A 56193-nucleotide genomic window follows, 5' to 3' on the forward strand; every position below is an offset into this window, starting at 1 on the left:
CCCAGCTGCTGCGCCAGCAGCAAGCTCAATGGCACGCCCAGCACCGTGCCGCCCGCCATGCCGCCCATGATCACGCCGATGGCCTTGCCCCGCTGCTGCGGCGCCGACACGCCCGCCGCCGCCGCAATACCGAGCGCCAGGTAGACACCGGCACCGATGCCGGCAATGGCCCGCCATGTCAGCAGACTGCCGAAACCGGACGCCAGCGCGCTGGCCCCATTCGCCAGCACGAACACGCCCAAGGCGATCAAGAGGCCCGAGCGCTGCGCGCGCGCCGGCAGCAAGGCCACGGCCAGCGGTGAGCCAAGGCCATAGGCCAGGGTAAACGCCGTCACCAGTTGCGCGGCCATCGCCAGCGAGATGGAAAACGCGCCGGCGATCATCGGCATCAGGCCCGCCGTCACGTACGACGCCATGCCCAGCGCGAACGCACCAATGGCGATCAGGTAGACGGTGGCGGGAAGACCGACACGGGAGGAAGAATAGTCAGACATGGGCCAGCTTTCAGGAAGAAAGCAGGCATTCTGGAATACAATATAAACAATTACAATTTAACTGTTTATGCTATTACTGATAGCAACAGCCTCACGGGAAAGACCGCACCATGCGCACCTTGCAACGCACCCGCCACGAACTGGCCGCCTACCTGCAGGCGCGGCGCGCGCGGCTGTCGCCGGAAGACGTGGGTTTACCCGGCGGCGGACGGCGCAGGACACCGGGCTTGCGCCGCGAAGAAGTGGCGGCGCTGGCTGGCGTGGGGCTGACCTGGTACACGTGGCTGGAGCAGGGGCGCGACATCGGCGTCTCGAGCGCCTTTCTCGACAAGCTGGCCGAAGTGCTCAAACTGGACGCGGCAGAACGCCGCCACCTGTTCCTGCTCGCGCATGCGCGCCCGCCGGCCGAAGAAGGCAAGACGTTTTGCGTGGTGCCGCCGCCGGTGCGCCGCTTGATGCACGAGCTGGCGCATCCCGCCTATGTGCTTAACCTGCGCTGGGACGTGTTGGCGTTCAATGCGGGTGCGGACGCCCTGTTTGGCTTTGGCGCGCATGCCGCCTCGCGCCGCAATCTGCTGTGGCTGTTGTTTACCGACCCGCTGCTGCGCTCACGCTTCACGGCCTGGGAAGAGCAGGCGCCGCTGATGCTGTCGAGCTTTCGCCGCGACTACGCGCGCGCCACGCAGGAAGCGGACATCCACGCGCTGGTGGAGGAACTGGAAAAAGTCTCGCCCGAATTCAAGCGATGGTGGCGCCGCCACGACGTGCATGCGCCGTGTGCTGGCGTGCGCCGCCTGGACGTCGATGGCGAACAGGTCGCCTATGAACACACCACACTGACCATCGATGCGGACCGCCACTTGCGGCTGGTCGTGTATGCGCGCCAGGCGCCGGAGTAAACGGAGTCCACAACGAAAAAACCGCTGGCCCTCTTGCGAGGAACCAGCGGCTTCGAATTGGTTGCGGGGACAGGATTTGAACCTGTGACCTTCGGGTTATGAGCCCGACGAGCTGCCAGACTGCTCCACCCCGCAGGCGAATTATATACCAGTTTGCTGCACTGCGGGGAGCTAATCGCGGCAGGCGGCTGGAAGAGCTGCATGCGCGGCTTGAGAATGGAAAAAGCCGCTGATCTTTTGCAAGGATCAGCGGCTTTCCGGTATTGGTTGCGGGGACAGGATTTGAACCTGTGACCTTCGGGTTATGAGCCCGACGAGCTGCCAGACTGCTCCACCCCGCACAAGAATTATAAGGGCAAACGGGTGGCTTAGGCAATAGCTATCTTAAATTCAACCGTAATAGACCAATCTAATGAATACGCGGGTGGCATGACCGGCAGCCAATCGTGCCTGCGCAGCTCGCCACGCGGCACGCAATCGGTGTACAGTAAGCGTTACACGAGACATCTCTTATCCTAAGCCTGCCCATGAAATTCTGCTCCGAATGCGCCCATCCTGTCAGCCTCTCCATTCCGGAAGGCGACAACCGTCCCCGCTATGTCTGCGCCAACTGCGACGCCATCCATTACCAGAACCCGAAAATGGTGGTCGGCTCGATCCCCGTGTGGGAAGAAGATGGCCAGCTACAGGTCTTGCTGTGCAAGCGGGCCATCGAGCCGCGCCTCGGCTACTGGACCTTGCCGGCCGGCTTCATGGAAAACGATGAAACGACGTCCGACGCGGCCGAGCGCGAAACGGTGGAGGAAGCGGGCGCGAATATCGAACTGGGGCCCCTGTTTTCGCTGCTGAACGTGCAGCGCGTGCACCAGGTGCACCTGTTCTACCTGGCGCGTTTGCGCGACCTCGATTTCGCGCCCGGCATCGAAAGCCTCGACGTGCAGCTGTTTACGGAAGCGCAGATTCCCTGGGATGACCTGGCCTTCCCCACCATTCGCGCCACCCTGGAACTGTTCTTTGCCGACCGCGTGAAAATCCGCGAAGGCGGCAGCTACGGCGTCCATACGGGCGACATCACGCGCCCGATGGCGCGCGCGGACGCAGAGTAAGCCACCACGCCGCATGATTCCCTGGCTCGACATCCACACCCCGTTCCCCGACGTCTCGCGCGCCCTGACCGACGAGGCGCCCGGCCTGCTGGCGGCCGGCGCCGACCTGTCGCCCGCGCGCCTGCTCGACGCTTACCGGCGCGGCATCTTTCCCTGGTTTTCCGAAGGCCAGCCCATCCTGTGGTGGAGCACCGATCCGCGCATGGTGCTGATGACGGAAGACTTCAAGGTGTCCGACAGCCTGGCCAAGGCGATCCGCAAGGTCGAGCGCAGCGCCGCCACGGATGGCCGCTGGCAGCTGCGCTTCGACGGCGATTTCGAGGCCGTCATGCGCGCCTGCGCGGCGCCGCGCAAGGATGGCCCTGGCACCTGGATTTCGGACGAGATCATCGCCGGCTACACGGGCTTGCACAAGCTGGGCTACGCGCATTCGTCGGAACTGTGGCTTGACGGTGAACTGGTGGGCGGCGCGTATGGCGTGTCGATCGGCCGCATGTTCTATGGCGAATCAATGTTCGCCCGCGTCTCGGATGGCTCGAAGATCGCGCTGGCGCAGCTGGTGCACTTCTTGAAGGCGCGCGGCGTGGCCATGATTGACTGTCAGCAAGAAACGAAACACCTGGCCTCGCTGGGCGCGGCGCCCATTTCGCGCGCGCGCTTCCTGGCCCATGTACGGATCGCCATTGAAGCAGCGCAAATCACCGATTGGCATGCTGCGCCACCGGCGTAAAAAAGCTATGATAGCCCAAGGCACACCGCCGCGGACAGACCAGACAGGATCAGCATGACGCACCTGAACGAACTACCGTTTGCCACCCTGCAGTTCTACACAACGGCACCGTACCCGTGCAGCTACCTGGACGACCGCCAGGCCCGCTCGCAGGTGGCCACGCCTTCGCACCTGATCAACAGCGACGTGTACTCGGAACTGGTGCGCAACGGCTTTCGCCGCAGCGGTATTTTCACCTACCGCCCGTATTGCGACGGCTGCCAGGCCTGCATTCCCGTGCGCGTGGTGGCCGGCGAATTCACGCCGAACCGCAACCAGCGCCGCGCCTGGAGTCGGCACGCCGGCCTGCAGGCGGGCGTGGCCACCCTGTCCTTCCTCGACGAGCACTACGAACTGTACCTGCGCTACCAGAGCACGCGCCACGCGGGCGGCGGCATGGACCAGGACAGCCGCGACCAGTACGCGCAATTCCTGCTGCAAAGCCGGGTCAACACGCGCCTGGTGGAATTTCGCGACGCCGACGGCATCCTGCGCATGGTCAGCATCATCGACGTGCTGGCCGATGGCCTGTCGTCCGTCTACACGTTCTTCGACCCGGACGTGCCCGGCGCCTCGTTCGGCACCTACAACGTGCTGTGGCAGATCGCCCAGGCGCGCGAGCTGGGGCTGCCGTATGTGTATCTCGGCTACTGGATCGCGCAGAGCCCGAAGATGGCCTATAAAATCAACTTCAAGCCGCTGGAAGCGAGAATCAAAGGACACTGGATTGTGATGTAGGTCGGATTAGCGGGGCCGCCGAGGCGCGAAGCGCGTAATCCGACAACACCAGCGGCGCCAACAATGTTGTCGGATTACGGCGCTGCGCGCCTAATCCGACCTACGCCTTTTATTTACTTTTATCCGGAAACGCCGGACGCTTGGGCAGCACGGGTGGATTTTTCGCCAGCTCGGCCTGGATCACTTCAATCGCTTTTTCCAGCTGCGGATCGCGGCCGGCGATGACGTCGGCCGGCGTTTGCTCGACTTCGATATCGGGCGGCACGCCTTCGTTTTCCACGCCCCAGCCGTTTTCACGCGTCCAGAACGCCAGGTTCGGCGCCGTGATGTTGCCGCCATCCATCAGCACGGGGAAGCCGAGGATGCCCACCAGGCCGCCCCACGTGGCCTTGCCGATCAGCGGACCCATGTTATTTTTGCGGAACATCCACGGCAGCAGGTCGCCGCCCGAGCCGGCCGTCTCGTCGATCAGCATGGCGCGCGGGCCCTGGATCGACGCGGACGGCGTCTTCATGTCGGCGCCGTAGCGCATGGTCCACCAGGCGATTTCCTTCTTCTGCAGGATCTCGATGTAGTAATCGGCCACGCTACCGCCGCCATTGAAACGCTCGTCGACGATGATGGCCTGCTTGTCCGCCTGCGGGAAGAAATAGCGCTTGAAGTAGGTGTGGCCCAGGCCCGCCGTATTCGGCACGTACACGTAGGCCACCTTGCCGCCGGTCGCGGCATTGACCTTGCGCATATTGCCTTCGATCCAGTCGCGGTTGCGCAAGGCATCCTCGGTCGGCACGGGCACGACGGTGATCGTGCGCGCGCCCTTGCCGTCAGCCGAGGGTCCCACGGTCAGGTCGATGGCCTTGCCGGCCGTGTTCTCGAAGGCGCTGTACAAGTTCGTGGGTGGCGCCAGCGGGCGGCTGTCGACGGCCAGCAGGTATTCGCCCGCCTTGACGTTCAGGCCCGGTTCCGTCAGCGGCGCGCGCAGGGCCGGATTCCAGTTCAAGCCGCCATACACTTTCTTGAAGCGGTAATGGCCGTCGCTCACTTCGTAATCGGCGCCCAGGAGTCCCCCCGGCACCTTCTTCGCCTCGATAAAATCGTCGCCGCCACCACCGCGGTGATGGCCCACGGCCAGCTCGCTACACATCCACTGGATCAGGCGGTTCAGGTCCGCGCGGCTGGACAGTTCGGGCAGGAACACGGCGTACTTGTCGCGCATGGCTTTCCAGTCCACGCCATGCATGCCCGGGTCATAGAAATAATCGCGGTTGATGCGCCATACCTCGTTGAAAATCTGCGTCCACTCGGCGCGCGGATCGGCTTTTACTTCGATGGCGTCGACCTTGATCTTGCCCTCGCCCGGCGTCAGCAGCTTGCCCGTGGCGGAACCCATGGCCCAGTTATCCTTCTGGCGGTACAGCAGCTTCTTGCCGTCGGCGGAGACTTCGAAATCATCGGCTTCGGCCACCACGGTTTCCGCCTTGCGCTCCTTCAGGTCGAAGCGCTGCACGGCCTTCTTGCCATCGCTTTCGCGCAGCAAAAAGATCTGTCCCGCAGCGCCAGCGGCGAGGCTGGAAAACTGCGCGGCCGGCAGCGGCAAGTCGACGATGCGCGTGGCGATGCCGTCGAAATCGATGCTGATCGGCGCCACCGGCGCCACGGCCACTTTCGGGTCGTCGCGGCCTGTCTTCGGATCGATCTTCGCTTCGTTCTTCGGCTCCGCTTCCGCCTTCGCCGTCTCTTTTTTCGCGTCCGTGCTGGCGGCCTTTTCCTCGTCGCTCTCCTTGATCAGGGGCGACGGCAAATCGCGCCGCAGCACGGCCATCCACACGGTGCGCGTCACCAGGTTGTCTTCGTTCTGCTGCGAGAACCAGTTGTTGCTGGGGCCAGCATTCGTCGACGCGAAGAAGTACAGGTATTTGCCGCTCTTGTCGAACACAGGTTCGGCCACGTCGGACAGGCCATCGGTCACGGGCATCGACTTGTTCTGCTCGACGGAATAGATGTAGGCGCTGCGCGTGTAGGTGGGCGAATTGAGCGTGTAGGCCAGCCAGCGCGAGTCGGGCGCCCACGAGGCGCGCATGCTCTTGTCGACGCCATACATCGGTTCCGTGGCTATTTTTTGCACCTTGCCCGTGCCGACGTCGATCACGTACATGCTCCAGCCATTGTCGGCAAACGCGATCTTCCTGCTGTCGGGCGACCAGACTGCGTTGTCATAGAAGCCGCTGCCATTGAGCTTGAACTTGCGCACCGCGCCCTTGCCGTCCTGCGCCCGCACATGCAGTTCATACTCGCCCGACTCGTCCGAGAAATACGCGACCGAGCGGCCATCGGGCGACCAGATGGGCGTACGCTCGTGGGCGCCGGCCGTCTGCGTCAGGTTGCGCACGTCGCCCTTGTCGGCGGGGATGGTGACGATCTCGCCCCGGTACTCGAAGGCGATGCGCGCGCCCGATGGCGAGATCGACGCGTCGCGGATGTATTTCGCATTCTTGACCCAGCGGGGGCGCGTCTGCCCCAGGTCGCTGGCCACGCCGATGGTCAGCTTGTGCGCCTGGCCGCTGGCGATGTCGAACGCGTGCAGATAGCCGGCCTGCTCGTAGACGATGGTGCCGTTCGCGGCCGACGCGTTCAGCACGGGGAAATCCGTGTGCCGCGTCAGCTGGCGCACGGCCTTCGTTTTCACGTCATACGCAAACAGGTTGAATTCGCCGTTGCGGTCCGAGCGGAAGTACACGGTGTCGCCTATCCACATCGGGTCGACGTCGTTCGAGCGCGTCGTCGGCTGGGGGATTTTTTCAATCGACTTGTCGGCGGACGAGAATAGCCACAGCCAGGAATTGGTGCCGCCCCGGTAGCGCTTCCACTGCTTGAAGGCGGGCATCAGGGGGTTGTACGCGATGCGCTTGCCATCGGGCGAATACGTGGCGCGCGACGCGTTCGGGATTTCCAGCTGCGTTTCCACGCCGCCCGCCACGGGCACCGTAAACAGCTTCTGGAAGCGGTTGTTGAAGGCGGCGCGGGGCGAGGTGAACATCACGGACTGGCCATCGGGCGTGAACGACTGCGCCAGGTCCGCACCCGGGTGGAAGGTCAGGCGGCGCGGCACGCCGCCGGCCGCCGCGATCACATACACGTCGACATTGCCGTCGATGTTCGCGCTATACGCGATCAGACTGCCGTCAGGCGAAAACACGGGGTTGGACTTGTCGCCCAGGTCGGAGGTCAGGCGCCGCGCGCCGCCGCCATCGAGGTTCGACAGCCACACGTCGCCCGCATAGATGAAGGCGATGTGGCGGCTGGAGACGGCCGGTTCGCTCAGCATGCGGGTGTCTTGCGTATTGGGCATGGCCAGGGCCGGATGGCTCAGCAGCAGTGCGCTGGCGGCCGCGATGGCCGTCAAGATGCGTGTCTTTTTCAATCGATGTCTCGCTTATGAAGTCAACAGAACAGAGAAAAAACAGGAAGGTCCACGGCCGAATGCGAATTAACAAGGAATCAATGTTGCATTGGACCAAAGAGAACTATACACCCGGCAGCCGCGCGGAACACGGTAAAATACGGCACTTATTTCGCGCGCCGCCAGCCCTTCCCGGCAGCCCGCATACCTACTCAAAGCGCCCCATGTCTGAAAAATTCCTGTACTCCCTCGCCCGCCCGCTGCTGTTTTCGATGGATGCCGAAGCGGCCCACCATCTCACCCTGCCCGCCCTGAAACGCGCCAGCGCGCTGGGCCTGACGAAACTGGCCGGCAAACCGGCGGCGGACCCGCGCACGGTGATGGGCATCACCTTCCCCAACCCGGTCGGCCTGGCCGCTGGCCTGGACAAGGATGGCGCCTATATCGACGCGCTGGCCGACCTGGGTTTTGGTTCCATCGAAGTGGGCACCGTCACGCCGCGCGCGCAGGCGGGCAATCCGAAACCGCGCATGTTCCGCCTGCCGCAGGCACAGGGCATCATCAACCGCATGGGTTTCAATAATGGCGGCGTGGACGCCTTTGTCGCCAACGTGCAGGCGTCGAAGTTTTACCAGGACCGCGCCGGTGTGCTGGGTCTGAACATCGGCAAGAACGCCGACACGCCCATCGAACGGGCGGCCGACGATTACCTGCTGTGCCTGGAAAAAGTCTATCCGTACGCCAGCTATGTGACGGTGAACATCTCGTCGCCGAACACGAAGAATTTGCGCCAGCTGCAGGGCGCGTCCGAACTCGACGCCCTGCTGTCGCAACTCAAGGAAGCCCAGGCACGCCTGGCGGACAAGCACAAGCGCTACGTGCCGCTGGCCCTGAAAATCGCGCCGGACATGGATGGCGAACAGGTAAAAAGCATCGCCGAGTCGCTCACGCGCCACCAGATCGACGGCGTCATCGCCACCAACACGACCCTGTCGCGCAGCGCCGTCGAAGGCATGCCACATGGCGCCGAAGCGGGCGGCCTGTCGGGCGCGCCTGTGTTCGAGCTGTCGAACAATGTCATCCGCTTGCTGAAAGCGGAACTGGGCGACGCGCTGCCCATCATCGGCGTGGGCGGCATCATGCAAGGCAAGGATGCTTTGGCCAAGTTCGAGGCGGGCGCGCAGCTGGTGCAGCTGTACAGCGGCCTGATTTACGCGGGTCCGGCCCTGATCAAGGATTGCGCCCGCGCGCTGCGCGGCAAGCAGGCGAAATGATCAACAAGGTCAAGCTGGGTTCCAGCAGCCTGGAAGTGAGCACGATCTGCCTGGGCACGATGACGTTCGGCGAACAGAATAGCGAAGCCGAAGCGCACAGCCAGCTCGATTACGCGTTGGAACGGGGCATCAACTTCATCGACACGGCCGAGATGTATCCGGTGATGGCCAGCGCGCAAACGCAGGGCAGCACCGAGCGCTACATCGGCAGCTGGCTGAAGAAAAGCGGCAAGCGCGGCCAGATCGTGCTGGCCAGCAAGGTGGCCGGGCCGAACTCGCGCATGCACTGGATACGCAAGGGCAAGACGGACCACGACGCCGTCAACATCCGCGCCGCCGTCGAGGACAGCCTGCGCCGGCTGCAAACGGAGCACATCGACCTGTACCAGTTGCACTGGCCCAGCCGCAACCTGCCCATCTTCGGCGCCAGCGTCTACAACCCGCGCAAGGAACGCGCCTCGATCGCCATCGAAGACACCCTGGCCGTGCTGGGCAAGCTGATCGACGAAGGCAAGATCGGCAACATCGGCGTATCGAACGAATCGTCGTGGGGCGTATGCGAATACATCAAGCAGGCCGAGCTGAAAGGCTTGCCGCGCATCGTATCCATTCAGAACCTGTACAACCTGACGGCGCGCCATTTCGAGACGAGCTTGCTCGACGAAACCTGCCACCGGGAAAATGTGGGCTTGCTGGCCTACAGCCCGCTGGCGTTCGGCCAGCTGACGGCGAAATACCTCGACGATCCGCAAGCCAGGGGGCGCTTGACGATTTTCCCGCCCGGCTGGAGTCCCCGCTACGTGCGCACCGCTACCATAGCAGCAGCCGCCCAGTATGCGGCACTGGCCCGCGCGCACGGCTTGACGCCGGCGCAGCTGGCCTTGGCCTGGTGCTACTCGCGCTGGTTCGTGGCTTCGACCATCATCGGCGCCACCAGCGTGGCGCAGCTGCAGCAAAATATCGATGCCCATCAAGTCAGCCTGTCGCCGGAACTCGTGGCGGCCGTCGACGCCATCCACGCCAGCCTGCCCAATCCGGGGCAGTAAGCGCGCCCCTCCTGACGGCGCAGGCCGCCGCCAGGCTCCCCCCTCATCGCAGATAGTCGTATTTATGCAACAGCTGGCAATTTACTGCTGTGCAGCATTGCGGCCTTGCCCTGCGCGGTCGTATGCTGGAAACGAGGCTATATGCGCTACTCGCGCCATGTTGACGTCTTTCAGATATTTATTGCATATCGATAGACAGAACGATTCGTAAGCACGCCGCGTGCCCACTGTTAATCTGATTGCATCATCGGACCGCCATGGTCCGCGCAACCACCAACCGAAGAGATATCGTCGATGAGTTCAAGCACCGCCCGTTCCCAGCTTCCCGCCCTCCCCGTCAAAACCGTTATCGCCGCCAGCCTGATCGCCTGCTTCAGCCTGCCGATGCTGGCGCAAGCGCAGCAAGAACTGCCGGCCGAAGGCGAATTGCAGTCGGTCGTGGTCACCGGCACCTTCGCCAAGAACCGCCGCACCATCGATTCCGAATCGCCGATCGACATCCTCACGTCGCGCGACTTGCAAAGCACGGGTTCGGGCGAACTGGCCACCGTGCTAGCGCGCCTGCTGCCATCGCTGAACTTTGCCCGCGCCACGGGCGCCGACGCCAGCGACGCCGTGCGTCCGGCCCAGTTGCGCGGCCTGTCGCCGGACCAGACCCTGGTGCTGGTGAACGGCAAGCGCCGCTACACGTCGGCCGTCGTCAACGTCAACGGTTCCCTGGGCCGCGGCTCGGCGCCCGTCGACCTGAACGCCATCCCGCTGGCCGCCATCGACCACGTGGAAGTGCTGCGCGATGGCGCGGCGGCCCAGTACGGTTCCGATGCGATTGCCGGCGTGATCAACATCATCCTGAAAAAAGGCGCGGCCGGCGGCGATATCGAAGTGGGCTATGGCCAGACGCAGGAACGCGACGGCAAGCAAAAATCCATCAAGGGTTCGGCCGGCTTCGCTCTGGGCGACGACGGCTGGGTGCGCGTCTCGGCCGAAGTGGCGGAACGCGATCCGACCAACCGCGCCGGCGCCGACTTCCGCAATCCGCTGGAACCGCGCTATGGCAAGGTCAACCAGCGCTATGGCGACCCGGAAAGCAAGCCGGCAACGATTTTCCTCAACAGCGAATACCGCATCAACGACAATATCGACTGGTATGCCTTCGGCAACTATGGCAAGCGCGACACGTCCGCCGCCGCCACCTGGCGCACGGCCCTGATCCAGGATTCCGTCACCAAGGCGTACTCGCAGCGCACGCCGATCTTCCCGGAAGGCTTCTTGCCACTGCAAAACAGCACCCTGACGGACCAGTCGATCGTCACGGGCTTGCGCGGCGAAGCGGCCGGCTGGCGCTGGGATGCCAGCCTCAATTACGGCAGCAACAAGTTCGAACTGGACCTGGACAATACGGTCAACCAGTCGCTGGGCGCGAACAGCCCCACGCATTTCTATGCAGGCTCGCTGAAAAACGAGCAGACCGTCTTCAACCTCGATGCGGCGCGCGAGTTTCCCGTCTCGTTCTTTTCCGGCCCGCTGACGGTGGCCGTCGGCGCCGAAGCGCGCCATGAAAAGTACAGCATTGGCGCCGGCGACGCAGCGTCGTACACGGGCGGCGGCTCGCAAGGCTTTGCCGGCTTCCGCCCTGTCAACGCGGGCAGCCATTCGCGCCACAACGAGTCGATCTATGTGAACCTGGAAGCGGAAGCGACGAAGAAACTGTCGGGCGGCGTGGCCCTGCGCCATGAGCGCTACAGCGATTTCGGCAGCACCACCTCGGCCAAGGGCTCCGCGCGCTATGCGTTCACGGACGCGCTGTCCCTGCGCGGCACCGTGTCGAGCGGCTTCCGCGCGCCATCGCTGGCACAGCAGTACTACACCATCACCACCACCAACTTCCAGGTCATCAACGGCAACAATACGGCCATCGAGACGGGCACCTTCGCCGTGAATACGCCTCAGGCACGCGCCCTCGGTGCACAGGATCTGAAGCCGGAAAAAGCCCGCAACTACAGCCTGGGCCTGCAGTTCCAGCCTAGCCGCAACTTCACGACGACGGTGGACGCCTACCGCATCGACATCGACAACCGCATCCTGTTCTCGGCCAACCTGGCGCTGAACGACAAGCTCAAGGCCCAGCTGGCAACGCAAGGCTCGACCGTGGGTGCGGCGCGCTACTTCACCAACGCCGTCGACACGCGCACGGAAGGCGTGGACATCGTCAGTACCTACCGCATCGACCTTCAGGACAAGGACCGCCTGGACCTCACCGTGGCGTACAACCACAACAAGAGCACGGTACAGAAAATCGCCGACAATCCGGCCATCCTGACGGCCAACAACCTGAAACTGATCGACCGCCAGAGCATCGACCGCATCACGGTGGCGTCGCCGAAGGACAAGTTCAGCCTGGCCGCCGACTACGGCTTCGGCATCTGGAATGCGCACGGCGTCGTGACGCGCTACGGCAGCTTCACCGTGCCGCAAAATGACGTCAAGCTGGACCAGACGTATGACCCGCAATGGGTGCTGGACGTGTCCGGCTCCGTAAAACTGGGCAAGAACTGGCGCCTGGTGGCCGGCATCGACAACGTCACCAACCGCTACCCGGCGCAAGTGACGAGCGCGGGCAACCTGAACGTCAACGGCACCCAGCCCTACAGCATCTTCGCGCCGAACGGCTTCAACGGCCGCTACTACTACGCCAAGGCTGGCTATAGCTGGTAAATAACGCTCTGCCATGCAAAAAGCCCGGAACGCATCGCGTTTCCGGGCTTTTTCACGTCTTGCGCCCGCAGGCGCTGCAAGCTCAGGCGCGGCGGCGGCGCGCGGCAAAACCGACCAGGCCCAAGCCCAGCAGCATCATGCCGTAGGTCGCTGGCTCAGGCACGGCCGAGACCGAATTGAACGCGCGGAAATTGCTCAGGCCACGCGGCAGGTTGCCCAGGCTGAAAACCGTATTGGCGGCCAGCGGCGTGTCCCAGTGGAACAACAGTTCGCCACGGCCATAATGCACGGCCAAGTAGTCAAAGCTGGAGTTGACGGTGAACGAACCGGACTTGTTGCTGGCCAAGTCGCCCTGGGCGGCAAAGACCAACGAGCCGGTGCCGCTCGATGGCAGGCCGAACTTGCTGCTTACCAGGCTCTTGATGGCGGCCGCACTTTGCGCGCCGGACGGGTTGGCGCCGTCATAGACCCAGACCGAGTCCGCTGCCACGCTGCCGTAGGTGACGGTCTTGCCGCCCACCAGGAAGCCGCTCATGGCAGGATCGGTGACTTCCACCCAGCTTGCAGCCTGGGCCAATGGCGCCAGGCAAGCCGAGACAGCAAGGCAGAGACCCAGCACAGCACGTTTAGTCATATTCATGATTTCCCCTATTGATCAATTTCAAAAATTACAATGTTGATTATATTTTTGTTATATTTCTTTGCGATTGGGCAAAAGATATCATTCAAGAAATCAAAATGCAATAAAAGAAACATCTTCAGTCATTGAAAATTTCAATCGCTCTCATGCATTGATTGCATCAGCCCGCTTTGCGCGGCGTCATGCTTCGTGCATCTGTTCCGGGAGATTGGCGGGTTGGACTGAAGTGTTGTTAATTCACACCGGTGCAGGCGCCGTTCTGGCAAGCCCGGCCGGCGTTATCGCGCGCCGTCTTGCGCCAGCGCAGACAAACGCCATCCTTCCTGCCGGACGGCCCGACACCGCCCCCTATCATGCATGCTCCTGCCGACATCCATCACGGAGCACGCCATGCTGACTTTAAGCAAATTGAGTCCCTCCATCACCGACATGATCCGTTTCGACCACAGCCACGTGCTGCTGGCCTTCCACCAGTACACCACCAGCAAGAAACCTACCGTCAAGAAAGCGCTGGCCGAAACTATCTGCAGCGCGCTGGAAATCCATGCGAACCTGGAAGAGGAAATTTTTTATCCACAGATGCGCCTGCTCGATGGCGACGCGGCGGTACGCCAGAAAAGCGTGCCCGAGCATCAGGAAATGCGCCGCCTGATCGCCGAATTGCGCGCGACGGATGCCGCCGCCACGCGCCATGACGCCTTGCTGCTGGAACTGATGCGCGACGTGCTGCACCATGTGGCCGATGAGGAAACCGTGCTCCTGCCGGAAGCGGAAGCGCAGCTGACAGCAAGGCGCTTGAGCGAGCTGGGCGCGCAGATGACACAGCGCCGCATGGCCTTGGTCAAGCCGCAAGCGGGCAAGATCGCCGCCAATACGCTGATCGGTTTTTCCGGCAGCACCGCTGCGTGGATCATGGGGGCGGCCGGCGTGCTGGTGGCGGCCAGGCTGTTTGCCCGCAAGGCGGCCTGAACTGGCCTGGAGAGTAGCCAGGCCGGCGGGCAATCAGCTACCATGGGAGCTCTTCGACTCCCATGACGGACCACCATGCCCAGCTGGCACTTGGCCGACGCCGCCGAACTGGCGGCGCGCCACCCCTACACCTTCTATAAATCGCCGCCCGAGGCCATTGCCCGGGTGCGACCGGGCGAGGTGGTCAAGCTGATATTCGCCTTCCACAGCGACGACCCGCAGGCGCCGGGCGCCGAGCGCATGTGGGTGCTGGTCGATACGGTCGAACCGCATGGGCACTTCACCGGCAAGCTCGACAACATGCCCGGCTACATTGCCGATTTGCATGCCAAAGACCCCATCGCCTTCGATGCGCGCCACATCATCAATACGCAGCACGACGATGACGACAACCTCGTCAACCGCTACGCGGGCCTGTGCTTCGTGACGAAAAAAGTGCTGGAAGACGGCGCGCCCGTCGGCTATCTGTACCGCGAGGAGCCGGACAACGAAAGCGACAGCGGCTGGCGCTTCACGGCCAACGACGAGAGCGACGACTACATGAACGACAGCGCCAACGTGGCCCTCGTGTCGCTGGGCGCCGTGCTCAGCGTGGACGACCGTTTTATTGCGCTGCTGGATGCGCCTGCCGGGTCGGCCTATGCCTTCGACCACAACACGCAGCAATTCGTGGCGGTGGACGAATGACAACTGATGAATTGAAGGATTTTTGCGCGGCCCTGCCCGGCGCGCAAGCCGTGCTGTACGGCCCGCCGTCGAATATCCTCGTGGTTGAGGTGAGCGGCAAGAAATTTGCCTATTTCAAGACCAGCGCGCCCGAGCAGTGGCGCTTCAGCCTGCGGGTCAGCGCCGAGCGCTTTATCGAGCTGACGGACATGCCCGGCGTCAAACCGGCCCGTTACATGGGCCGCTTTCACTGGGTGACCATCGTCGACGTAACGCGCTTCCCTGCAGATTACCTGGCAGAACTGGTGCGCGATAGCTACGCGCGCGCCGTGGCCAGCCTGACGCGCGCGCAGCGGGCGGCCATGGCCTAAAGCGCTTCCTCGCCCGCCATGGCGCGGTCGATGTCTTCACGCGTCAGGTCCGGCGCCAGTTGCAGGATGAACTCATAGGCGTAGGCGCGCAGGTAGGCGCCGCGGCGCACGGCCAGGCGCGTCGTGTTGGTGGCGAACAGATGCGACGCTTCCACGGCCCGCAAGCCCTTATCGCGGCCATGGTCGAAGGCCATCGAGGCCACGATGCCCACGCCCAGGCCCAGCGCCACGTACTGCTTGATGACGTCCGAATCCATGGCGGTGAGGATGATATCGGTCGTCACGCCCGCCTTGGCGAACGCATCGTCGATATGGCCGCGGCCCGTGAAACCCTTGTCGTAGGTAATCAACGGATATTTCGCCAGGTCTTCCAGGCGGATCGGCGAGTGATCGAGCAGCGGATGGCCGTCCGGCACGACGATCAGATGGCTCCAGCGGTAGCACGGGAACGACACGAGGTCGGGGAACTGGCTCAAGCCTTCCGTGGCGATGCCGATATCGGTCTTGCCCGACAGCACCCATTCCGCGATGTGTTCGGGCGCGCTTTGCTGCAGCGCGATGCGCACGTCGGGGAAGGCGGCGCGGAAGCCCTGCACCACTTTCGGCAGCGCATAGCGCGCCTGCGTGTGCGTGGCCGCCACGGATAGCGTCCCGCTGGTCTGGCCGCTGTACTCGAGGCTGGCCTGCTGCAGGTTTTCCGCCTCGATCAAGAGACGGTCGACGATCTTCAGGATGCCCTTGCCCGGCTCCGTCAAGCCCGTCAAGCGCTTGCCGTTGCGCTCGAAAATCACCACGCCCAGCTCATCTTCCAGTTCGCGGATTTGCCGGCTCACGCCCGGCTGCGACGTGAACAGGGCGTTGGCCACTTCCGTCAGGTTATAGCCGCGGCGGGCCGCTTCGCGGATCGAGCGCAATTGTTGAAAATTCATAGTGTTCCAGCCTCTCAGGTTCTTGTCGGTTCAACGAACACGTGCAAGCGTTTCGGGCGCACGACCAGGGTCTCGCCCTCTTTCAGCTGCAGATGCGTAAAACGCTCGTTCGACATCACCGCCTCGATCAGTTCGCTATTGTCGACGCGCTGCAAGTCCAGCTGGGCCAGCGGGCCGATCGCATGCGCGCGGCTCAGCTTGACGACGATGCCTTCCGCGCCCTGCGTGTAGCGGTCGATTTCCAGGTCGTGCGGACGCACATAGGCCGTGCCCTTGCTGTCGCTCACGCCCGCATAGTCGGGTACTTCGAAGCTGGCGTCGCCGGTGGCCATCACGCCGTCATGCACGCGGCCGTGGAACAGGTTGACGTTGCCGAGGAAGCCATACACGAAGGGCGAAGCCGGGTGGTTGTAGACTTGCTCGGGGGAACCGAGTTGCTCGACCGTGCCCTTGTTCATCAGCACGACCTGGTCCGCCACTTCCAGCGCTTCTTCCTGGTCATGCGTGACGAAAATGCTGGTCACGTGCAAGTCGTCATGCAGGCGGCGCAGCCAGCGGCGCAATTCCTTGCGCACCTTGGCGTCAAGCGCACCGAACGGCTCGTCGAGCAGCAGCACGCGCGGCTCGACAGCCAGGGCGCGCGCCAGGGCGATACGCTGGCGTTGCCCGCCAGACAGCTGCGGCGGATAGCGGTCGGCCAGCCAATCGAGCTGCACCAGCTCCAGCAAATCTTTCACTTTGCGACGGATCTGGTCTTCCGACGGGCGCTCGCTGCGCGACTTCACGCGTAAACCAAAGGCCACGTTTTCAAACACGGTCATGTGCTTGAACAGCGCATAGTGCTGGAACACGAAACCGACTTGCCGCTCGCGCACGTGGCGATTCGACGCGTCTTCCGCGTCCAGCAGCACTTGCCCGCTGTCCGGATGTTCCAGACCGGCGATGATGCGCAGCAAGGTGGTCTTGCCGCAGCCGGACGGGCCCAGCAGGGCCGTCAGTTCGCCGGCGGGAAAGTCCAGCGAGATATTGTCGAGGGCGACGAAATCGCCGAAGCGCTTGTGGATGTTTTTAACTGCGATGGTCATGTCAGTGCTCCGTAGAACGTAAGGCGGAATCGTCGGCGTCGCTCTCGTTCAAACGCCACTCAATAAAAGCTTTCAAGGCCAGGGTCACCAAGGCCAGCAGGGCCAGCAGGGAGGCGACGGCAAATGCGGCGGCAAAGTTGTACTCGTTGTACAAAATTTCGACTTGCAGCGGCATGGTGTTGGTTTCGCCGCGGATATGGCCGGACACCACGGACACGGCGCCGAACTCGCCCATGGCGCGCGCATTACACAGGATCACGCCATACAGCAGACCCCACTTGATGTTCGGCAAGGTGACCCGGCGGAAAGTGTTCCAGCCCGACGCGCCCAGCACGATGGCGGCCTCTTCCTCTTCGCTGCCCTGCGACTGCATCAGCGGGATCAGTTCGCGCGCCACGAACGGGAAGGTGATGAAGATGGTGGCCAGCACGATGCCGGGCACGGCGAACAGAATCTTGATGTCGTGCGCCTGCAGCCACGGGCCGAACCAGCCCTGGGCGCCAAACATCAGCACGTAGATCAGGCCGGAAATCACGGGCGAGACGGAAAACGGCAAGTCGATCAGGGTCAGCAAGATGCTCTTGCCGCGGAAGTCGAACTTGGCGATGCACCAGGAAGCGGCCACGCCGAATACCAGGTTCAGCGGCACGGCGATGGCGGCCGTGATCAAGGTCAATTTAATCGCAGAAATCGCGTCCGGGTCGATGATGGCGGCGATGTACGCTTCCCAGCCCTTCTTGAACGCTTCCGCAAACACGGCCACCAGGGGCACGATGAGGAAGGCCGTCAGGAACAGCAAGGCGATGGTGATCAAGACCGTGCGCACCCACAGTGGTTCCAGCACAACGGGGCCGACATTCGGTTCGAAGCGGCGCGCCGTCGGCAGCGCCTTGTCCACGCCAGCGGCGGCAGTCGTATTCGTACTCATGATTTCTTCGCCTTTCCGCGCGTCCATGCTTGCAGCAAGTTAATCGTCAACAACAGCAGGAAGGAGACCACCAGCATCACCACGGCGATGGCCGTGGCGCCTGCGTAATCGTATTGCTCCAGCTTGGTAATAATGAATAGCGGCGTGATTTCCGACACCATCGGCATATTGCCGGCGATAAAGATCACGGAACCGTACTCGCCCGTGGCGCGGGCGAAGGCCAGCGCAAAGCCCGTCAGCAAGGACGGCAAAATCGTGGGGAAGATGACGCGGATAAACGTTTGCAATGAATTGGCGCCCAGGCTGGCGGCCGCTTCTTCCAGTTCCTTTTCCGCGTCTTCCAGCACCGGTTGCACGGTACGCACGACGAAGGGCAGGCCGATGAAGGTCAGCGCCACCACCACGCCCAGCGGCGTGAACGCCACCTTGATGCCCAGCACGCCTTCGATGAACTGGCCGAACCAGCCGTTCGACGAATACAGGGCCGTCAGGGTGATGCCGGCCACGGCCGTCGGCAAGGCGAACGGCAAGTCGACGAGCGCATCGATGATGCGCTTGCCGGGGAATTTATAACGCACCAGCACCCAGGCCAGGATGCCGCCAAACACCACGTTCAACAGGGCGGCGATCAGCGAGGCGCCAAACGTCAGGCGGTACGACGCCATCACGCGATCGGACGTGACGGCGCTGAAGAAGGCGTCCCACGTCATGGTGAAGGTCTTCAGGAACACCGACGACAGCGGGATGAGAACGATCAGGGCCAGGTAAAAGAGCGTGAAGCCCAGTGACAGCTTAAACCCCGGCATGACCCGAAACGGCGCTCCGCGCGCCTTGAGCGGTGCTGCTGATGCTGCAGACATAGAAACCCCTTCTTATTACATTTTTGAGTTATAGGGCGCAATAATCACATGCAACCGTTATAAAAAGAACTAACCATTTCTCATTTGCTTAGATGGATTTTGCATACTTGCTGGCGGAATCTGCGGACGAAAAAAAACGCACCGGACAGGTGCGTTTTTATGAAAACAAGAGTGCCGAACAAAACGTTCAGGGCTAGGCGCGTTGCCGAAGACAGTACGAATGTACGGCGAGGCAATGCAACAACGCCATGGACGTTTTTTCGGTGCTCTTACTTGTTCGGCTGCGGCGTGAGGCGCAGATAAGGTTTCGCTGCCGTAAAGCCCTTCGGATACTTCTGCTTGATCACGTCCGGGTCTTGCACGGTCAATGGAATGATGACGTCGTCGCCGTCTTTCCAGTTGCCTGGGGTGGCCACCGTGTAGCCGTCCGTCAGTTGCAGGGCGTCGATGACGCGCAGGATTTCATTGAAGTTGCGGCCCGTGCTCAGCGGATACGTGAGGATCAGCCGTACTTTCTTGTTCGGGTCGATGATGAAGACGGAGCGCACGGTGGCCGTGACGGATTGCTCCGGGTGGATCATGTCGTACAGCACCGACACTTTCTTGTCCACGTCGGCGATGATGGGGAAGCCCACGACCGTGTTTTGCGTCTCTTCGATATCCTTGATCCAGCTCTTGTGCGAGTCGGCCGCGTCCACGGACAGGGCGATGGCCTTCACGTTGCGCTTGTCGAATTCGGGCTTGAGCTTGGCCGTCAGGCCCAGTTCCGTCGTGCACACGGGGGTAAAGTCGGCCGGGTGGGAGAACAGCACCACCCAGGAATTGCCAGCCCACTCATGGAACTTGAGCGGACCGATCGAGCTGTCTTGTTCAAAATCAGGGGCGACATCGCCCAGGCGTAAAGTCATCGTGATCTCCTGTGAGGTTATGTGGCAATCGAATTCGTCGAATCAGGCTGCCTGACGGTGGCGCTTGTCGCTTTGCGCCAGATCAAACAGCGTTTGCAATTGCGCCTGGCCGTAGACCCAGTCGCCAAGGCGCGACTCGGCGTTGATATGGCCCAGCGCACCGCCATCAATATACTTGCAATTCCAGCGCCGTGCCCATTGCGCCGCGTGTTCGGCCGTCATCCACGGATCGGTCTGGCTGGCGATCAGGATGCCGGGGCAAGGCAGCCGCTTTTGCGGCAATGCCTTCGCCACGCCAAACTTGTCCGGATCGGCCGGCCCCACCAGCAACACGCCGGCCACGCCTTGCGGGTCGCGGGCCAGGCTGTGCGCCGTCGTCAGGCAGCCGAAGCTGTGGGCGACGATCAGGGTCGGGCGCGCATCCTGCCGCCGCACCTGGTCCAGACGCGCCGACCAGGTGGCCAGGTCGGGCGCGTTCCAGTCGTCCTGTTCGACCCGCTCGAATTGCGGATACAGGCGCTGCCAGCGGCTCTGCCAGTGTTCGGGACCGCTGTTATGCAAGCCCGGCATGATCAGTACCCGGTAATCAGAAAAGCTGCGCAGCGCCATGATGTGTCCTTTTAGTAACGGTCTGGCAATCGTGCCATCCGGTATTACTTGGGCTGGTAGATCTGGTCGAAGATGCCGCCATCGGCAAAGTGCGCCTTCTGTGCGGCCGTCCAGCCGCCAGCCACTTGCTCAATGGTGAACAGGTTGACCTTGGCGAACTGCGACGCGTATTTCTTCGCCGCCTTGTCCGTTGCCGGACGGTAGTAATTTTTCGCGATGATGTCTTGCGCTTCATCCGTGTACAGGTAGTTCAGGTAAGCCTCGGCCACCTTGCGCGTACCATGCTTGTCGGCAAATTTGTCGACGACGGCGACAGGCGGCTCGGCCAGGATGCTGACGGATGGCGTGATGATGTCGAACTTGGTCGGGCCCAGTTCCTTGACGGCCAGATAAGCCTCGTTTTCCCAGGCGATCAGCACGTCGCCGATGCCGCGCTCGACGAAGGTGGTGGTGGCGCCGCGCGCGCCGGAATCGAGCACGGGCACGTTCTTGTACAGTTTGCCGAGGAAATCCTTGGCCTTCGCTTCATTGCCGCCCGGCTGGCGCAACGCATAGCCCCAGGCTGCCAGATGGTTCCAGCGGGCGCCGCCCGAAGTTTTCGGGTTCGGCGTGATGACGGACACGCCCGGCTTGATCAGGTCGTTCCAATCCTTGATGCCTTTCGGGTTGCCCTTGCGCACCAGGAACACGATGGTCGAGGTGTAAGGCGAGCTGTTGTGCGCCAAACGCTTTTGCCAGTCGCCGGCCAGCAGCTTGTGCTCGGCCAGCGCATCGATGTCGTAGGCGAGGGCCAGGGTGACCACGTCCGCTTCCAGACCATCGATGACGGCGCGCGCCTGCTTGCCGGAACCGCCGTGCGATTGCTTGATCTTGACGTTGTCGCCCGTCTTGCCTTTCCACTCCTTGGCAAATGCCGTATTCACATCCTGGTACAGCTCGCGCGTCGGATCGTACGACACGTTGAGCAGGGTGATATCGGCAGCCTGCGCCGTTTGCAAAAGGGCAAACGCGCTGATGGCGGCGGCAATGATGATTTTTTTCGACAGCATCTAAGATCCCCGTATGGTTGAACTTGCAGAGCCACCAGATTACGGCGCCATGGCCGCAAAGAGAACGAAGCGTTTCGCCGTTTGATATGCGATTTCCGCATATAGGCGACGCGCAACGGGGATTTAGTGCCTAATAAAAGCGGTTAAACAATACAACGGCCCAGGTGGCGAAGGCCAGGATGCACGTCAGCAGCACAGCGGCGCTGCCGAAATCCTTGGCGTTTTTCGACAGCGGATGGCGTTCGAGCGAAATGCGGTCAACCACGGCTTCGATTGCCGAATTGATCAGTTCGACGATCAGCACCAGCAGCAGCACGCCGATCAGCACCAGCTTTTCAAACGCGGAAATGCGCAGCAGCAAGGCGATCACGGTGCCGACGACGAACAGGCCCAGCTCCTGGCGGAACGCATGTTCGTGGCGCCAGGCCGCCTTCAAGCCATCGAGCGAGTAGAAAAAGGCGGAAAAAATCCGTTTCAAGCCGCTTTTGCTCTTGAATTCATTCACAGGTTGCATAGTTTTCCAGGGTTCCAAGTACGTCCAGCCGCCAATTATGAGGGCCAATATGAGAATTGTGACAATTTATTCGCTGAATATCTCGGAACATTTCACTATTTTTTCACATCATGGTATAAAGAAGCATGAATACTGCATTGCACCAAATCCATCATGAAAATTGAACCGGTCGCTGCCCCGAAGACGACGATCCAGGTGATCGAACGCATGGTCGCCCTGCTCGATGCCCTGGCCAAATATTCCGACCCGGTCAGCCTGAAGGAATTGTCCAAAGTATCGGGCCTGCACCCCTCGACGGCGCACCGCATCCTCAACGACATGGTGCTGACGCGTTTTGTCGACCGCATCGAACCGGGCACGTACCGGCTGGGCATGCGCCTGCTGGAACTGGGCAATGTGGTGAAAAGCCGCCTCAGCGTGCGCGAAGCGGCGCTGGACTTCATGCGCCAGCTGCACAAGAAAACCCAGCAAACGATCAACCTGTCCGTGCGCCAGGGCGACGAGATCGTCTACATCGACCGCGCCTTTTCCGAACGCTCGGGCATGCAGGTGGTGCGCGCCATCGGCGGCCGCGGCCCGCTGCACCTGACCTCGACCGGCAAGCTGTTCCTCTCCGTCGATGAGCCGAAAGCCATCCGTGCTTACGCCACGCGCACGGGCTTGGCCGGGCACAACAAGAATTCCATCACGGATCTGCAAAAACTCGAGCGCGAACTGAGCCTGGTACGCGAACGCGGCTATGCGCGCGACAATGAAGAGCTGGAACTGGGCGTGCGCTGCATGGCCGCCGGCATCCGCGACGATTCCGGCAAGCTGATCGCGGGCCTGTCGATCTCGGCGCCAGCCGACCGCCTGCAGGATGAGTGGCTGGTGGACCTGGTGGAAACGGCCAACCAGATTTCCGTCACCCTGGGTTTTATCCCGCAAGACTAAAAAACAGGGCAGCAACGCCGCCCTGTTTCTTTTATCCGCCTGGCAGACTCATGTTGGCAGGCTTGAGGGCTTCCAGCCACTTGCGCATGCGCCCCGCATCGGCCGTGCGCGACTGTTTTCCCTTGGAATCGAGGAAGACCATGATCACGGCCCGTCCTTCGATGACGGCCTGCATCATCAAGCAACGTCCCGCCTCATTGATGAAGCCCGTCTTTTGCAAGCCGATCTCCCAGCCCGGGTTGGCCACCAGGTGATTCGTATTGCCAAACTGCATGGGCTGGCCGCTGGCTTCGACGATGGCTTTCGGGTCCGTCGAGTACTCGCGCAGCAGCGGATGGCGGAAGGCGGCCATGGCCAGCTTGCCCAGGTCGCGCGCGCTGGCCACGTTCATTTTCGACAGGCCGCTGGAATCGACGTAATGCGTATCCATCATACCCAGCTGGCGCGCCTTGCTGTTCATGGCGTCGACAAACGCCGACAAGCCGCCCGGATAATTGCGGCCCAGCGCCGAGGCGGCCCGGTTTTCCGAGCTCATCAGGGCGATGTGCAGCATATTCGCGCGCGTCAATTGCGAGCCCACTTTCAGGCGCGAGCTGCTGAACTTGGCGCGGTCGACGTCCTCGTCCGTGATCGTCAGCAATTCATCCATGTCCTGGTGCGCTTCGACCACCACCAGGCCCGTCATCATCTTGGTGATGGAGGCAATGGGCAGGGCGACATTCGAATTCTTTTCAAACAGCACTTCCGAATTGGCCTGGTCCAGCACCAGCGCCACGCTCGACTTGAGGTCGAGCGGATCGCGCGTGAGGTTCAGGCCGGCCAGGTCGCCCATGGTGGGCATCGGTGCGGCCATGGGCACGGCCACGCTGCTGATTTTTTGATAGATGACCTTGCGTTTGCCGCGCACCATGACGACCCGGCGCACGCTCTTTTCGCGCGGCGCGGCCGTCGCGCCCTTGCGCAGCACGACTTTGACTTTCTTGGTGTTGTGTTTCTTGGAGGCTGAGGATTTGCCGTTCGCTTCCTTGGCGTGCACGGCCGCAGCCGGCGCCAGTGCAAACAGCAGGGAAGCCAGGACACCCAGCGCAAGTTTAAACTTAGCCATTCGATAATTCCCCGTGAAGCTGTTGCCTTATTGCAGTGTAGCGAAATGCAGAGTAATCGCAAGCCTATTTAACAGTTACGACAGTATTTATTGCAGTACTGAAATACAAATCGTTGGCGATCAGCAAACAAGCTCATCCTTAATCGGCTATTTGCCTGTGCGCATCGCCAGTAATGCCTATTTGTCCATGAATTTAACAAAGCCGGCCAGCGGCTCGCGTTCCGTGCTCAGGCGGTTCTCGATTTTGTCCGGATCGGCATAGCCAAGGGCCATGCCGCACACCACCATTTCGCTGGCCGGCACGCCCAGTTCGTCGCGAATGATGTCATGGTAATGGATGAAGGCCGCCTGCGGGCACGTGTCGAGCCCGCGCGCGCGCGCCGCCAGCATGATATTTTGCAAGAACATGCCGTAGTCGAGCCAGGAACCCTGTTCCAGCACCCGTTCGATGGTAAAGATCAGGCCGACGGGCGCATCGAAAAACTGGAAATTGCGTCCATGCTGGGCAGCCATGCCAACCGTATCGCCCCGCTCCAGGCCCAGCAGCTGATACAGGTCCAGGCCGATCTTGCGGCGGCGTTCGATAAACGGCGCCGTCCACTGGCGCGGGTAATAGATATATGACGCCGTGCGCGCGGGCGCATCGGGCGCCTTCGGTGCGGCATAGACGTCGAGGATGCGGCGCGACAGGCGCGCGCGCGCCTCGCCCGACAGCACATACACTTTCCACGGCTGCATGTTGGCGCCCGAGGGCGCGCGCGCCGCCACTTCCAGGATGCGCGCGATATCGTCCTGCGCCACCGGCGTGGGCAAAAAGGCGCGAATCGAACGACGCGACAGAATGACGGCGTCGACGGTTTGCTGCGCCGCCTGTGTTTCAGATGCTTGCTGGTTCACTGCCCTGCTCTCCTGCTCTCTACTTCTTGACGACAAACACCACGCCAACCACGGCCACCAGCATGCCGGCGATGCCCAGCATATTGAATGCTTCGCCAAACATCAGCCAGGCCATCACGGCCGTCGTGGGCGGCGTCAGGTACAGCAAGCCCGTCACTTTCGTGGCGTCGCTGCGGCGGATCAGGGCGAACAGCAGGAAGATGGCGCCGATGGACAGCACGAGTACCGACCACAGCAAGGCGCCGATGAAATTCGCCGTCCATTGCACATTGCTGAAATGCAGGTCCAGCCCTTCGTAATACAGGGCGAATGGCAAGACCACGACGATGGAGGCGGCAAACTGCACCACCGTGCCGGTGCGCAAGTCGAATTGCGGACAGTGGCGTTTTTGGTACATGGTGCCTGCCGTCATCGACAGCAGGGCGAACACGCACAGCAGCACGCTTTCCACGGTCAGGCCCACGAGGTTGATCTTCGCATACACGACGAGGGCCACGCCCAGCAAGCCGAAGAACAGGCCCAGCCACTGGCGCGGGCGCACGGATTCACCGATCAGCGGTGCGGCGCAGGCCGTCAACACGGGCTGCATGCCCACGATCAGGGCGGACAGGCCAGCCGGCATGCCCAGTTTGATGGCGCACCAGACGCCGGCCAGATAGCCCGCTTGCATCAAGATGCCGGCCACGGCGATCTGGCGGAACTGTCCCACGGGCCACGGCGCGCGCAACAGCAGCACCAGCGGCAGCAGGATCACCAGCACACCCAGGAAGCGCAGCAGCAAAAAGGTCAGCGGGGGCGCGTACGGCAGGCCGAACTTGGCGACGATAAAACCTGTGCTCCATAACAACACAAAGAAGCCAGGCAAGGCCATCGGCGTCAGAGTGGTCAGAAAAGAGGCTTTGCCGCTGGCGCCAGCCGCGGCGGGAAGATTGGACATGGTATCAACTCGGGAAACAGGATCGGCACCGGAGCGCTGCGCCAGTGCGGGAGGCAAAGTCTAGCATGCTGCGCCGCGATCGTCCCCGTAGCCGCTGGAAATGATAGTTTAGGCATAAACCATTGACACCTAGAAATCAAATATTTCTCTTTAGAAACAATGACTTTTGATGCAAATCTATTCAATTGTTGCATCGCACAAGAAACGCTTGACTTCGTTTTTTTTAACCGTAGAATAGGGTTTGTTGCGTTGCACAATTCTTGTTCAGCTTGAAAAATTTAGATTCACCTGCTTTCCCAAACGGTACACGCAGCATCAAATTAACCAGATTTCGATTTTTTGGAGATTTATATGTTTTCAATTCCTGAGCAATTTTCGTCCGCTACCAAAGCCAACCTGGAAGCCCAATTCGCCCTGTTCTCGTCGCTGACGGGCAAAGCCTTCGAAGGCATCGAAAAGATCGTCGAACTGAACCTGACCGCCGCCAAAGCGACCCTGGAAGAATCGACCGCCGCCGCCAAGCAATTGCTGTCGGCAAAAGATCCACAAGAATTCTTCTCGCTGAGCGCTGCTCAAGCCCAGCCTAGCGCCGAAAAAGCCATCGCTTACGGCCGTCACCTGGCTGCCATCACGTCCGGCACCCAAGCCGAGTTCAGCAAAGCAGCTGAATCGCAAATCGCTGAAACCAACCGCAAGGTAATTTCGCTGGTGGAAGAAGTTACCAAGAACGCGCCAGCCGGTTCGGAAAACGCCGTCGCCATCCTGAAAAGCGCCATCGGCAACGCCAACGCAGGCTACGAGCAATTCTCGAAAACCAGCAAGCAAGCCGTCGAAGCCATCGAAGCGAACCTGGCATCGGCCGTGAACCAGTTCACGCAAGCAGCTGAAAAAGTCGTGCCACGCGCTGCCGCCAAGTAATTCCTGCGCGACCGCTACGGCGGTCCGCTGCACTAGCTCCTCCAGGCATCCATCCCGTACTTCCCCGACGGATGCCATTATGCCCCAGCCCAGCTGGGGCATTTTTTATGCGCGCTTACTCGCCCAGATACGCCGCCTTCACGCGCGGGTCATCGAGCATGGCGGCCGCGTTGCCACCCATGGTGACCAGGCCGGAATCCATCACATAGCCGCGGTGCGCCGCTTGCAGGGCCAAACGGGCATTCTGTTCGACCAGCAAGATCGTGATGCCTTCGGACGACACCTTGCGGATTACCTCGAAGATTTTCTCGACCATGATGGGCGACAGGCCCATCGACGGCTCGTCGAGCAGCAGCAATTTCGGATGACTCATCAAGGCCCTCGCCATGGCCAGCATCTGCTGCTCGCCGCCCGATAAAGTGCCGGCCATCTGCGCCGCCCGTTCCTTCAGGCGCGGGAACACGTCGAACCACTTGGCGATATCGTCCTCGACACCGGCCTTGTCCGTGCGCGTGTAAGCGCCCATCATGAGGTTTTCGCGGATCGACATGCGGGTAAACACGCCCCGCCCTTCCGGCACCATGGCCAGTTTTCTTTCCACCAAATGAAACGATTTCGTCCCCTTGAGTGATTCGCCCAGGTAACTGATCGTACCTTCGACCTTGCAGGCCGGCAAAGTGCCCGTGATGGCTTTCAAGGTCGTCGTCTTGCCGGCGCCGTTCGCGCCGATCAAGGCGATCAGCTCGCCCTCGTTCACTTCCAGGTCGATGCCTTTCACGGCCTTGATGCCGCCGTAGGCCACGTGCAGGCCCGATACCTTCAATACATTCTTGTTCAAGCCATCGTTACTCATGCGTGCGATCCTCCCAGATAAGCCTCGATGACGGCCGGGTTCTGTTGTATTTCGGCCGGCAAGCCTTCGGCGATGCGCTTGCCATACTCGAGCACCGTGATGCGGTCGCACAGTCCCATCATCAGTTTCACGTCGTGCTCGATCAACAGCACGGTCTTTCCTTCAGCCTTGATTTTCACCAGCAGCTCGCGCAGGGCCAGCTTTTCCGTCGCGTTCATGCCGGCCGCCGGCTCGTCGAGCGCCAGCAGTTGCGGGTCGGTGGCCAGCGCGCGGGCAATTTCCAGGCGCCGCTGGTCGCCGTACGACAGGAAGCGCGCCGTGCGGCTGGCGAACTGGGCGATGCCGACGAAGTCGAGCAGCTCCATGGCCCGCGTGCGGATCGACGCCTCTTCCTCGCGCGCCGCCTTGTGGCGGAAGATGGCGCCGAACACGCCCTGATGCGAGCGCACATGACGTCCCACCATGACGTTTTCCAGCGCCGTCATGTCGCCAAATAAACGGATGTTCTGGAAGGTACGCGCAATACCCGCCTTGGCCACCTTGTGCGGCGCGGATGGTGAATACGGCTTGCCGGCCAGCTCGAAAGTGCCCGTGTCGGGCTGGTACAGGCCCGTGATCACGTTGAAAAACGTCGTCTTGCCGGCCCCGTTCGGGCCGATCAAGCCATAGATCTGGCCTTGCCGGATGGTGATGCCCACGTCGGTGAGCGCCTGCAAGCCGCCAAAACGTTTATTCACGCCGGCAATATTGAGAATGATCTGTTCGCTCATGCTATCCCTCCCTTAAGCGGACACGACGCCGGTGGATTTGTTGGGCTGGTCGACGTCGTGGTCGGGCCGGTCCTCGTGCTTCGGCGATGGCCACAGGCCCGCAGGACGGTTGAGCATGATCAAGACCATGGCCAGGCCGTACAGCAACTGGCGCAATACTTCCGCCTCGATCACTACATGGCCGAACAGCGCCTGCTGGGCCGGTTCCACCACGTGGCGCAACACTTCCGGTATCGAAGCGAGGATCACGCCGCCGAGGATCACGCCGGGAATGTGGCCGATGCCGCCCAGCACCACCATGGCCAGCACGGCGATCGATTCCGTCAAGGAAAACGATTCCGGCGAGACAAAGCCCTGGAACGAGGCAAACATGGCGCCGGCCACGCCGCCGAACGAGGCGCCCATGGAAAAGGCCAGCAATTTGACGTTGCGCGTATTGATGCCCATGGCCTTGGCGGCGATCTCGTCTTCGCGGATGGCCACCCAGGCACGGCCCAGGCGCGAATGCTGCAGGCGCTTGGTGACGAACACAACAGCGATGCACAGGAACAGGAACAAAAAGTAATAGGCGTTCACGGACGGCATGGAAAAGCCGGCCACCGTGACGGTGCTGTTGGTGCCCGCCTCGCCCGCCAGATTGACGCCGAAGATGCGGATCGGGTCGATCAGATTGATGCCCTGCGGCCCATTCGTGAAGTTGATCGGGTCATTCAAATTGTTCATGAAGATGCGGATGATCTCGCCAAAGCCCAGGGTGACGATGGCCAGGTAGTCGCCGCGCAACTTGAGCGTAGGCGCGCCCAGCAGGGCCCCGAACAGGCCCGCCACGGCAGCGGCCAGCGGCACGATGATCCAGATCGACAAATGGATGCCGTTTTCGCGGATTTCCGGCCCCATCAGCTGCACCAGGGTCTCGCCCAGCACCGGATATTGATTCACCACCGATTCGAGCAGGATGGCGAACTGGGGCGACGCCAGCAAGGCCGTCAGATAGGCGCCCACGGCATAGAAGGCGATGTAGCCGAGGTCGAGCAGGCCGGCAAAGCCGACGACGATGTTCAAGCCCAGGGCCAGCATGATGTACAGCAAGGCCATGTCGATGATGCGTACCCACGAGTTGCCGAACTGGGCGGCAAAGAACGGGAACACCACCAGCAGCGCGGCCAGGCCCAGCATGCCGGCGTAGGCCTTGGCGGGATTCTTTTTTGCGTCGAAATCGAGTAGTGCCATGGTTTAATCTCCCAGTTTCACATCAGGCACGGTCGGCCACGCGTTCGCCCATGATGCCGGACGGGCGCAGGGTCAGCACGATGATCAGCACGACGAAGGCAAAGATATCCTGGTAATGGCTGCCCAGGAAGCCGCCCGTGATGTCGCCGATATAGCCGGCACCCAGGCTCTCGATAATGCCCAGCAAGATTCCGCCCAGCATGGCGCCGTAGATATTGCCGATGCCGCCCAGCACCGCCGCGCAGAACGCCTTCAAGCCGGGAATGGCACCCATGGAAAATTGAATGGAGGCATAGTTGGCGCCCCACATCACGCCCGCCACGGCCGCCAGCGCGGCGCCGATGGCAAAGGTGGCCACGATGACCTTGTCGGAATCGACGCCCATCAGCCCTGCCACGCGGGGGTTTTCCGCCGTGGCGCGCATGGCGCGGCCCATGCGGGTTTTTTCCACCAGCAACACCAATCCGCCCATCGACAGCGCGGCCAGGGCCAGCAGCAGCACTTGCGTTTGCGAAATCACGGCGCCGCCTATGTTGATAGGGTCGGTCGACAGCAATTGCGGGAAGGGCAAGGGATTGCGCGTCCAGATCATCATGGCGAAGGTTTGCAGCAGGATGGAGACGCCGATGGCGGTAATCAGAGGGGCGAGGCGGGGGGCGTTGCGCAGGCGGCGGTAGGCGACCCGCTCGATGATGATGTTGACCAGAATACAGATGGGGATGGCACCGAGGATGGCCGTGGCCAGTTTCAGATAGCCGGGCCAGTCCGGCACATAAATGCCCAGCAGCTTGAGGATGGTCAAGCCCACCATGGCGCCGATCATGAGCACGTCGCCGTGGGCGAAGTTGATCAGGTTCAGCACGCCGTACACCATGGTGTAACCGAGGGCGACTAAGGCATACATGCTGCCCAACACCAAGCCGTTAATAATCTGCTGGATGAATGTATCCATGATTGCCCTATCAAATATGCATTTTTCGGGAACAACTTCCGCCAGAACACGGGTCGCTGATACAAAAACGGCACCGGAGGAAGAATTCCTGCAGTGCCATCCCTGGACCGTTCTCACCAGCATGGTGCACGCACTCAAAACGGGCGTGACCTCGCTTAGTCATAACGACAACATATTCAAGCTTGAGGCAATCATAACGATCTTTTGCAAAAACTAAACTTGGAATAAAACGATCATTTCCGAATTAAATTCGGTTTTGAGGTAACTATTTCATCGATACTCAACAGCCGTACAGACTCAGGCGACGTCGCGCTTGATGCCATCGAGGCCTTTCGGCATCGGGAACGTGACGGCTTCCTGCACGCCGTCAAGCGGGCGCACGCTCTTCACGCCGCACTCTTTCAAGCGGTCGATGACGGCTTGCACGAGCACCTCGGGCGCCGAGGCGCCAGCCGTCACACCCACGCGCAGCTTGCCTTCCAGCCAGGCGGGATCGATCTGCGAGGCATTGTCGACCATGTAAGCAGGCGTGCCCATCTTGTCTGCCACTTCGCGCAGGCGGTTCGAATTCGAGCTGTTCGGGCTGCCCACGACGATCACCACTTCCACCAGCGGCGCCATGAATTTGACGGCTTCCTGGCGGTTCGTGGTGGCGTAGCAAATGTCGCCTTTTTTCGGCTCGGCGATATTCGGATATTTCGCTTTCAAGGCCGCAATAATGTCGCTAGTGTCGTCAACTGACAACGTTGTTTGCGAAACATAGGCCAGGCTCTCCGGATTGGCGACCTGCAATTTCGCCACATCGTCGAGCGTTTCCACCAGATGCATGCCCATATCGGCCTGGCCCATCGTGCCTTCGACCTCGGGATGGCCATCGTGGCCGATCATGATGATCTCGCGGCCTTCGCGGCGCATCTTGCCCACTTCCATGTGCACCTTGGTAACGAGCGGGCAAGTCGCGTCAAAAATGCTCAGGCCGCGCGACTCCGCCTCGGCACGCACGGCTTTCGACACGCCATGGGCGGAAAACACGAGCGTATTGCCAGCAGGCACGTCATCGAGGTCGTCGATGAAGATGGCGCCCTTGTTGCGCAAGTCGGCCACCACATAGGCATTGTGGACGATTTCATGACGCACATAGATCGGTGCGCCAAATTGCTGCAAGGCGCGTTCGACGATTTCGATCGCCCGGTCGACGCCAGCGCAGAAACCGCGGGGCTGGGCCAGTAACAGTTCTTTATCCATCGCTACTCCTTACAGGACCGAAATGAGCTTGACTTCAAAACGCAGCGGCTGACCCGCCAGCGGATGATTGAAGTCGAACAGGGCCGAGTCGTCGCGCAGTTCGCGCAATACGCCGGCAAAGCGGCCGCCGCCCGGCGCGGCGAAGTCGACCAAATCGCCGATCTTGTAGTCGGCACCAGGCACCGAGTTCTCGTCCAGCGTCGCGCGCGAGACAGATTGCACCAGCTCGGGATTGCGCTCGCCAAAGCCTTCGCCCGCCGCCAGCTCGAACGTCTGGTGCGTGCCTTCAGGCAAGCCCAGCAAACGCTGCTCAAGGAATGGCGCCAGTTGGCCCTGTCCCAGCATCAAGGTCGCGGGATTTCCGCTGAAGGTAGTGACAATATCAGTACCGTCAACAGTAGCAAGACGATAATGCAGGGTGAGGTAAGCCGCTTCGGTGACGACTGCTGGTTGCTCGTTGGACATAGTGGTTTTCAAGTAACTGGTGCAAAACGATATTGTAAGCCACCCTGAGCCAGCGCGCCCCATGCCATCTCGGCGCGGCCATGCTTTTGTCAAAAAACATGGCCGCGGGCCCTTTCACTTATCCGACATTGACGTACACCAACTGGCCAGGCGAGGTGGCGTGATTGCCAAAGCCGGAACTGTCTTCCAGGTTGCCGTCAAGCTTCCAGCGCCCCACGGGCCGGTTCACGATGCCATACTGACCATAGTCATACACTTCCTTGGGCGTCAGCACGCGGTCGTACAAAATGACGTCCGACAACTGCCAGGAGGGCGTGCCCTGCTCCAGCGCGTGCACGGGGCGACCGATCAGGAGGGGTGTGCCGGTAGCATTCAAGAATGGCGGCGCCATGTTTTGCAAACTCTGATACATGAGGAAATCATCCACATACAGGCTGATGCGTCCATCATGCTTGGCGGTGTAGGTGCAGCGCAGCCAGCGGTTGGCGATATCCACTTTCGCACCGTGCCCATTGCTGTTGGCACCTAGGCCACCAAACCCGTCGTTATCCCATAAATGCAGGAAGGTGTTGATACCACTCTCCCCGGTCGTAAATTTTTGCAGAAGCGCCCAGCCCTTCATATTCGATTGGCGCTTGATGAAAGCCAGTTCTAGATCCTTGATCGAGGAGATTGCCTGTTGCCGGATGCAATACGACAGCGAAAAATCCCCGCTCTCGTAGCGCACGGACGACGGCACGGTCAACATCAAACCAGGCTGGAATTGCAAGGTCTTCGTCACGCCGAAACAGGGCTTGGGCGGTGCCGGACGCATGGCATCTTCGCCGCGCAAGGCGTCCCAGACAGCTTTGCGTTTGTTACTGAACGTCGGCGTCTGTACCAGGTTCATGCCTTTGCTGTCCATGGTTGCCCCCGCATTCCAGGCCCAATAACACGCCAGTTGCACGCCCGTACGGCGTATGGCGCTCAACAAGGCATGCAGGTTGTCTTGCCGTTCGGTATCTTGCAACGCTTTCTCTTGCTCTTCCGATAAGCAAAAGCTGCCAAGGTAATACGGCTTGCCCAAGGCATGGGCCGCACGCTGCATCACTTGCAGATAGGCGAGCGAGGAGGAAATAAAATCAGCGGGCAAATCCGCGCTTCCATCCAGGGCGCTGCTGACATATTCATTATTCAAGAACAGGTTTTCACAAATACAGTCGACCGGATCCGGATTCATCAATGGCAGGGTTTCCGCGATGTATTGTTCGAGGGTTCCCTTGTGCGGTATATAAGCGGGGATTCCTGCATTACCAGAGGAAATCATCCGCGCCAGGGCATCGTTGTCACGCAGCAATTGCGCCGTCTCCTGGATGATTTCACGGGCGGCATTCAAGTCAATCTCGGTTACCCCCTTCAATTCCTGCGCGGCCATCCAGGCAGCGATGCCAGCGTGGTTGCTGTAGCGCTGCGCAAAAGCCTTGGCAAAAGCACGCATGTAGCGGCGTGTTTTCGATTGTGGATTGAGCAGTGCGGCGCGCGCGGCGGCATCGTGCTCGGGCGGCGTGGCTCCCGTAGCGCCCGCTTCCCCTACCAACTCCGGCACGGCGTAAGGATTCCAGAATGGGCAGGCGATGATGCCGATGCCATTGGCCAGCGCGCAATCGAGCAGCGCCTGCACCGCCTCCCAGTATTCGGGATTGATATTGAGCGCGAGTAGCGTGTTATCGGTTGCAAACGTTGGATTTCCGACAACGTGGTCCCAGACCTGATGGCCCGTACCTTTAGCCACTCTGCCGTTAAATGGCGCCACCATCACCTGGATGTACTTGAAGCCGTTGGCCGCAAGATAAGGCAAATCCGTGCTGTAATCAGGATTCTCCACGTCCGGCGTCAACGGTGCGGTAGCGCTCCATTGACGGCGCTCCAGATACGCGTGCGAATTGAGGCCGATGCCACTGACCTTGCCCGTATTGACGCCGGCGGCGTTGAACTCTTGCATGACTCCATTGATAACTTTGATGTACGGCATGACGACTCCTGTAAAACAAGTGGAAGACATTGAGTTCAGGGCCCTGACTCCCCGTCGCTGAAACTTGCATGGAATGCAACGACAGGCAAATGATAGCGCCTGAAAATAACCGGGCCGGGCATATTGGCTTTTGTTTTTTTAGCATGACCTGACATAAAGACGAGCTAGCGCAGCATGGCCGCCCGGGGAAGGCGCGACAATCATCGGCAGGCGCCACGACCAGCTGAGCGCACCGGGGAGGCAACATGGGCATCAAGGATTGGCCGGCCGGCGAACGGCCGCGCGAACGCCTGATCGAGGATGGCGCGCAATCGCTGTCGGACGCGGAATTGCTGGCCGTATTCCTGCGCACGGGCGTGCGCGGCAAGAGCGCCGTGGAGCTGGCGCGCGATACGGTCGAGCACTTCGGTTCCTTGCGGGGCCTGTTTGGCGCCAGCCTCGTGAGTTTTTCCGCCGTGCATGGCATGGGCAGCGCCAAGTTTGCTCAGCTGCAAGCCGTGCTGGAACTGGCGCGGCGCGCCATCATTGAGGATTTGCAGGCGGGCCAGGCCCTCAATTCGCCGCACGCGGTGAAAGATTACTTGCGCCTGACCCTGGGCCACCTGGCGCATGAAGCATTCCACGTGTTGTTTTTGGACGTCAAGAACCGCCTGATCACCAGCCAGGAAATGTTTCGCGGTACCCTCACCCACACCAGTGTGTATCCGCGCGAAGTGGTCAAGCAGGCGCTGCTGCACAACGCGGCCAGCGTCATGCTGGCGCACAATCACCCATCCGGCACGCCCGAGCCCAGCGAATCGGATTTATTACTGACGCGCGCACTGGTGCAAGCGTTGTCGTTGGTGGACGTGCGCATCCTCGACCATTTCGTCGTGGCAGGGCGGCAAGTGCATTCGTTCGCGGAACATGGGCAAATCTAGGCCAGAGCCCGCTCCACCGCAGTTAACCATGTGTAAACAAGGACATACGTGACAACGGCAACAGGCTTGTCTAGCAGTAAACAACGCTGTTTACAAGTGCTTTCCCCTATGAGGGAAGGTAAAAGTTAAATTGTTAAATTATTTCAATACAACACGACACAATTGTTTTTCGCAAGTCATTGATAAATCTGCTTATTTTGGATATACTCTCGTTTTTCCAATTTGGAATATCTTTAAGGAGTGCGCCATGGCACGTGTTTGCCAAGTCACTGGGAAGAAGCCGATGGTCGGCAACAATGTTTCCCATGCAAACAACAAAACCAAACGTCGTTTTTTGCCTAACTTGCAGAATCGTCGTATTTTTGTTGAATCTGAAAACCGCTGGGTCTCCCTGCGTTTGTCCAACGCCGGTCTGCGCGTCATCGATAAAGTCGGCATCGACGCCGTATTGGTCGATATGCGCGCTCGTGGCGAAAAAGTCTAATTAGCAGAATAAGGGAGCTATCATGGCAAAATCAGGCCGCGACAAAATCAAGTTAGAATCGACCGCCGGTACGGGTCACTTCTACACGACTACCAAAAACAAGCGTACGACGCCTGCGAAAATGGAGATCATGAAATTCGATCCTAAAGCACGCAAGCACGTAACGTACAAAGAAACCAAAATCAAGTAATTGATCTTGTGTTCTGTAAAAAGAGCCGCTCCGATGAGCGGTTTTTTTTCGCCCTGATTTTTACGCCCTTCCCTCTCCCGTTTGTCAGAACGAAAAAAAAGCCCTGGAAACCAGGGCTTTGATATGTTGCGGCAGCTTACTCAGGCATAGCTGCGCAGGCGCAAGGAAAAATCCTGCAGCGACTTGATGCCCGACGCTTCGGCGCGCGTGCACCAGTCTTGCAGTTTTTGCAGCAACTGCTCGCGCGTAAAGTGCGAACGCTCCCAGATGGCGCCCAGTTCCACGCGCATGTGGTGCATGGTTTCCAGCGCCTTGCTGTGCTGGAACAGTTCCGACAACTGTTCGTGGTGCGCATCGGCCAGCTTGCCCGGTTCGCGCTGCATCAGCTTGCGCGACGACTTCAGGAAGCGCTTTTCCAGTTCCGCCTTGTGTTTCAGGTGTTCCAGCTCTTCCTTCCAGGCATGCTTGATCGATTTCGCGTACTTGGCCATCACATCATAACGGTTGGCGATGACCGACTGCAATGTCTCGAAGTCCGCTTCCAGCTTGCCGTGCGAGAACTTCGGTTCCGGCGCCAGCTTTTTCACCTTGGCCAGGCCCAGCATTTCAAGCGCGCGGATGTACGCCCAGCCGATATCGATTTCATACCATTTCGACGACAGCTTGGCCGACGTCGCATACGTATGGTGATTGTTGTGCAACTCTTCGCCGCCGATCAGGATGCCGAAAGGAATGATGTTGGTGGCCGCGTCGGCGCAATCGTAGTTGCGGTAGCCCCAGTAGTGGCCGATGCCGTTGATGATGCCGGCGGCCGTGATCGGAATCCACATCATTTGCACGGCCCACACGGAAATGCCGATCACGCCGAACAACACGAAATTGATGACGAACAGCGATACCACGCCCAGCCAGCTGTATTTGGTGTACAGGTTGCGCTCGATCCAGTCCGTCGGCGTGCCGTGGCCGTACTTGGCCATGGTTTCCATGTTCTTCGATTCAGCGCGGTACAGCTCGGCGCCTTCCCAGAACACTTTCTTGATGCCGCGCGTCACGGGACTGTGCGGATCTTCTTCCGTATCGCACTTGGCATGGTGCTTGCGGTGGATGGCCGCCCACTCCTTGGTGACCTGGCCCGTCGTCAGCCACAGCCAGAAACGGAAGAAATGGCTGGGCAGCGCATGCAATTCCAGCGCGCGGTGGGCCTGGTGGCGGTGCAGGTAAATCGTGACGCTGGCGATCGTGATGTGGGTAACCACCATGGTGTACAGGAAAACTTGCCATGCGGACAGATCGGTAATGCCAGTTGCCATGAACTGCAAAACGTCGTGTAAAACGGAACTCAATGTCATTACTACTACTCCAAGTGGACAGGGCGTGGCACGGTCGCTCCAGTGACTCTGGAGGTCCGGCAGAGTTAATTTTAGGCGTGATTGTACGCCCTAATGGGTGCTATCAGGCAAAATCGGAGGCAGGCAGCGAGGTTAAGGCTGGGTGCCGGATGGCGCGGACTCACCGTCTGCCGCGCTGGAGAGCGGGGCAGGAGGCGTACCAACAATACGCAATTCGCGTTGCGGAAACGGTACAGTGACCTTATGTTCCTGCAAGGTGCGCCAGATGGCGCGGTTCACATTCGACTTCACGCCGCCCGTGCCGTTTTCCGGATCCGCGATCCAGAAGCCGATCTGCACATCGAGGCCGTCGGCGCCGAAACGCACGAGGGTGGCCGATGGCGGATTGCTTTGCGACACACGCGGCACCTTGGCGGTCGCCGCTTCCAGCAAGGGGAAGATGACGTCCAGGTCCGTTTCGTAACCCACCGACACGGCCGTCGACAGCCAGACCATGCGGTTGCTCAGCGACATGTTCTGCACGCCGCCGGAAATCAGCATTTCATTGGGCACGATGGATTCAACCCCATCGCCACCCAATAACACAGTATAGCGCGTATTGATCTGCGTGACCTTGCCCGTAAATTGACCCACCGTGATCATGTCGCCGATGGTGAGGCTGCGGTCGAGCAGGATAATGAAACCGGAAACAAAGTTGGCGGCGATCTTTTGCAAGCCGAAACCCAGCGCCACGCCGAAAGCGCCGCCAAATACGGACAGTACCGTCAGGTCGATGCCCACCAGCGACAGGCTGACCAGCACGGAAACGAGGATCAGCACGGCGCGTCCCATGCGCGACAGCACCACGCGCAAGGAAGTGTGCAGGCCCTGCATTTTCATCAGGCGCTCGTCGAGCGATGTGCCGGCCCACATGGCCAGCACCAGCAGCACGGCTACGGAAATAGCGGCTTGCAAGATGGCAGCCACGGACACCTTGTTGCGTCCCAGCGGTACGACGATGCTTTCCAGGAAGGCATGCAGTTCCGGCCACAGGCCCGTGATGTACAGGGCCATGCCGGCCCACACCACGACCGTGAAGATCTTTTCCAACAACAACATTGTGGGGCTGATGTCGCCATGGCGGGCAAAAATGCGGCGAAGCACATAAAAACCGAAGCGCACCAGCGCCATCGACGTGCACAGGGGGATGGCGATGCTGAGTAAGTTCACCGACTGGAACTTGGCCAGGAAATGCTGCGCAATGCCCAGCAGCATGGCCGCCAGCACAGGCGTCAGGATGCGGATAAAACTATCGGTGCGCTGCAAGGTTTCCGGCGTGGCCGGCGTGGCGGCCGCTTCCGCCCGCTGGTGCAGGAACACGCGCAACTGCCGCACCAGCAGCCAGCTCAGGGCCAGGCAGCCGACGATGACCAGCGCCTGCCACAAAATGGCCGGCTGACGGAAATCGTCGACAAAATCAGTGATCAGGTTGAGCAGCGGGGTTTCATTCATGGCGGATGGAGTCTGGAAGGTGGTGCGGGAAAATAACCGGGCGAGGTGCCCACAGCGTGCACCAGACTGGCTGGCACAAGTGCATGGCCACCGCTGCGATGCTGCAGCGATGGCCGGTGACAAACTTATTCGGCTGGCTCAGCGTCAACGTCGTCGGCCGGTTTTTTATCGGCGTAGACTTTTTTCGGCATGACCTTGCGCTCGAACACGGCGGCGAAGAAGCCGTCGGTCTGGTGCAGATGCGGCAACAATTTCAGGTAGTCGCCCATTTCCAGCTCGATCTTCTGCTCGGCCAGCACTTTGCTCATCGGCACCAGGGTGAAGTCCGGATGGGCCGCCAGGAATTGCTCGGCGATAAAATCGTTTTCTTCGTTCAGGAAGCTGCAGGTGGCGTACACCAGGCGGCCGCCGCCCTTGACCAGGCGCGCCGCGCCAGCCAGGATGGCTGCCTGCTTGGCTTGCAGCTCGACGATCGAATTCGGCTGCTGGCGCCATTTCACGTCCGGATTGCGGCGCAGGGTGCCCAGGCCGCTACATGGCGCATCGACCAGCACGCGGTCGATCTTGCCGGCCAGGCGCTTGATCTTGGCATCGCGCTCATGCGCGATCTGCACCGGATGCACGTTCGACAGGCCGCTGCGGGCCATGCGCGGCTTCAGCTTGGCCAGACGCTTTTCCGACACGTCGAATGCGTACAAACGGCCCGTGTTGCGCATCAGCGCGCCCAATGCGAGCGTCTTGCCGCCCGCGCCGGCACAGAAATCAACGACCATCTCGCCGCGCTTGGCGCCGACGATCTGCGACAGGATCTGGCTGCCTTCATCTTGCACTTCGATGGCGCCGCTCTGGAACAATGGCAGGTTTTGCAGCGATGGCTTCTTGATCACGCGCAAACCCAGCGGCGCGAACGGCGTCGGCGTGCTGAGGATCGGCGCTTCGGCCAGGGCCAGCATCACGTCGTCACGCGTGGCCTTGAGCGAGTTCACGCGCAAGTCCAGCGGCGCCGGCGCGTTCAGCGCATCGGCCAGCTTCATGGTTTCCGCTTCGCCGAACTGGGCGATCAGCTTGTCGAACAGCCAGGTCGGCATGTTGGCGCGCATGTTCGACGGCATCAGGCTGCGGTCGATCTGCGTGATGCGTTCCAGCCATTCCACTTCTTCTTCCGTCAGGCCGCCCAAGGAGTCCGCACCGACGGCTTCGGCCAGGCCGAGGATGGTCAAACGGCGCATGGTCGGGCCACTGCCCGCTTCGGCGAAGTCCGTGAAGAACGATTTGTTGCGCAGGACGGCATAAATGCCTTCGGCGATGGCGCCGCGTTCGCGCGAACCGAGGCGCGGATGGTCGCGGAAATAGCGCGACAGGGTGGTGTCGGCCGGGGCCGTGAAACGTAAAATTTCGCGCAATACTTCTTCAGCATTGGCAAGTATCGCTGGTGGCAATCTCATTGTTATTCTTTCTGTAATATTTTATTGAGGGTCCACGCGGACCTGGCCATGCTCGACTGACAGTTTATCGTCAATGAACAGGCGGATGGCGCGCGGGTAAAGCAGATGTTCCTGTACCAGCACGCGCGCCGATAAGCTCTCTTCTGTGTCGCCTGGCAAGACGGCGACTTTCGCGCTCGCCACGGCGGGGCCATGATCGAGCTCGGCAGTCACGAAATGCACGGTCGCGCCGTGTTCCGTTACACGAGCCTCGAGCGCCTGGCGGTGCGTCGCCATGCCCGGGAACAGCGGCAGCAGCGACGGGTGGATATTGAGCATGCGCCCCGCGTAATGCTCGACGAAGGGCGGCGTCAGGATGCGCATGAAACCGGCCAGCACGACCAGGTCGGGGGCAAAACCGTCGATCACGGCTTGCAGCGCCGCATCGAACTGTTCGCGGCTGGCATAATCCTTGTTGGCAACGACTGCGGTCGCTATCCCATGTTCCGCGGCAAAAACCAATCCCAGGGCATCGGCCCGGTTACTGATGACGGCGGCAATACGGGCTGGCCATTGCTCGGCTTGCGCCGCGCGTACGACCGCTTCCATGTTGCTGCCGCGTCCGGAAATGAGGATAACGATATTTTTCATAGCGCGCATTGTACCCGCTATGGCGATGCGAACCAAGAAAGGCCGGCGATATTGTTGCGTCGCAACATGATCGCACAACAAGCGCTTGCGCCGGACAATGCTGCCTGCCAAGCCGGAAAAAGGCTGATTTTACGCCATCACAACGTGAGTAAGTGTTTACTCGAACGAATAGAAGACGCGGAACGGGACTTTCTTCTCGGCCCAGTAGTCGGCCGCGTCGCGGAACACGTCGAGCAGGATCTCGCGCGCTTCCTTGTCGAATTTTTGCGTATTTGGCAATTGCTCGAGCACCACCAGAAAGCCCGTCTGCGTGCCGGCCTTGAACATGGTGTCCGTCAGGCACAGGCGCAGGGCATCGAAATTTTTCGCCAGGTTTTTCGGAAACAGGAATGCTTCTGCAATAATGCCGATGACTTGTTGTTTGGTCTGTCCAGCGTTGCAATGCGCATATAAAAAGTGCTGCCCGAGACGGATCGCCTCGTCTTGTAATTCGGTCACGCGAAAGGCACGGATGGACTGGACAAGGTTGGGCGGCACGGTTAGTAACAAACTCATTTTTCCCTCAAATCGACCTGTTATGTATGGATCTCTTCTAGCTGCTCTTCTTATTGCATCCCCGCATGCGGGTCAATGCGCACGCGGTGATTCGATCTGTATCAACTTTTATGCGATTCAGTGCGATTTTATATAAGCCATACGCGTATTAGGGTAACGTGTTGTCCTGCATGAATCAACCCGAATATGATGTCAAACGCAAGATTTGTTACAAACCGCTGGTTTCAAGTCATTTCAACATCTTGTATCGATTGAAAGTGCATGTTACAGACTGTGGGGCAAGGGACTTGGGCTGTTACATTTTGTTGCTAGGCGAAACACTTGTCCCGGCCTGGCGGGATTACTATAGTCCCAAGTTGTAAAAAATACCCTGAAAGATTCTCTAGATAACGAGGTTACAAATGAACTTGCAAGCCAAATTGATGATGTCAGCCCTTTGTATCGGTGCATTGCCACTCGCCCAGGCCGCCGACTTTGAAGATTTCGGCAAGGTCGTGCGCGTCGTGCCGCAAGTGGAACAGATCAACCGTCCACGCCAGGAATGCCGTACGGAATACGTGCAAGTCCAGGCGCCGCCGCAACAGCGCAGCGCTGGCGGCTCCATCGTCGGCGGTATCGCCGGTGCCCTGCTCGGCAGCCAGGTCGGCGGCGGCAATGGCCGCACGGCCGCGGCAGCCGCTGGCGCGATTGCCGGCGCCGTCGTCGGCGACCGTGTCGACAACCAGAACAATTACCAGGGCGGCATGCAGGAACAAGCCGTCAAGCAATGCCGCCAGGTCGACCACTGGGAATCGCGCAACAATGGCTACCAGGTCACCTACGACTACCGCGGCCGCAACTACACGAGCATCATGTCCTACGATCCGGGCGAGCGCATCCGCTTGCGCGTATCGATCGAACCAGCTCAGCAATAACTCAGTATTGGGCGTATTAAAATGCCGATCCCTAAGGATCGGCATTTTTTATGGCACGCTATAATGCGGCACACTTTCAGGCCGCCTTATGCTTATCAAACGAAAATCCATCGAACAAGTCGAATCCTCGCGCCCCGCGCGCAAGCCCCGCTACGCCCCTGTCACCCTGTCGGAAATGGATGGCGTGCGCTATCTGCATTTCGGCACGGAATGGGTGCAGGGCGCCATGCGCATCCGCAAGCCGGACTGGCCGGAACTGGAATACGCGCAGCAGATGATGGCGTGGATGCTGTGGATCGAGCAACCGCAGCGTCTCGCCCAGCTGGGCCTGGGCACGGCCGCGCTGACCAAGTTCTGCTACCGCCAGTTCCCGCAGGCGCAAGTCGAGGCCATCGAACTGAACCCGTCCGTCATCACCATCTGCGAATCGATGTTCAAGCTGCCGCCCAACGACGAGCGCCTGCATGTGCGCGAGATGGATGCGCTCGACTATGTCAACGACGACGCCAATCACGGCACCCTGGACGCCCTGCAGGTGGACCTGTATGACGCCACGGCGCGCGGTCCCGTGCTCGACAGCGCCGATTTCTATGCCGCCTGCTGCGCCTGCCTGGCGCCGCACGGCATCATGACGGTCAACCTGTTCGGCGACCATCCCAGCTACGCGAAAAACATCAAGGCGATGAAGTTTGCGTTTGAACAGGTGATCTGCCTGCCGGAAGTCCATGATGGGAACGTGGTGGCGATCGCTTTCAAGACGAAAGTGCCACTCGATACCGAGGCGCAAGCCGCCCTGCTCGAGCGTGCAAAACAGATCGTCGCCGAGACCAAGCTGCCCGCCAAATCCTGGGTCAAGGGCATCGTCAGCACCCTGTAAGCGCCGGTTTATCCAGGCAAGGCCGGCAGCCAGGAAAGGCGCCGGCCATGCCCGCTTCCCATCCGCCCTCTCCCGCTTCTCCCAATACCTCGCTGGCACTGCCGCAACTGCTGGCCTGGCTGCAGGAAGACGGCATGCTCGATGCGGCGCAAGCGGCGGCCATCGCTGCCCAGGCCGCCCTGCTGCCCGCGCCGGCCATGCATCCGCTGTGCAGCATCGCCCACGGCGCACTGACGCTCGACACCCTGTGCGCGTGGCTGGCGCAACGCTCCAGCTTGCCGTATGTGCACATCGATCCCCTGCACATCGATTTCAGCCAGGTGGCCGACGTCATGACGGCCGGCTATGCGGCCCGTTTCAACATCCTGCCAGTGGAAAGCACGCCGGAACGCATCGTCATCGCCACGGCGCAGCCGTATGCGCTCGCCTGGCAGGCGCAGCTGGGGAATCTTGCGCCACGCAAGCTGAGTCTGGTCATCGCCAACCCGCTGCACATCGCCGACGCCATCGCGCAATTTTTCAGCCTGGCCAGCTCCGTCAAGGTGGCCCGCCAAGCGTCCACGCAAGACCTGGCGCTGCGCCACAATTTCGAACAGCTGGTGGAACTGGGGCGCAACAAGACCAGCCTGGACGCCAACGACCAGCACGTGGTGCGCATCGTCGACTGGCTGTGGCAATACGCGTTTGCCCAGCGCGCTTCCGACATCCATCTGGAACCGAAGCGCGACGCGGGCCTCGTGCGCCTGCGCATCGACGGCCGCCTGCACCAGGCCTATCAGCTGCCGCCCGTCGTGCTGCTGGCCATGACGGCGCGCATCAAGTTGCTCGGGCGCATGGACGTGGTGGAAAAGCGCCGCCCGCAAGATGGCCGCATCAAGACGCGCAATGCGCAGGGCCAGGAAGTCGAACTGCGGCTGTCGACCTTGCCCACGGCCTTCGGCGAAAAGCTCGTCATGCGCATCTTCGACCCGGAAGTGGCCGTCAAGAGCCTGTTTGACCTGGGCTTTCCGCCGGCGGATGCCGAACGCTGGCGCCAGCTGACGGCGCGCACGCACGGCATCGTGCTGGTGACGGGCCCTACCGGCTCGGGCAAGACCTGCACGCTGTACAGCACCTTGAAGGCGCTGGCCAGCAGCGAAGTCAATGTGTGCACGGTGGAAGACCCCATCGAAATGGTCGAGCCGGCCTTCAACCAGATGCAGGTGCAAACCCAGGCCGGCATCGAACTGTCGTTTGCCGATGGCGTGCGGGCACTGATGCGGCAAGATCCCGACATCATCATGGTGGGAGAAATCCGTGACCTGGCCACGGCCGAGATGGCCATCCAGGCGGCGCTGACGGGCCACCTGGTACTGTCGACCCTGCACACCAATGACGCGCCCTCGGCCGTCATGCGCCTGCTGGAACTGGGCGTGCCCGCCTATCTGCTGGAAGCGTGCCTGATCGGCGTGCTGGCGCAGCGATTGCTGCGCTGCCTGTGCCCGGACTGCAAACAGCTGGATGCCGCCCCGGGCGCCGCCGCATGGCAACGCCTGACGGGCGGCCAGCTGGAGCGCCCCCACGAAGCCTACCGCCCCGTCGGCTGCGCCCTGTGCCGGCACAGCGGCTACCTGGGGCGCGCCGGCATCTACGAACTGCTGAGCGTGACGGAAACGTTCGGCCAGCTGGTCAAGGCCGGCGCCGACCTGCACGCGCTGCGCCGCCAGAGTCTGCTCGACGGCATGACGCCGCTGCGCATCGCCGGCGCCCGTAAAATCATCGATGGCACGACCAGCATCGATGAAGTGTTGAAACTCACGGCAGCCCTGCATTAGCAAGCCAGCACTTTCTAGCAGGAATGCTTTGCATTCTTTTTCAACTGATATATAATGCGGCCTCTTTCGGGTCGTTAGCTCAGCTGGTAGAGCAGCGGACTTTTAATCCGTTGGTCGCAGGTTCGAATCCCGCACGGCCTACCACGAATGCGCAGTACTAAAAAGCCTATCCTCACGGATGGGCTTTTTTCGTTTCCGGCGCTCGCGGTTATACTGGCTCTTCGTCTTGCCAGCCCTGAAAGAAACGCATGAAACTTGCCGCCACCCTCCTCCTGGCCACCGCCTGCCTGTCCGCACAGGCGCAGCCACCGATCGTGCTCGACGGCCAGTACAGCGCGCGCACGGACGAGATGAGCCTGCAAATCATCGGCAACCGCGTCTGCTTCGCGCCCGACAAGGCGCAGTGGGGCCGCTTGCCCCGCCCTGCCGCCACGCACGATGCGTGGTTTTGTTTCAGCAACGATGGCGAGGCACGCCGTCTGCTGCGTGTGCCCGCGCGCCAGGCCGACAATTGCGGCTGGCAAGCGCGTGCCCGCATCGTCATCGACAGCTATCAACCGTATGTGGAGCAAGGCGACGGCAACGACACGGCGCGCCTTGCGTCGATCATCAAAGTGGCGCAGCCGAACGCCATCGCCTGCGAATAGTAAGTTTACCTACGCTAATCGAGTTCGTATTCCTGCAGATAGCGGGCAAACAGTTCCCCATCGGCCAAGGGACACGCAAACCCCGCGCCCCAGTCCGCCAGCAGCAAACGCTCTTTCAAGGGCAGCAGCAACAGCTCGGGCATGGCGTCGCTGCACCACAGGTCGCACACGATGCCCTTGTCGTCCAGGCCGGCAAACAAGGTCTCCGTCTTCTCGCCGCCAAAGGCCAGCACGTTCTTGCATTCCACTCGGTAGGTGCTGTAACCCGTGTAAACGGCGTCATACGGCGGCAAGACGTCCGCCAGCGCCAGCCGCAGCTGATCCGCCGTGAGGCCCAGCGCGCCCATCTGCGACGGCGGCGCCTCGGGCACGTACATCTGCGTCCAGCCGGCGCCGCTGCGGTGCGCGTCGGCAAACGCCTCTTGCTCGCCCATCTGCGTCAGACAGTGCTGCAAGTTATCCAGCGGCAGCAGTTCGATCATGCAAAAATCGTCTTCGTGGTAGTACGCTTCCCGCATGTTTCAATTCTCCAGCAAATCCTGCAGTTGCACATTGCGCCGCGACGTCAGCATGGCCGCCCAGGTTGCGCTCGTCACGGATGGGTAGCGCACGGCGCCAAAGTTCATCCAGGCATCGCGGTAGGCCAGCCACAGGCGCTGGGTGGCGCGGATGCCATCCTTGCTTACGGCGCCCGCATGGGTTTGCGCCGGCTTTTTCATGAGCTTGCCGTAGATGGCGTTGAGCTCCTTGTCGAGCGCCGCCGCCTGCTCTTTGGACACGGCGGCTGGCAGCTTGCCGGCTTCGTATTCGCGCAAATCGTGCGCCAGCAAATCGAGCTCGGCCGTGCGGGCGGCGATGCTCAGGGCGGCGCGCGCCGTGCCGCTCAAGTCCGTTTCATTGGCCGCGCGCGCATCGGCAAACTTGCTTGCTGCCGCCTGCAGCTTTTGCAGCGACGCTTGCGCCGCGGCCGGCATTGCTTCGCTGACTTTGGCTGTCGCCTGTCCGCGCACTCTTTGTTTCTGGCGCGCATCGATGGCGCTGCACACACCCATCATGTAGCCGCTCGTGATGTCGTCGCACAAATCGATCATGCCGCGTCCGCTGGCATTGATCTGCTGCAAGTGCTCGATACGGCCGCGCATTTCGGCCGGCGCCGCATCGATGCTGCACGCATACTTTAGCGCCAGCAACGGGTCTTTTTGCACACCCTGTCCATTCTGGTACAGCATCATCAGGACGGCGCTGTTTTGCGTGGCCATGGCGCAATGGCGCACGGGACGCCAGTCGGCCGGCTTGGGCGCGGACATACTCTTGGTATCGTAATACAGGTCCGTTGCCTGGCATTGCTGCAGGGACGCCACCGCCGATGGCGCCGGCAGGTCGGCCGGCGGCGGCGCCGCATCCTTGACCTTCAGGCAGCCCGCATACCAGGCCGTGCTTTCCGCGTGCCCCACGCCCATGGCGCTCGTATTCGGGTAGGGAGCGGGCGCGGCGGCAAAACCCGGGGCGGCCAGCAGGCAGCTTGCGCCCAGCAATATCGTTTTCAATAAGGGTAGACTAATTTTCATGGCCGGCCAAAGGTAGCGTCAGTAAAAGAACAAGTTTAACTGATCAGCCATGGCGCACCCGCGCGATACGTTGCCATCCCGCCTGGTAAGTAACGGTACACAGCCTTGGCAGTGGGGAAAGCATGGGCAATAATGTTGCCCGCTGTACTTTTTTCACTACTCCGGACCACGCCCATGACCTCACCCCGTCTTCGCCGTTCCCTCGGCTCCCTGCTGATCGCAGCGGCCTGCGCCTCGCTTGCCCATGCCGCCGATACCAAGGCCACCACCGCAGTTGTCGCCACGCAAACGCAAGCCAAACACGCCATCACGCATGAAGACGTGTGGCTGATGAAACGGGTGGGCGCGCCCGTCGCCAGCCCCGATGGAAAGTGGGCCGTGTTTTCCGTGGTCGACAGCGCCTACGATAGCAAGGAGCAATGGTCGGACCTGTGGATCAAGTCCCTTGGCGACGACAGCCCCGCGCGGCGCCTGACGTATTCCAAAAGTGGCGAAAGCGCCGTGGCCTGGTCGCCGGACAGCCGCCAGCTGGTCTTCGTTGCCAAGCGCGATGGCGATGAAGCGGGCCAGATTTACCGCCTCGACGTGGCAGCCGGCGGCGAAGCGCAACGGTTGACGAGCTTGACCATGGGCGCGCGCATGCCGAAATGGAGTCCGGATGGCAAGCAATTGCTGTTCATCAGCGACATCTATCCAGGCAACAAGACGGAAGCCGACGTCAAGCAAAGCGCGAAAGAGCGCAAGGAGCGCAAAGTCAGCGCCCGCTCGTATGAAACGACGGCGCCCCGCTATTTCGACAAGTGGCTGACCGACAAGCAGGTACGCCTGTTCGTCGTTGATGCGCAAGCGGACGCCAAGCCGCGCGACATCCTGTCGGGCACGCAACTGGTTGCCTTGCCGGGCTTTGGCGGCGGCCAGGGCGACGAGGGACAATCCTTGGACGCCGTCTGGACGCCGGACGGCAAGGCCGTCGTCTTCAACGCGGCCACCAACCGCGATGCGGCCCAGCGCGAAGCCGTCGTTTCGCAACTGTATTTGCTGCCTGTGGCGGGCGGCGAAGCGCAGCGCCTGACGCAAGACAAGCACAGCTATGGCAGCCTGAAATTCGCGGCCGACGGCAAGACCCTGTTCGCCCTAAGCGACGCGGAAACGCCAGGCAAGGTGTATGACGTGAAGCGCCTGGCCAGTTTCGCCTGGCCGATGAGCAATCCGGCACCGACGATATTGACGGCCAAGCTGGACCGCTCGATTTCCCGCTTCGTGCTGCCCGAAGGCGGCAAGCGCGTTATCTTCAGCTATGAACATGCGGGTCTGGAAAAACTGTATTCGATCGACGCCAAAGGCGGCGACGTGCGCGAGGAGACATCCTTGCCGACGGGCACCATCAATTCGCTGAGCAGCGGCGGCAATGCCCTGGTCGGCGTGTGGGAGTCGTCCATCAACCCGCCGGAAATCTACGCCTTCAACAGCAAGCAGCCGAAGCGGCTGACGGCCTTCAACACGGACAAGGCCGATAAAATCGACTGGCAGGCGCCCGAGCATTTCTGGTTCACAACGGCCGACGGCCGCCAGATCCATAACATGCTCGTCAAGCCGGCCAACTTCGATCCGAACAAGAAATACCCGCTGTTTACCGTCATCCATGGCGGCGCGGCCAGCATGTGGCGCGACCAGTTCGTGCTGCGCTGGAACTATCATTTGCTGGCCAAGCCAGGCTATGTCGTGCTGCTGACCGACTACAAGGGTTCCACCGGCTATGGCGAGGAATTCTCGCGCTCGATCCAGTTCGACCCCTTGAAGGGTCCGGGCGATGAAGTCAACCAGGGCGTCGATGAAGCCATCAAGAAATATCCGTTCATCGACAGCACGAAACTGGCCGCCGGCGGCGCCAGCTATGGCGGCCACCTGGCCAACTGGCTGCAAGCGACGACCACGCGCTACAAGGCCATCGTCTCGCACGCGGGTGAAATGGATCTGATCATGCAGTGGGGCACCAGCGATGGCGGTTTCGGCCGTGAAACGAATGCGGGCGGCCCCGTCTGGTCGAACCTGCCCGTGTGGCGCGACCAAAGCCCCATCATGCAAGCGGGCAACCACGAAAAAGGCACGGGTTTCACGACACCGATCCTGATCACCGTGGGCGAACTCGACTACCGCGTGCCGGCCAACAATGCACTGATGAACTTTGCCGTGCAACAACGCCTGAACGTGCCGGCGAAATTGCTCGTGTTCCCGGACGAAAACCACTGGATTTTGAAGGGCGAGAACAGCCGCTTCTTCTATAGCGAAGTAGAGGGCTGGCTGGCCAAGTACTTGAAATAATCACGCTGCAAGCTTCTTGAAAAGCCAGGCTCCGCGCATGCGGGCCTGGCTTTTTTCATGCCGCTTGCGCGGCGGGTGCGATCACCTTCTGGCGCTGAATCGCCAGCACCATCAGCGCGGCCACGAGGCAGGCGGCGCCGGCCGCGAACAGGGCCGGGTTGTAGGTCAGCATCAGGGTGCGGATGCGGCCCGCACCATAGGCGGCCACGGCGGCGCCCAGCTGGTGGCCGGCGAAGATCCAGCCGAACACCATGCCCGCCCGCTCCCGGCCGAACGTGGCGCCCACCAGTTTCACGGTCGGCGGCACGGTGGCGATCCAGTCCAGGCCGTAGAACATGGCGAACAGGGACAGGCCGTACAGGGTGAATTCCGAATACGGCAGCCAGAACAGGGACAAGCCACGCAAGCCGTAGTACCAGAACAGCAGTTTGCGGTTGTCATAGCGGTCCGACAGCCAGCCGGACAGGATCGTGCCGAACAGGTCGAACGCACCCATCATGGCCAGCACGGACGCGGCAGGTACGGCGGACAAGCCCGAGTCGCCGCACAGGGAAATGAAATGCGTCTGTATCAAGCCATTGGTGCTGAGGCCGCAGATGAAAAAGGTGCCGAAGAGTATCCAGAAGGTGCGATTGGAAGCCACGCTGCGCAGGATCACGAACGGCGTGGCAAACGTCATTTTTGCGGCCACTGGCGCCACCAAAGGCGTGGCCGGATCGGCGCCGTAGGGACGCAAGGCGATATCCTGCGGGCGGTTGCGCATGCACAGGAAGGCCAGCACGGCGACGATGGCACAGGCGGCGAACACGGGCATGACGGCCGTGCGCCAGCCGTAGTGCTCGATCAGCCAGGCGCCCACGGGCAGGAACAGCAACTGGCCCGTGGCCGAACTGGCCGTCAGCACGCCCACCACCAGGCCCCGGTGCGTCTCGAACCAGCGGTTGGCCACCACGGCGCTCAAGACCAGCGCCGTCATGCCCGAGCCGAGACCCAGCAAAATGCCCCACAAGGCTACCAGGTGCCAGAACTGCGTCATGCGCGTGGCCAGCAGCATGCCCGCTGCGATCAGGCCCAGGGCCACGCAGATGACATTGCGCAAGCCGAAACGCTCCATCAGGATGGCGGCAAACGGCCCCATCAAACCGAACAGCACGAAGCGCACGGCCAGGGCCGAGGAAATCTGCTCGGCATCCCAGCCGAATTCGCGACTCAAGGGCTGCATCAGCGCACCCGGCAAGCCCAGCGCGGCGGACGAGGTCAAGGCCGTGAGGAAAGTGATGGCGACGATGACCCAGGCAAAGTGCACGCCGCGCCGCTCCAGCCATTGCGAAAAGGGATAGGAAAGCATGCAGTCCTCATGAGAAAGAGTGAAGAGAAAGAGTGGATGCCGATCAGCGCCAGCCGACGGGATTTTCTCATGTTATATTATGATCGTAATTTATACAATCAAAAAGAGACTGGAACCACACTGCCGTGTGCGGCTCCAGTCCTCGCTTTAGCGCATTACAGAATGCGCTTCGCTTATTTCACCTTCAAGCCATTCTTCACATCCGTCACGCCTTCCACGCCACGGGCTAGGTCAGCGGCTTTCTGCACTTGCGCCTGGGATGGCACGAAGCCGCTGAGCATGACGACGCCGTTCACCGTTTCCACATGCACGTCGAGCGCTTTCAAGTCGTTGTCCTTGACGAGGTCGGCCTTGATCTTGGTGGTGATGACGGAGTCGGCCACGGCCGTCTTGGTGCTGCCTGCCGCGTTGCGCGTCACGCAGGCGGCCTTGGCCGTCGCATCCATGGCGTCGCAGTTTTCCTTCGTCGTGGCGGGTGGATTTTGCGCCACGTTGGCGCCATCCCTGGCGCCCGTATTCGCGTCGGCCAGCGCCGCCGTTTTCGCTGCCTTGGCATCGTTCATGCACGTGGTTTTCTCGGCCCCCGTGCGGTCGCCGCATTTGGCCTTGGCCAGGTCATACTCGGCATTGGCGACGTCCTTGCGGGCCTTGCCCAGTTCGCGCGGCGTGTTGCGGTATTGCGCCACGGCATCCGAGTCGGCCTTGGCGCGCGCCACCTTGGCTTCTTCCACGCAGACTTTTTTCGCGTTGCCGCTCTGGGCGTCGCAGGCGGCCTTGGCCTGCTTGTAGTCGGCCGTTGCCTTGTCCGTCAAACTCTTGTACGAGGCATCCTGCGCATACGCTGGCGTGGCGGCAAGCAGGGCGCTGGCACTGGCGGCCAGCATGAGTGCGATCATTTTGTTCATGATGGTTCCTCTCTGGTTAGTTGATGCCCAGATTAGACCCCTGCCGGAAGCAAAGCTCCGTGCGACAGCACACGCTGACACTCCATTCACATAAAAATCAGCGTTTATTTGTCGCCGCTCAAGCCCTTTCGCCACAATACTTGCGCCTGTTCAAATATTGAAGCGGACCCATCAAATACACCCGCGCCATCGGCCAGCGCCAGCCAGCCTTGCGTGGCGTGGGAACCGCCTGCACCGCCGCCCGCAACCTCGCCGCTGACCCGTACGCCGCGCATCCAGGCCAGCACATCCTGGTACTGCCCCGGGTGGCGGCCATGCATCCAGGCCAGGGCCACCAGGTCCGCATAGCCCTCTTCGCGGCGCGTCTCGCGCAACTCCTGCACCAGGGGTGTCAACTTGCCTATCTGCATGCTGCGCGGCTCGACAAAGCCGCGTGGCAAGGCATGCCAGTCGCCCTGCGCATAGCGCTGGCAGTGGCCGATCTCATGCGCCGTCATCGCTTCCATCATCAGGCCGTGGCGCGCGGCCGGCACGCCCTGCAAGACACTGTCCGCCTGCGCATTGCCGCGCAAGGACAGCACCAGCTTGCAACGCCCTGCCTCGTAACCCAGCGCCAGCGGCACGGCGCCGGGCGCATCCTGCGGCTGCACGATGATATCGATGGGCAAGCCTTGCGCACGTGCAAACGCGATGACGGGTTGGCCCGCCTGCAGCCAGCGGGTTTCCAGATCGGTGAGCTGGGCGGCAGCCACGGCAGGCAAGGCAAGGCACACGCACAACAGCGAGAATAGTTTCAACATGGGATCAACAGGAAAAATGGGGATTTACCACTGCAGAGTAAGCGGTGAAAATATTTCCACAAGGAAAAACTGGCAACTATTCATAAATAAAGACGAAAAAAAACCGGCGCAGTGCGCCGGCTTTCCAGGCTGACAATAGTCAAGCTCAGGCTTATTTCTTCGCCGCCTTGTCCAGCGCACGCGCCGTGACGAATTCCGGGCGGATATCGTTGGGCACGGCCTTCATCTTGTCGAGCGCCACTTGCACTTCGGGGCGGATCACCACGTACTTGGTCATCAGGTCTTTCGCGCGCGCATAGTCGCCCGTCGCCTCGATGCTCAAGAACTCACGGTCCAGGTCGATCACGGCCTGCTTGATCTTGGCAAAATCGACGCCGAACTTGCCATCGCCCAGCGACACAAAACCGCCCTTGTCGAGGATGTAATTCATCTGGATGGCCATGCCGCGCGCGTGCGAATCCGTCAGGCCGAAATGCAGGGTGCGAAAGCCCGAGGCGAGGAAGGTGTTGTACAGCTTGCGCTCGGCCACGTCGCCCTGGCCCAAGGTGTCCTTGAGTTGCCCCTTGTCCATCATGTAGCGCAGCGCGAACAGGCCCGTGATATCGGCCTTGGCTTCTTCGATGGTCGAATACGCTTCCTTCAAGTCCTGGCGCGGCGTCGATGGCTTGCCGTCAACGGTGGTGGCGTGCGGGCCCAGGCCGTGCATGATTTCATGCGCGAGGATGTGCGTGAAGAAGGAATTGAAATCGACGTCCTGCTGCGCTTCGGGCGTCAGCACCAGTTTCGAGATCGGCGTCAGGGTGGCCTTGAACTTGGCTTCCTGCACGTTTTTCAACATGACGCGCTTGGAGCCGCGCGCGCTGATGATGCGCTCGTCGTTCGGCAAGTTGTAGGCAGCCGTTTGCACGGCCATATTGCCGTCGCCGGCGCCATACACCTGGTTGACCACCACCATCGGCGCCAGCGCGCCCACTTTCGGGTTGCGGTACTGGGCGTCGAGCGGCAGATTGTCTTCCAGCTCCTGCATGTGCTTGGCGAAGAAGTTCAGCTTTTGCGTTTCCGCGTGGTCGCGGATGTTCACGTAGGCCTCGAACGCGGCCTTGTAGCCAAACAGCTCGTCGTTATACGTTTCATACGGGCCGATGGTGATGTCGACGGGCGAATCGAGGTCCATCCAGGCGAAGTCGGACGGCAGATAGTCGTTGTCGAGGAAGGCCTTGGCGCGCAGGGTGAGAAATTTCTTCAGGGAAGCGTTGTCCGTGGCGGCGGCCGCCTCGTCGAGCAGCTTGGCCAGTTGCTTGAGTTCCACCTTGTATTCGTCCGAATACTTGACGGTCTGGTATTTGCCATCCTTGCCCGCGCGAATCGTCGTGAAGAACCATTGCGCCTGCTGCTTGTCCTCTGGCGACAAACCATTCATCCACGTTTCCAGGCTGGCCTTGGTGGCGCCCTGCGGATAGAAATTGCCCGCTTCCGGCTTGTGCGCGGGAATGGCGATGCCGGCATAGCTGGCCGGCATGAACGAGGCATGCGCGTCGAGGACCGACCATGGTCCCTTGTTGATCCAGAAATAATTCAGGCGGGCCTGGCCCAGGGCCGACTTGTCCTTCTTCAATGCAGCCCACAGCGCTTCATTGCCGGACCAGCGCTGGCGCAGTTGCAGCACGTCGACCAGCTTGGCCGCCTCGACCAGCTTGGCGATGGCCTGGCGGTCGCCCGCGGACAGGTGCGTGACATCGGCCGTCAGCGCGACGGGTGCGTAGCGGGCGCTCATGGCCGCCAGTTGTTGCGCGGTGGCCGGGGCTGCCGGCGTTGCGGCGCAGGCGCTGCCGACGGCGGCAGCCATCAGCAGGGGAATCAGGAGTTTTTTCATGGAGGTCTCGGTTGGATTTTTCTCGGAAAAAAAGCGGATGGCGCGGATGGCGCGCTACCGCTTTCTTGCTCAGCCTGCGATTGTCCCACCTGCCCCATGGCATGGCAAGCCGCTTACCAGACCTTGTACACCTGCCCCGTCTGCGCCCCCTCCACGCTGCGGCTGTAGGCCAGCGCCACTCTGCTGGCGGCGGCCGGTTCGAAGCCGTAGAAGAAGGGTCCATACGCTTCCAGCGATTCTTCCAGCACCGTGGGGCTGACGGCATTGATGCGCACGCCGCGCGCCAGTTCGATGGCGGCCCCCCTTACAAAACCTTCCACGGCCGCATTCGTCATGCTGGCGGCCGCACCGAAGCGGATAGGCTGCTCGGCCACGATGCCGCTGGTCAAGGTAATCGAACCGCCGTCGTTCAGGTATTCCTGCGCCACCAGCGCCACGTTGACCTGGCCCATCAGCTTGCTGTCCAGGCCCAGCTGGAACTGTTCAGGCGTGAATTCGGCCAGCGGGCCGAAGTGCAGCTTGCCGGCCGTGACGACGACGGCGTCGACCTTGCCAATGCGCTTGAACAGGGCGCGCACTTGCGCGATGTCGCCCATGTCGGCCTGGTGCGTGCCCGTGCGGCTGCCCACTTCGATGATTTCATGGCGTTGCGCCAGTTGTGCGGTGACGGCCTTGCCGATGGTGCCGCTGGCGCCGATGATGACGATTTTCATGCTGCTTCCTTGTGTGGGTTGAACGATGCAGCCAGTATGCGCCGCTTCCAAAAAGGAATAAATGCGCTAGAATTTACAAGATTACTAATCTGTAGTTTTCAATCAGGTGCCCATGGATAAATTGCGCAGCATGGAAATCTTTGTGTCCGTCGTCGACCAGGGCAGTTTCACGGCGGCCGCCGACACCTTCCGCATCTCTCCCGTGATGGTGGGCAAGCACATCAAGCAGCTGGAAGAGCGGCTGGGTGCGCGCCTGCTGGCGCGTACGACACGGCGGCAAAGTCTGACGGAAATCGGCCGGCAATACGTGGACCAGTGCCGCCAGATCCTGGCGCAGATCGCGGCGGCCGAAACGGGCGCGGAAGCGATGCGCGCCACGCCGCGCGGCAAGCTGAAGATCACGGCGCCCGTGTCCTTCGGCAGCGAATGCATCGCGCCGCTGATGGCCGACTATCTGACGGCCTACCCGGACGTGAGCCTGGAACTCAATTTGAATGACAGGATGGTGGACCTGGTGGAGGAAGGCTTCGATGCGGCCATCCGCATCGGCAAGCTGGAAGATTCCGGCATGGTGGCGCGGCCCTTGCGTCCCTATGCGATGGTCATCTGCGCCTCGCCCGCCTACCTGGCTAAGCACGGCACGCCGCGCACGCCGGACGACCTGGCGCGGCACGAATGCGTGGATTTCATGCAGTGGTCGCGCCACATGCGCTGGCGTCTGAGCGGCAAGGAAGCGCGCCACGATGGCGCTGCGGCCGAAAGCCGCTTCCGCTCGAACAATGGGCAGGCGCTGCGCATGGCGGCCCTGCACGGCTTCGGCATCGTCATGCAGGCGGAGATTTTGCTGGCCGACGATATCGCGGCGGGGAGGCTGGTGCCGCTGCTGGCCGACTACGTGCCGGCGCCGCGCCTGATGCATGTGCTGTATCCGCGCGACCGCCAGCCCACGCCGAAGCTGACGACCTTCATCGATTTTCTGCTGGAACGCTACGGGCCGGCGGCGACACCGCCACCGGCCACGCTCACGTAATCGTCGTACCTAGTTCGCCTTGACGGTCGATGG

Annotated in this window: 55 protein-coding genes and 3 tRNA genes (1 of these 58 running past the window's edge); 22 read left to right on the top strand and 36 right to left on the bottom strand. The window is 61.2% G+C overall.

The window, feature by feature from the left end; genetic code table 11:
* The coding region (locus VM94_RS28770) for an MFS transporter (RefSeq protein ID WP_200899272.1) at positions 1-494 on the bottom strand (494 nt) is incomplete at its 3' end.
* A gap of 110 nt (positions 495-604) precedes the next feature.
* Here VM94_RS28770 and VM94_RS25625 point away from each other — a divergent pair.
* Positions 605-1393 (top strand): helix-turn-helix transcriptional regulator, encoded by a 789-nt coding sequence (locus VM94_RS25625; RefSeq protein WP_046685981.1) that lies wholly within the window; start codon positions 605-607, stop codon positions 1391-1393.
* Positions 1394-1451: 58 nt separating this feature from the next.
* Here the strand turns inward: VM94_RS25625 and VM94_RS25630 are convergent.
* Together VM94_RS25630 and VM94_RS25635 are read right to left on the bottom strand one after the other, a co-directional pair.
* Positions 1452-1528 (bottom strand) — tRNA-Met (locus tag VM94_RS25630).
* A gap of 129 nt (positions 1529-1657) precedes the next feature.
* Positions 1658-1734: transfer RNA gene (locus tag VM94_RS25635), tRNA-Met, on the bottom strand.
* A 186-nt stretch (positions 1735-1920) separates the two neighbouring features.
* On the opposite strand from VM94_RS25635, the gene VM94_RS25640 reads away from it, so the two are divergent.
* The 3 genes from VM94_RS25640 to VM94_RS25650 are packed head-to-tail and all read left to right on the top strand — an operon-like array spanning position 1921 to position 4006.
* The gene (locus tag VM94_RS25640; protein ID WP_034747557.1) at positions 1921-2499 is read left to right on the top strand and encodes an NUDIX hydrolase; all 579 of its coding nucleotides are present in this window, start codon (positions 1921-1923) and stop codon (positions 2497-2499) included.
* A 13-nt stretch (positions 2500-2512) separates the two neighbouring features.
* Positions 2513-3229 carry a leucyl/phenylalanyl-tRNA--protein transferase gene (aat, locus tag VM94_RS25645; protein WP_046685982.1) on the top strand — a complete coding sequence of 239 codons (717 nt, stop codon included), beginning with the start codon at positions 2513-2515 and terminating at the stop codon, positions 3227-3229.
* 54 nt (positions 3230-3283) lie between these two features.
* Complete coding sequence (locus VM94_RS25650) at positions 3284-4006, top strand: arginyltransferase (protein WP_046685983.1); 723 nt, start codon at positions 3284-3286, stop codon at positions 4004-4006.
* A gap of 109 nt (positions 4007-4115) precedes the next feature.
* On the opposite strand, the gene VM94_RS25655 is transcribed toward VM94_RS25650, so the two are convergent.
* Positions 4116-7427: a S41 family peptidase gene (locus tag VM94_RS25655; protein WP_046685984.1), complete on the bottom strand. Its 3312-nt coding sequence runs from the start codon at positions 7425-7427 to the stop codon at positions 4116-4118.
* A 203-nt stretch (positions 7428-7630) separates the two neighbouring features.
* On the opposite strand from VM94_RS25655, the gene VM94_RS25660 reads away from it, so the two are divergent.
* The 3 genes from VM94_RS25660 (at position 7631) to VM94_RS25670 (ending at position 12441) form a co-directional block, all read left to right on the top strand.
* Positions 7631-8680, top strand: a complete 1050-nt coding sequence (locus tag VM94_RS25660; RefSeq protein ID WP_046685985.1) for a quinone-dependent dihydroorotate dehydrogenase — start codon at positions 7631-7633, stop codon at positions 8678-8680.
* Entirely contained in the window at positions 8680-9726 is a 1047-nt protein-coding gene (locus VM94_RS25665; RefSeq protein WP_046686272.1) for an aldo/keto reductase, read from the top strand. Before VM94_RS25660 ends, VM94_RS25665 begins: the two co-directional genes overlap by 1 nt.
* A gap of 294 nt (positions 9727-10020) precedes the next feature.
* Positions 10021-12441, top strand: coding sequence for a TonB-dependent receptor plug domain-containing protein (locus VM94_RS25670; protein ID WP_046685986.1), 2421 nt, complete (start codon positions 10021-10023; stop codon positions 12439-12441).
* A gap of 82 nt (positions 12442-12523) precedes the next feature.
* Here VM94_RS25670 and VM94_RS29270 read toward each other — a convergent pair whose 3' ends face one another.
* Positions 12524-13081, bottom strand: a complete 558-nt coding sequence (locus tag VM94_RS29270) for an FxDxF family PEP-CTERM protein (protein WP_082127910.1) — start codon at positions 13079-13081, stop codon at positions 12524-12526.
* A gap of 390 nt (positions 13082-13471) precedes the next feature.
* On the opposite strand from VM94_RS29270, the gene VM94_RS25680 reads away from it, so the two are divergent.
* The 3 genes from VM94_RS25680 (at position 13472) to VM94_RS25690 (ending at position 15087) form a co-directional block, all read left to right on the top strand.
* The gene (locus VM94_RS25680) at positions 13472-14050 is read left to right on the top strand and encodes a hemerythrin domain-containing protein (RefSeq protein WP_185982131.1); all 579 of its coding nucleotides are present in this window, start codon (positions 13472-13474) and stop codon (positions 14048-14050) included.
* A 75-nt stretch (positions 14051-14125) separates the two neighbouring features.
* Complete coding sequence (locus VM94_RS25685) at positions 14126-14737, top strand: immunity protein Imm33 domain-containing protein (RefSeq protein ID WP_046685987.1); 612 nt, start codon at positions 14126-14128, stop codon at positions 14735-14737.
* Complete coding sequence (locus VM94_RS25690) at positions 14734-15087, top strand: MmcQ/YjbR family DNA-binding protein (RefSeq protein ID WP_034747525.1); 354 nt, start codon at positions 14734-14736, stop codon at positions 15085-15087. The genes VM94_RS25685 and VM94_RS25690 overlap by 4 nt, the downstream gene beginning before the upstream one ends.
* On the opposite strand, the gene VM94_RS25695 is transcribed toward VM94_RS25690, so the two are convergent.
* The 8 genes from VM94_RS25695 to VM94_RS25730 all read right to left on the bottom strand — a co-directional run bounded on the left by VM94_RS25695 (position 15084) and on the right by VM94_RS25730 (position 21969).
* Complete coding sequence (locus VM94_RS25695; protein WP_034747522.1) at positions 15084-16016, bottom strand: CysB family HTH-type transcriptional regulator; 933 nt, start codon at positions 16014-16016, stop codon at positions 15084-15086. The genes VM94_RS25690 and VM94_RS25695 overlap by 4 nt on opposite strands.
* A 14-nt stretch (positions 16017-16030) precedes the next feature.
* Complete coding sequence (locus VM94_RS25700; protein WP_034747519.1) at positions 16031-17101, bottom strand: sulfate/molybdate ABC transporter ATP-binding protein; 1071 nt, start codon at positions 17099-17101, stop codon at positions 16031-16033.
* Position 17102: 1 nt separating this feature from the next.
* A complete protein-coding gene (cysW, locus tag VM94_RS25705) occupies positions 17103-18029 on the bottom strand; it encodes a sulfate ABC transporter permease subunit CysW (RefSeq protein ID WP_034747965.1) in 927 nt (308 codons plus the stop codon).
* A complete protein-coding gene (cysT, locus tag VM94_RS25710; RefSeq protein ID WP_099408869.1) occupies positions 18026-18835 on the bottom strand; it encodes a sulfate ABC transporter permease subunit CysT in 810 nt (269 codons plus the stop codon). Before cysT ends, cysW begins: the two co-directional genes overlap by 4 nt.
* A gap of 323 nt (positions 18836-19158) precedes the next feature.
* Positions 19159-19797 carry a peroxiredoxin gene (locus VM94_RS25715; RefSeq protein WP_046685988.1) on the bottom strand — a complete coding sequence of 213 codons (639 nt, stop codon included), beginning with the start codon at positions 19795-19797 and terminating at the stop codon, positions 19159-19161.
* 42 nt (positions 19798-19839) lie between these two features.
* Positions 19840-20406, bottom strand: a complete 567-nt coding sequence (locus VM94_RS25720; RefSeq protein ID WP_046685989.1) for an RBBP9/YdeN family alpha/beta hydrolase — start codon at positions 20404-20406, stop codon at positions 19840-19842.
* Positions 20407-20450: 44 nt separating this feature from the next.
* Positions 20451-21455 carry a sulfate ABC transporter substrate-binding protein gene (locus tag VM94_RS25725; RefSeq protein WP_046685990.1) on the bottom strand — a complete coding sequence of 335 codons (1005 nt, stop codon included), beginning with the start codon at positions 21453-21455 and terminating at the stop codon, positions 20451-20453.
* Positions 21456-21585: 130 nt separating this feature from the next.
* Positions 21586-21969 carry a diacylglycerol kinase gene (locus VM94_RS25730; protein ID WP_035821531.1) on the bottom strand — a complete coding sequence of 128 codons (384 nt, stop codon included), beginning with the start codon at positions 21967-21969 and terminating at the stop codon, positions 21586-21588.
* A 153-nt stretch (positions 21970-22122) separates the two neighbouring features.
* On the opposite strand from VM94_RS25730, the gene VM94_RS25735 reads away from it, so the two are divergent.
* On the top strand, positions 22123-22902 hold the full coding sequence (locus tag VM94_RS25735) for an IclR family transcriptional regulator (protein WP_046685991.1): 780 nt from the start codon (positions 22123-22125) through the stop codon (positions 22900-22902).
* Positions 22903-22933: 31 nt separating this feature from the next.
* Here the strand turns inward: VM94_RS25735 and pbpG are convergent, their stop codons facing one another.
* The 3 genes from pbpG to VM94_RS25750 form a co-directional block, all read right to left on the bottom strand.
* Positions 22934-24007, bottom strand: a complete 1074-nt coding sequence (gene pbpG, locus VM94_RS25740) for a D-alanyl-D-alanine endopeptidase (RefSeq protein WP_046685992.1) — start codon at positions 24005-24007, stop codon at positions 22934-22936.
* Positions 24008-24184: 177 nt separating this feature from the next.
* On the bottom strand, positions 24185-24904 hold the full coding sequence (locus VM94_RS25745) for a nitroreductase (RefSeq protein WP_046685993.1): 720 nt from the start codon (positions 24902-24904) through the stop codon (positions 24185-24187).
* Positions 24905-24923: 19 nt separating this feature from the next.
* Positions 24924-25841 (bottom strand): DMT family transporter, encoded by a 918-nt coding sequence (locus VM94_RS25750; RefSeq protein ID WP_046685994.1) that lies wholly within the window; start codon positions 25839-25841, stop codon positions 24924-24926.
* A gap of 351 nt (positions 25842-26192) precedes the next feature.
* Between VM94_RS25750 and VM94_RS25755 the strand changes: the two genes are divergently transcribed.
* Positions 26193-26759 (top strand): phasin family protein, encoded by a 567-nt coding sequence (locus VM94_RS25755; RefSeq protein ID WP_046685995.1) that lies wholly within the window; start codon positions 26193-26195, stop codon positions 26757-26759.
* Between the two features lie 115 nt (positions 26760-26874).
* Here VM94_RS25755 and VM94_RS25760 read toward each other — a convergent pair whose 3' ends face one another.
* The 7 genes from VM94_RS25760 to VM94_RS25795 form a co-directional block, all read right to left on the bottom strand.
* Complete coding sequence (locus VM94_RS25760) at positions 26875-27597, bottom strand: ABC transporter ATP-binding protein (RefSeq protein ID WP_138829074.1); 723 nt, start codon at positions 27595-27597, stop codon at positions 26875-26877.
* Between the two features lie 11 nt (positions 27598-27608).
* Positions 27609-28382, bottom strand: coding sequence for an ABC transporter ATP-binding protein (locus tag VM94_RS25765; RefSeq protein ID WP_046685997.1), 774 nt, complete (start codon positions 28380-28382; stop codon positions 27609-27611).
* A gap of 12 nt (positions 28383-28394) precedes the next feature.
* Positions 28395-29612 (bottom strand): ABC transporter permease subunit, encoded by a 1218-nt coding sequence (locus tag VM94_RS25770; protein ID WP_046685998.1) that lies wholly within the window; start codon positions 29610-29612, stop codon positions 28395-28397.
* Between the two features lie 22 nt (positions 29613-29634).
* Positions 29635-30564 (bottom strand): branched-chain amino acid ABC transporter permease, encoded by a 930-nt coding sequence (locus VM94_RS25775; protein ID WP_034747477.1) that lies wholly within the window; start codon positions 30562-30564, stop codon positions 29635-29637.
* Positions 30565-30861: 297 nt separating this feature from the next.
* Positions 30862-31809 carry a 4-hydroxy-3-methylbut-2-enyl diphosphate reductase gene (gene ispH / locus VM94_RS25785; RefSeq protein WP_034747471.1) on the bottom strand — a complete coding sequence of 316 codons (948 nt, stop codon included), beginning with the start codon at positions 31807-31809 and terminating at the stop codon, positions 30862-30864.
* A gap of 9 nt (positions 31810-31818) precedes the next feature.
* The gene (locus VM94_RS25790; RefSeq protein WP_034747468.1) at positions 31819-32274 is read right to left on the bottom strand and encodes an FKBP-type peptidyl-prolyl cis-trans isomerase; all 456 of its coding nucleotides are present in this window, start codon (positions 32272-32274) and stop codon (positions 31819-31821) included.
* Positions 32275-32392: 118 nt separating this feature from the next.
* The gene (locus tag VM94_RS25795; protein WP_046686000.1) at positions 32393-34285 is read right to left on the bottom strand and encodes a DUF4038 domain-containing protein; all 1893 of its coding nucleotides are present in this window, start codon (positions 34283-34285) and stop codon (positions 32393-32395) included.
* 245 nt (positions 34286-34530) lie between these two features.
* Here VM94_RS25795 and radC point away from each other — a divergent pair, with 245 nt between their 5' ends.
* The 3 genes from radC (at position 34531) to rpmG (ending at position 35879) form a co-directional block, all read left to right on the top strand.
* Positions 34531-35205, top strand: coding sequence for a RadC family protein (gene radC, locus VM94_RS25800; RefSeq protein ID WP_046686001.1), 675 nt, complete (start codon positions 34531-34533; stop codon positions 35203-35205).
* A 247-nt stretch (positions 35206-35452) separates the two neighbouring features.
* Positions 35453-35689, top strand: a complete 237-nt coding sequence (gene rpmB, locus VM94_RS25805; RefSeq protein WP_010400928.1) for a 50S ribosomal protein L28 — start codon at positions 35453-35455, stop codon at positions 35687-35689.
* Between the two features lie 22 nt (positions 35690-35711).
* Entirely contained in the window at positions 35712-35879 is a 168-nt protein-coding gene (gene rpmG / locus VM94_RS25810; RefSeq protein ID WP_010400929.1) for a 50S ribosomal protein L33, read from the top strand.
* Positions 35880-36019: 140 nt separating this feature from the next.
* Here the strand turns inward: rpmG and VM94_RS25815 are convergent, their stop codons facing one another.
* The 5 genes from VM94_RS25815 to VM94_RS25835 all read right to left on the bottom strand — a co-directional run bounded on the left by VM94_RS25815 (position 36020) and on the right by VM94_RS25835 (position 41349).
* Positions 36020-37228 carry a DesA family fatty acid desaturase gene (locus VM94_RS25815; protein WP_046686002.1) on the bottom strand — a complete coding sequence of 403 codons (1209 nt, stop codon included), beginning with the start codon at positions 37226-37228 and terminating at the stop codon, positions 36020-36022.
* A gap of 132 nt (positions 37229-37360) precedes the next feature.
* On the bottom strand, positions 37361-38719 hold the full coding sequence (locus VM94_RS25820; protein ID WP_046686003.1) for a mechanosensitive ion channel family protein: 1359 nt from the start codon (positions 38717-38719) through the stop codon (positions 37361-37363).
* A 125-nt stretch (positions 38720-38844) separates the two neighbouring features.
* Positions 38845-40164 (bottom strand): RsmB/NOP family class I SAM-dependent RNA methyltransferase, encoded by a 1320-nt coding sequence (locus tag VM94_RS25825; protein ID WP_046686004.1) that lies wholly within the window; start codon positions 40162-40164, stop codon positions 38845-38847.
* Between the two features lie 21 nt (positions 40165-40185).
* Entirely contained in the window at positions 40186-40794 is a 609-nt protein-coding gene (purN, locus tag VM94_RS25830) for a phosphoribosylglycinamide formyltransferase (RefSeq protein WP_046686005.1), read from the bottom strand.
* 156 nt (positions 40795-40950) lie between these two features.
* Positions 40951-41349 (bottom strand): barstar family protein, encoded by a 399-nt coding sequence (locus tag VM94_RS25835; RefSeq protein WP_034747450.1) that lies wholly within the window; start codon positions 41347-41349, stop codon positions 40951-40953.
* A gap of 401 nt (positions 41350-41750) precedes the next feature.
* Between VM94_RS25835 and VM94_RS25840 the strand changes: the two genes are divergently transcribed.
* From VM94_RS25840 to VM94_RS25860, 5 genes are all read left to right on the top strand, one after another.
* Complete coding sequence (locus tag VM94_RS25840; RefSeq protein ID WP_034785134.1) at positions 41751-42263, top strand: glycine zipper 2TM domain-containing protein; 513 nt, start codon at positions 41751-41753, stop codon at positions 42261-42263.
* 88 nt (positions 42264-42351) lie between these two features.
* The gene (locus tag VM94_RS25845) at positions 42352-43140 is read left to right on the top strand and encodes a spermidine synthase (protein ID WP_046686006.1); all 789 of its coding nucleotides are present in this window, start codon (positions 42352-42354) and stop codon (positions 43138-43140) included.
* A gap of 47 nt (positions 43141-43187) precedes the next feature.
* Entirely contained in the window at positions 43188-44954 is a 1767-nt protein-coding gene (locus tag VM94_RS25850; protein WP_046686007.1) for a GspE/PulE family protein, read from the top strand.
* Positions 44955-45022: 68 nt separating this feature from the next.
* Positions 45023-45098, top strand: a tRNA-Lys gene (locus VM94_RS25855).
* A 104-nt stretch (positions 45099-45202) separates the two neighbouring features.
* On the top strand, positions 45203-45601 hold the full coding sequence (locus VM94_RS25860) for a hypothetical protein (protein WP_046686008.1): 399 nt from the start codon (positions 45203-45205) through the stop codon (positions 45599-45601).
* Between the two features lie 14 nt (positions 45602-45615).
* Here the strand turns inward: VM94_RS25860 and VM94_RS25865 are convergent, their stop codons facing one another.
* Both VM94_RS25865 and VM94_RS28780 read right to left on the bottom strand, forming a co-directional pair.
* Complete coding sequence (locus tag VM94_RS25865; RefSeq protein ID WP_046686009.1) at positions 45616-46119, bottom strand: hypothetical protein; 504 nt, start codon at positions 46117-46119, stop codon at positions 45616-45618.
* A 3-nt stretch (positions 46120-46122) separates the two neighbouring features.
* Positions 46123-47169: a lysozyme inhibitor LprI family protein gene (locus VM94_RS28780; RefSeq protein ID WP_082127911.1), complete on the bottom strand. Its 1047-nt coding sequence runs from the start codon at positions 47167-47169 to the stop codon at positions 46123-46125.
* A gap of 174 nt (positions 47170-47343) precedes the next feature.
* Between VM94_RS28780 and VM94_RS25875 the strand changes: the two genes are divergently transcribed.
* Positions 47344-49491 (top strand): dipeptidyl-peptidase 5, encoded by a 2148-nt coding sequence (locus tag VM94_RS25875; RefSeq protein WP_046686010.1) that lies wholly within the window; start codon positions 47344-47346, stop codon positions 49489-49491.
* Between the two features lie 55 nt (positions 49492-49546).
* Here VM94_RS25875 and VM94_RS25880 read toward each other — a convergent pair whose 3' ends face one another.
* The 5 genes from VM94_RS25880 to VM94_RS25900 all read right to left on the bottom strand — a co-directional run bounded on the left by VM94_RS25880 (position 49547) and on the right by VM94_RS25900 (position 55130).
* Positions 49547-50839, bottom strand: coding sequence for an MFS transporter (locus VM94_RS25880; protein ID WP_046686011.1), 1293 nt, complete (start codon positions 50837-50839; stop codon positions 49547-49549).
* A 173-nt stretch (positions 50840-51012) separates the two neighbouring features.
* Positions 51013-51744 (bottom strand): BON domain-containing protein, encoded by a 732-nt coding sequence (locus tag VM94_RS25885; RefSeq protein ID WP_046686012.1) that lies wholly within the window; start codon positions 51742-51744, stop codon positions 51013-51015.
* A gap of 104 nt (positions 51745-51848) precedes the next feature.
* Entirely contained in the window at positions 51849-52544 is a 696-nt protein-coding gene (locus VM94_RS25890) for a hypothetical protein (protein WP_046686013.1), read from the bottom strand.
* 151 nt (positions 52545-52695) lie between these two features.
* Positions 52696-54417: a dipeptidyl-peptidase 3 family protein gene (locus VM94_RS25895; RefSeq protein WP_046686014.1), complete on the bottom strand. Its 1722-nt coding sequence runs from the start codon at positions 54415-54417 to the stop codon at positions 52696-52698.
* 113 nt (positions 54418-54530) lie between these two features.
* A complete protein-coding gene (locus VM94_RS25900) occupies positions 54531-55130 on the bottom strand; it encodes a short chain dehydrogenase (RefSeq protein WP_046686015.1) in 600 nt (199 codons plus the stop codon).
* 112 nt (positions 55131-55242) lie between these two features.
* Here VM94_RS25900 and VM94_RS25905 point away from each other — a divergent pair, with 112 nt between their 5' ends.
* Positions 55243-56160, top strand: coding sequence for a LysR family transcriptional regulator (locus VM94_RS25905; RefSeq protein WP_046686016.1), 918 nt, complete (start codon positions 55243-55245; stop codon positions 56158-56160).
* A 9-nt stretch (positions 56161-56169) separates the two neighbouring features.
* On the opposite strand, the gene VM94_RS25910 is transcribed toward VM94_RS25905, so the two are convergent.
* A protein-coding gene (locus VM94_RS25910) for an efflux transporter outer membrane subunit (RefSeq protein WP_046686277.1) crosses the window boundary here: on the bottom strand, positions 56170-56193 show its 3' end. Its footprint extends 1452 nt past the window's final position; only the last 24 of its 1476 coding nucleotides appear in the window; its start codon lies off the right edge, out of view; the stop codon is at positions 56170-56172.

The sequence above is a fragment of the Janthinobacterium sp. KBS0711 genome (genome assembly GCF_000988085.1).
Classification (GTDB): Bacteria; Pseudomonadota; Gammaproteobacteria; order Burkholderiales; family Burkholderiaceae_D; genus Janthinobacterium; species Janthinobacterium lividum_E.

Bases quoted from the DNA above. Each gene is read 5' to 3' on its own strand.
- ispH (WP_034747471.1), bottom strand. From the start codon at position 31,809: ATGGATAAAGAACTGTTACTGGCCCAGCCCCGCGGTTTCTGCGCTGGC.
- rpmB (WP_010400928.1), top strand. From the start codon at position 35,453: ATGGCACGTGTTTGCCAAGTCACTGGGAAGAAGCCGATGGTCGGCAAC.
- VM94_RS25905 (WP_046686016.1), top strand. From the start codon at position 55,243: ATGGATAAATTGCGCAGCATGGAAATCTTTGTGTCCGTCGTCGACCAG.
- VM94_RS25625 (WP_046685981.1), top strand. From the start codon at position 605: ATGCGCACCTTGCAACGCACCCGCCACGAACTGGCCGCCTACCTGCAG.
- VM94_RS25790 (WP_034747468.1), bottom strand. From the start codon at position 32,274: ATGTCCAACGAGCAACCAGCAGTCGTCACCGAAGCGGCTTACCTCACC.
- VM94_RS25720 (WP_046685989.1), bottom strand. From the start codon at position 20,406: ATGGCGCTGCGCAGCTTTTCTGATTACCGGGTACTGATCATGCCGGGC.
- VM94_RS25680 (WP_185982131.1), top strand. From the start codon at position 13,472: ATGCTGACTTTAAGCAAATTGAGTCCCTCCATCACCGACATGATCCGT.
- VM94_RS25845 (WP_046686006.1), top strand. From the start codon at position 42,352: ATGCTTATCAAACGAAAATCCATCGAACAAGTCGAATCCTCGCGCCCC.
- VM94_RS25895 (WP_046686014.1), bottom strand. From the start codon at position 54,417: ATGAAAAAACTCCTGATTCCCCTGCTGATGGCTGCCGCCGTCGGCAGC.
- VM94_RS25775 (WP_034747477.1), bottom strand. From the start codon at position 30,564: ATGGATACATTCATCCAGCAGATTATTAACGGCTTGGTGTTGGGCAGC.
- VM94_RS25865 (WP_046686009.1), bottom strand. From the start codon at position 46,119: ATGCGGGAAGCGTACTACCACGAAGACGATTTTTGCATGATCGAACTG.
- VM94_RS25690 (WP_034747525.1), top strand. From the start codon at position 14,734: ATGACAACTGATGAATTGAAGGATTTTTGCGCGGCCCTGCCCGGCGCG.
- VM94_RS25695 (WP_034747522.1), bottom strand. From the start codon at position 16,016: ATGAATTTTCAACAATTGCGCTCGATCCGCGAAGCGGCCCGCCGCGGC.
- VM94_RS25730 (WP_035821531.1), bottom strand. From the start codon at position 21,969: ATGCAACCTGTGAATGAATTCAAGAGCAAAAGCGGCTTGAAACGGATT.
- VM94_RS28780 (WP_082127911.1), bottom strand. From the start codon at position 47,169: ATGAAAATTAGTCTACCCTTATTGAAAACGATATTGCTGGGCGCAAGC.
- VM94_RS25670 (WP_046685986.1), top strand. From the start codon at position 10,021: ATGAGTTCAAGCACCGCCCGTTCCCAGCTTCCCGCCCTCCCCGTCAAA.
- VM94_RS25700 (WP_034747519.1), bottom strand. From the start codon at position 17,101: ATGACCATCGCAGTTAAAAACATCCACAAGCGCTTCGGCGATTTCGTC.
- VM94_RS25660 (WP_046685985.1), top strand. From the start codon at position 7,631: ATGTCTGAAAAATTCCTGTACTCCCTCGCCCGCCCGCTGCTGTTTTCG.
- aat (WP_046685982.1), top strand. From the start codon at position 2,513: ATGATTCCCTGGCTCGACATCCACACCCCGTTCCCCGACGTCTCGCGC.
- radC (WP_046686001.1), top strand. From the start codon at position 34,531: ATGGGCATCAAGGATTGGCCGGCCGGCGAACGGCCGCGCGAACGCCTG.
- VM94_RS25860 (WP_046686008.1), top strand. From the start codon at position 45,203: ATGAAACTTGCCGCCACCCTCCTCCTGGCCACCGCCTGCCTGTCCGCA.
- cysT (WP_099408869.1), bottom strand. From the start codon at position 18,835: ATGCCGGGGTTTAAGCTGTCACTGGGCTTCACGCTCTTTTACCTGGCC.
- VM94_RS25765 (WP_046685997.1), bottom strand. From the start codon at position 28,382: ATGAGCGAACAGATCATTCTCAATATTGCCGGCGTGAATAAACGTTTT.
- VM94_RS25640 (WP_034747557.1), top strand. From the start codon at position 1,921: ATGAAATTCTGCTCCGAATGCGCCCATCCTGTCAGCCTCTCCATTCCG.
- VM94_RS25735 (WP_046685991.1), top strand. From the start codon at position 22,123: ATGAAAATTGAACCGGTCGCTGCCCCGAAGACGACGATCCAGGTGATC.
- VM94_RS25840 (WP_034785134.1), top strand. From the start codon at position 41,751: ATGAACTTGCAAGCCAAATTGATGATGTCAGCCCTTTGTATCGGTGCA.
- VM94_RS25825 (WP_046686004.1), bottom strand. From the start codon at position 40,164: ATGAGATTGCCACCAGCGATACTTGCCAATGCTGAAGAAGTATTGCGC.
- VM94_RS25890 (WP_046686013.1), bottom strand. From the start codon at position 52,544: ATGTTGAAACTATTCTCGCTGTTGTGCGTGTGCCTTGCCTTGCCTGCC.
- purN (WP_046686005.1), bottom strand. From the start codon at position 40,794: ATGAAAAATATCGTTATCCTCATTTCCGGACGCGGCAGCAACATGGAA.
- VM94_RS25820 (WP_046686003.1), bottom strand. From the start codon at position 38,719: ATGAATGAAACCCCGCTGCTCAACCTGATCACTGATTTTGTCGACGAT.
- VM94_RS25835 (WP_034747450.1), bottom strand. From the start codon at position 41,349: ATGAGTTTGTTACTAACCGTGCCGCCCAACCTTGTCCAGTCCATCCGT.
- VM94_RS29270 (WP_082127910.1), bottom strand. From the start codon at position 13,081: ATGAATATGACTAAACGTGCTGTGCTGGGTCTCTGCCTTGCTGTCTCG.
- VM94_RS25750 (WP_046685994.1), bottom strand. From the start codon at position 25,841: ATGTCCAATCTTCCCGCCGCGGCTGGCGCCAGCGGCAAAGCCTCTTTT.
- rpmG (WP_010400929.1), top strand. From the start codon at position 35,712: ATGGCAAAATCAGGCCGCGACAAAATCAAGTTAGAATCGACCGCCGGT.
- VM94_RS25770 (WP_046685998.1), bottom strand. From the start codon at position 29,612: ATGGCACTACTCGATTTCGACGCAAAAAAGAATCCCGCCAAGGCCTAC.
- VM94_RS25885 (WP_046686012.1), bottom strand. From the start codon at position 51,744: ATGAACAAAATGATCGCACTCATGCTGGCCGCCAGTGCCAGCGCCCTG.
- VM94_RS25650 (WP_046685983.1), top strand. From the start codon at position 3,284: ATGACGCACCTGAACGAACTACCGTTTGCCACCCTGCAGTTCTACACA.
- VM94_RS25725 (WP_046685990.1), bottom strand. From the start codon at position 21,455: ATGCTGTCGAAAAAAATCATCATTGCCGCCGCCATCAGCGCGTTTGCC.
- VM94_RS25685 (WP_046685987.1), top strand. From the start codon at position 14,126: ATGCCCAGCTGGCACTTGGCCGACGCCGCCGAACTGGCGGCGCGCCAC.
- VM94_RS25875 (WP_046686010.1), top strand. From the start codon at position 47,344: ATGACCTCACCCCGTCTTCGCCGTTCCCTCGGCTCCCTGCTGATCGCA.
- pbpG (WP_046685992.1), bottom strand. From the start codon at position 24,007: ATGGCTAAGTTTAAACTTGCGCTGGGTGTCCTGGCTTCCCTGCTGTTT.
- VM94_RS25815 (WP_046686002.1), bottom strand. From the start codon at position 37,228: ATGACATTGAGTTCCGTTTTACACGACGTTTTGCAGTTCATGGCAACT.
- VM94_RS25880 (WP_046686011.1), bottom strand. From the start codon at position 50,839: ATGCTTTCCTATCCCTTTTCGCAATGGCTGGAGCGGCGCGGCGTGCAC.
- VM94_RS25900 (WP_046686015.1), bottom strand. From the start codon at position 55,130: ATGAAAATCGTCATCATCGGCGCCAGCGGCACCATCGGCAAGGCCGTC.
- VM94_RS25795 (WP_046686000.1), bottom strand. From the start codon at position 34,285: ATGCCGTACATCAAAGTTATCAATGGAGTCATGCAAGAGTTCAACGCC.
- VM94_RS25715 (WP_046685988.1), bottom strand. From the start codon at position 19,797: ATGACTTTACGCCTGGGCGATGTCGCCCCTGATTTTGAACAAGACAGC.
- VM94_RS25755 (WP_046685995.1), top strand. From the start codon at position 26,193: ATGTTTTCAATTCCTGAGCAATTTTCGTCCGCTACCAAAGCCAACCTG.
- cysW (WP_034747965.1), bottom strand. From the start codon at position 18,029: ATGAGTACGAATACGACTGCCGCCGCTGGCGTGGACAAGGCGCTGCCG.
- VM94_RS25850 (WP_046686007.1), top strand. From the start codon at position 43,188: ATGCCCGCTTCCCATCCGCCCTCTCCCGCTTCTCCCAATACCTCGCTG.